This window comes from Microbacterium resistens NBRC 103078, from assembly GCF_001552355.1.
GTDB classification, from domain to species: Bacteria; Actinomycetota; Actinomycetes; order Actinomycetales; family Microbacteriaceae; genus Microbacterium; species Microbacterium resistens.
The window spans coordinates 1-54,996 of the sequence record NZ_BCRA01000033.1 but is presented as its reverse complement, the minus strand read 5'-3'; the positions used below and the strand labels follow the sequence as shown (position 1 = coordinate 54,996).

Annotated in this window: 53 protein-coding genes and 1 tRNA gene; 24 read left to right on the top strand and 30 right to left on the bottom strand. The window is 71.8% G+C overall.

From position 1 onward, the window contains the following. From MR1_RS07255 to glpK, 3 genes are all read left to right on the top strand, one after another. On the top strand, positions 1–295 hold a 295-nt coding region (locus MR1_RS07255; protein ID WP_303621320.1), incomplete at its 5' end, for a glycerol-3-phosphate dehydrogenase C-terminal domain-containing protein. An 85-nt stretch (positions 296–380) separates the two neighbouring features. After that, entirely contained in the window at positions 381–1,136 is a 756-nt protein-coding gene (locus MR1_RS07250; protein WP_067244499.1) for an MIP/aquaporin family protein, read from the top strand. Positions 1,137–1,161: 25 nt separating this feature from the next. Beyond that, positions 1,162–2,676 carry a glycerol kinase GlpK gene (gene glpK, locus MR1_RS07245; protein WP_067244497.1) on the top strand — a complete coding sequence of 505 codons (1,515 nt, stop codon included), beginning with the start codon at positions 1,162–1,164 and terminating at the stop codon, positions 2,674–2,676. Between the two features lie 132 nt (positions 2,677–2,808). On the opposite strand, the gene ffh is transcribed toward glpK, so the two are convergent. Next, a complete protein-coding gene (gene ffh, locus MR1_RS07240; protein WP_067244495.1) occupies positions 2,809–4,362 on the bottom strand; it encodes a signal recognition particle protein in 1,554 nt (517 codons plus the stop codon). Between the two features lie 49 nt (positions 4,363–4,411). Beyond that, positions 4,412–5,002, bottom strand: coding sequence for a TetR/AcrR family transcriptional regulator (locus MR1_RS07235; RefSeq protein WP_067244493.1), 591 nt, complete (start codon positions 5,000–5,002; stop codon positions 4,412–4,414). Between the two features lie 97 nt (positions 5,003–5,099). Between MR1_RS07235 and lipB the strand changes: the two genes are divergently transcribed. Both lipB and lipA read left to right on the top strand, forming a co-directional pair. Further along, a complete protein-coding gene (gene lipB, locus MR1_RS07230; RefSeq protein ID WP_067244491.1) occupies positions 5,100–5,741 on the top strand; it encodes a lipoyl(octanoyl) transferase LipB in 642 nt (213 codons plus the stop codon). Then, complete coding sequence (gene lipA, locus MR1_RS07225; RefSeq protein ID WP_067244489.1) at positions 5,738–6,727, top strand: lipoyl synthase; 990 nt, start codon at positions 5,738–5,740, stop codon at positions 6,725–6,727. The genes lipB and lipA overlap by 4 nt, the downstream gene beginning before the upstream one ends. A 49-nt stretch (positions 6,728–6,776) precedes the next feature. On the opposite strand, the gene MR1_RS07220 is transcribed toward lipA, so the two are convergent. From MR1_RS07220 to smc, 3 genes are all read right to left on the bottom strand, one after another. Then, positions 6,777–7,277, bottom strand: a complete 501-nt coding sequence (locus MR1_RS07220) for a DUF2004 domain-containing protein (RefSeq protein WP_067244487.1) — start codon at positions 7,275–7,277, stop codon at positions 6,777–6,779. 64 nt (positions 7,278–7,341) lie between these two features. After that, positions 7,342–8,217, bottom strand: coding sequence for a signal recognition particle-docking protein FtsY (gene ftsY / locus MR1_RS07215; protein WP_067244485.1), 876 nt, complete (start codon positions 8,215–8,217; stop codon positions 7,342–7,344). A 29-nt stretch (positions 8,218–8,246) separates the two neighbouring features. Further along, the gene (gene smc, locus MR1_RS07210) at positions 8,247–11,789 is read right to left on the bottom strand and encodes a chromosome segregation protein SMC (RefSeq protein ID WP_067244482.1); all 3,543 of its coding nucleotides are present in this window, start codon (positions 11,787–11,789) and stop codon (positions 8,247–8,249) included. A gap of 502 nt (positions 11,790–12,291) precedes the next feature. Here smc and MR1_RS07205 point away from each other — a divergent pair. The 5 genes from MR1_RS07205 to MR1_RS07185 all read left to right on the top strand — a co-directional run bounded on the left by MR1_RS07205 (position 12,292) and on the right by MR1_RS07185 (position 16,996). After that, positions 12,292–12,579, top strand: coding sequence for a hypothetical protein (locus tag MR1_RS07205; RefSeq protein WP_067244480.1), 288 nt, complete (start codon positions 12,292–12,294; stop codon positions 12,577–12,579). A gap of 44 nt (positions 12,580–12,623) precedes the next feature. Next, complete coding sequence (locus MR1_RS07200; protein ID WP_067244478.1) at positions 12,624–13,760, top strand: GNAT family N-acetyltransferase; 1,137 nt, start codon at positions 12,624–12,626, stop codon at positions 13,758–13,760. Further along, positions 13,757–14,857, top strand: coding sequence for a GNAT family N-acetyltransferase (locus MR1_RS07195; RefSeq protein WP_067244476.1), 1,101 nt, complete (start codon positions 13,757–13,759; stop codon positions 14,855–14,857). Before MR1_RS07200 ends, MR1_RS07195 begins: the two co-directional genes overlap by 4 nt. Before the next feature lie 115 nt (positions 14,858–14,972). Beyond that, positions 14,973–15,680 carry an ABC transporter ATP-binding protein gene (locus MR1_RS07190; protein WP_067244473.1) on the top strand — a complete coding sequence of 236 codons (708 nt, stop codon included), beginning with the start codon at positions 14,973–14,975 and terminating at the stop codon, positions 15,678–15,680. Continuing rightward, positions 15,677–16,996, top strand: a complete 1,320-nt coding sequence (locus MR1_RS07185) for an FtsX-like permease family protein (RefSeq protein ID WP_067244471.1) — start codon at positions 15,677–15,679, stop codon at positions 16,994–16,996. Before MR1_RS07190 ends, MR1_RS07185 begins: the two co-directional genes overlap by 4 nt. Positions 16,997–17,083: 87 nt before the next feature. Here the strand turns inward: MR1_RS07185 and MR1_RS07180 are convergent, their stop codons facing one another. From MR1_RS07180 to MR1_RS07150, 7 genes are all read right to left on the bottom strand, one after another. Then, complete coding sequence (locus tag MR1_RS07180; protein ID WP_067244469.1) at positions 17,084–17,911, bottom strand: TrmH family RNA methyltransferase; 828 nt, start codon at positions 17,909–17,911, stop codon at positions 17,084–17,086. Between the two features lie 75 nt (positions 17,912–17,986). Next, positions 17,987–18,895: a bifunctional DNA-formamidopyrimidine glycosylase/DNA-(apurinic or apyrimidinic site) lyase gene (gene mutM / locus MR1_RS07175; protein WP_067244466.1), complete on the bottom strand. Its 909-nt coding sequence runs from the start codon at positions 18,893–18,895 to the stop codon at positions 17,987–17,989. Further along, positions 18,888–19,580, bottom strand: coding sequence for a ribonuclease III (rnc, locus tag MR1_RS07170; RefSeq protein WP_067244463.1), 693 nt, complete (start codon positions 19,578–19,580; stop codon positions 18,888–18,890). The genes mutM and rnc overlap by 8 nt, the downstream gene beginning before the upstream one ends. A gap of 16 nt (positions 19,581–19,596) precedes the next feature. Next, entirely contained in the window at positions 19,597–19,806 is a 210-nt protein-coding gene (rpmF, locus tag MR1_RS07165; protein WP_050721097.1) for a 50S ribosomal protein L32, read from the bottom strand. A 2-nt stretch (positions 19,807–19,808) separates the two neighbouring features. Continuing rightward, the gene (locus MR1_RS07160) at positions 19,809–20,357 is read right to left on the bottom strand and encodes a YceD family protein (RefSeq protein ID WP_067244461.1); all 549 of its coding nucleotides are present in this window, start codon (positions 20,355–20,357) and stop codon (positions 19,809–19,811) included. Between the two features lie 73 nt (positions 20,358–20,430). Next, a complete protein-coding gene (coaD, locus tag MR1_RS07155; protein ID WP_067244459.1) occupies positions 20,431–20,928 on the bottom strand; it encodes a pantetheine-phosphate adenylyltransferase in 498 nt (165 codons plus the stop codon). An 84-nt stretch (positions 20,929–21,012) separates the two neighbouring features. Further along, positions 21,013–23,190 carry an ATP-dependent DNA helicase RecG gene (locus MR1_RS07150; protein ID WP_067244457.1) on the bottom strand — a complete coding sequence of 726 codons (2,178 nt, stop codon included), beginning with the start codon at positions 23,188–23,190 and terminating at the stop codon, positions 21,013–21,015. Positions 23,191–23,270: 80 nt separating this feature from the next. On the opposite strand from MR1_RS07150, the gene rsmD reads away from it, so the two are divergent. Then, positions 23,271–23,906: a 16S rRNA (guanine(966)-N(2))-methyltransferase RsmD gene (gene rsmD / locus MR1_RS07145; RefSeq protein WP_067244454.1), complete on the top strand. Its 636-nt coding sequence runs from the start codon at positions 23,271–23,273 to the stop codon at positions 23,904–23,906. Here the strand turns inward: rsmD and thiL are convergent. Next, on the bottom strand, positions 23,876–24,889 hold the full coding sequence (gene thiL, locus MR1_RS07140; protein WP_067244451.1) for a thiamine-phosphate kinase: 1,014 nt from the start codon (positions 24,887–24,889) through the stop codon (positions 23,876–23,878). The two genes, rsmD and thiL, sit on opposite strands and share 31 nt — an antisense overlap. A gap of 23 nt (positions 24,890–24,912) precedes the next feature. Between thiL and MR1_RS07135 the strand changes: the two genes are divergently transcribed. Beyond that, positions 24,913–25,437 (top strand): hypothetical protein, encoded by a 525-nt coding sequence (locus MR1_RS07135; RefSeq protein WP_067244449.1) that lies wholly within the window; start codon positions 24,913–24,915, stop codon positions 25,435–25,437. 42 nt (positions 25,438–25,479) lie between these two features. Here the strand turns inward: MR1_RS07135 and MR1_RS07130 are convergent, their stop codons facing one another. From MR1_RS07130 to MR1_RS07100, 7 genes are all read right to left on the bottom strand, one after another. Further along, entirely contained in the window at positions 25,480–26,562 is a 1,083-nt protein-coding gene (locus tag MR1_RS07130) for a D-alanine--D-alanine ligase family protein (RefSeq protein ID WP_067244447.1), read from the bottom strand. Further along, a complete protein-coding gene (locus MR1_RS07125) occupies positions 26,462–27,607 on the bottom strand; it encodes an NAD(P)H-dependent glycerol-3-phosphate dehydrogenase (protein ID WP_067244444.1) in 1,146 nt (381 codons plus the stop codon). Before MR1_RS07125 ends, MR1_RS07130 begins: the two co-directional genes overlap by 101 nt. Further along, positions 27,597–28,352, bottom strand: coding sequence for a lysophospholipid acyltransferase family protein (locus MR1_RS07120; RefSeq protein ID WP_067244442.1), 756 nt, complete (start codon positions 28,350–28,352; stop codon positions 27,597–27,599). The genes MR1_RS07125 and MR1_RS07120 overlap by 11 nt, the downstream gene beginning before the upstream one ends. Positions 28,353–28,371: 19 nt before the next feature. Beyond that, on the bottom strand, positions 28,372–29,739 hold the full coding sequence (gene murA / locus MR1_RS07115) for a UDP-N-acetylglucosamine 1-carboxyvinyltransferase (protein WP_067244440.1): 1,368 nt from the start codon (positions 29,737–29,739) through the stop codon (positions 28,372–28,374). A 78-nt stretch (positions 29,740–29,817) separates the two neighbouring features. Further along, on the bottom strand, positions 29,818–30,414 hold the full coding sequence (leuD, locus tag MR1_RS07110; protein ID WP_067244437.1) for a 3-isopropylmalate dehydratase small subunit: 597 nt from the start codon (positions 30,412–30,414) through the stop codon (positions 29,818–29,820). A 3-nt stretch (positions 30,415–30,417) separates the two neighbouring features. Next, positions 30,418–31,863 carry a 3-isopropylmalate dehydratase large subunit gene (gene leuC / locus MR1_RS07105; RefSeq protein WP_067244435.1) on the bottom strand — a complete coding sequence of 482 codons (1,446 nt, stop codon included), beginning with the start codon at positions 31,861–31,863 and terminating at the stop codon, positions 30,418–30,420. Between the two features lie 157 nt (positions 31,864–32,020). Then, positions 32,021–33,025 carry a TerC family protein gene (locus tag MR1_RS07100; RefSeq protein ID WP_067244432.1) on the bottom strand — a complete coding sequence of 335 codons (1,005 nt, stop codon included), beginning with the start codon at positions 33,023–33,025 and terminating at the stop codon, positions 32,021–32,023. A gap of 197 nt (positions 33,026–33,222) precedes the next feature. On the opposite strand from MR1_RS07100, the gene MR1_RS07095 reads away from it, so the two are divergent. The 3 genes from MR1_RS07095 to MR1_RS07085 all read left to right on the top strand — a co-directional run bounded on the left by MR1_RS07095 (position 33,223) and on the right by MR1_RS07085 (position 35,619). Further along, entirely contained in the window at positions 33,223–33,843 is a 621-nt protein-coding gene (locus MR1_RS07095; protein WP_067244504.1) for a TIGR00645 family protein, read from the top strand. A gap of 103 nt (positions 33,844–33,946) precedes the next feature. Next, positions 33,947–34,504, top strand: coding sequence for an RNA polymerase sigma factor (locus MR1_RS07090; RefSeq protein WP_067244430.1), 558 nt, complete (start codon positions 33,947–33,949; stop codon positions 34,502–34,504). Next, a complete protein-coding gene (locus tag MR1_RS07085) occupies positions 34,501–35,619 on the top strand; it encodes a DUF4349 domain-containing protein (protein ID WP_067244427.1) in 1,119 nt (372 codons plus the stop codon). Before MR1_RS07090 ends, MR1_RS07085 begins: the two co-directional genes overlap by 4 nt. A gap of 48 nt (positions 35,620–35,667) precedes the next feature. Here the strand turns inward: MR1_RS07085 and MR1_RS07080 are convergent, their stop codons facing one another. Beyond that, complete coding sequence (locus tag MR1_RS07080) at positions 35,668–36,108, bottom strand: hypothetical protein (protein ID WP_067244425.1); 441 nt, start codon at positions 36,106–36,108, stop codon at positions 35,668–35,670. A 208-nt stretch (positions 36,109–36,316) separates the two neighbouring features. Between MR1_RS07080 and MR1_RS07075 the strand changes: the two genes are divergently transcribed. The 5 genes from MR1_RS07075 to MR1_RS07055 all read left to right on the top strand — a co-directional run bounded on the left by MR1_RS07075 (position 36,317) and on the right by MR1_RS07055 (position 39,713). Further along, positions 36,317–36,862: a helix-turn-helix domain-containing protein gene (locus MR1_RS07075; RefSeq protein ID WP_067244501.1), complete on the top strand. Its 546-nt coding sequence runs from the start codon at positions 36,317–36,319 to the stop codon at positions 36,860–36,862. Between the two features lies 1 nt (position 36,863). Continuing rightward, positions 36,864–38,156, top strand: coding sequence for an MFS transporter (locus tag MR1_RS07070; RefSeq protein ID WP_067244423.1), 1,293 nt, complete (start codon positions 36,864–36,866; stop codon positions 38,154–38,156). A gap of 9 nt (positions 38,157–38,165) precedes the next feature. Next, on the top strand, positions 38,166–38,588 hold the full coding sequence (locus tag MR1_RS07065) for a nuclear transport factor 2 family protein (RefSeq protein ID WP_067244421.1): 423 nt from the start codon (positions 38,166–38,168) through the stop codon (positions 38,586–38,588). A 72-nt stretch (positions 38,589–38,660) separates the two neighbouring features. Further along, positions 38,661–39,395, top strand: a complete 735-nt coding sequence (locus tag MR1_RS07060; protein WP_067244419.1) for a response regulator transcription factor — start codon at positions 38,661–38,663, stop codon at positions 39,393–39,395. A 6-nt stretch (positions 39,396–39,401) separates the two neighbouring features. Next, the gene (locus tag MR1_RS07055) at positions 39,402–39,713 is read left to right on the top strand and encodes a DUF7882 family protein (RefSeq protein ID WP_067244417.1); all 312 of its coding nucleotides are present in this window, start codon (positions 39,402–39,404) and stop codon (positions 39,711–39,713) included. Positions 39,714–39,812: 99 nt separating this feature from the next. Here the strand turns inward: MR1_RS07055 and MR1_RS07050 are convergent. Beyond that, positions 39,813–39,885 (bottom strand) — tRNA-Glu (locus tag MR1_RS07050). A gap of 146 nt (positions 39,886–40,031) precedes the next feature. On the opposite strand from MR1_RS07050, the gene MR1_RS07045 reads away from it, so the two are divergent. Together MR1_RS07045 and MR1_RS07040 are read left to right on the top strand one after the other, a co-directional pair. After that, complete coding sequence (locus MR1_RS07045; RefSeq protein WP_067244415.1) at positions 40,032–40,670, top strand: MBL fold metallo-hydrolase; 639 nt, start codon at positions 40,032–40,034, stop codon at positions 40,668–40,670. Further along, entirely contained in the window at positions 40,663–41,247 is a 585-nt protein-coding gene (locus MR1_RS07040) for a GNAT family N-acetyltransferase (RefSeq protein WP_067244413.1), read from the top strand. Before MR1_RS07045 ends, MR1_RS07040 begins: the two co-directional genes overlap by 8 nt. 77 nt (positions 41,248–41,324) lie before the next feature. Here MR1_RS07040 and pepN read toward each other — a convergent pair whose 3' ends face one another. Continuing rightward, positions 41,325–43,805, bottom strand: a complete 2,481-nt coding sequence (gene pepN / locus MR1_RS07035; protein ID WP_067244411.1) for an aminopeptidase N — start codon at positions 43,803–43,805, stop codon at positions 41,325–41,327. Positions 43,806–43,857: 52 nt separating this feature from the next. Then, positions 43,858–45,138, bottom strand: a complete 1,281-nt coding sequence (locus MR1_RS07030; protein WP_084344428.1) for a trans-sulfuration enzyme family protein — start codon at positions 45,136–45,138, stop codon at positions 43,858–43,860. Between the two features lie 112 nt (positions 45,139–45,250). Between MR1_RS07030 and MR1_RS07025 the strand changes: the two genes are divergently transcribed. After that, positions 45,251–45,742, top strand: coding sequence for an Lrp/AsnC family transcriptional regulator (locus MR1_RS07025; protein ID WP_219087004.1), 492 nt, complete (start codon positions 45,251–45,253; stop codon positions 45,740–45,742). A gap of 11 nt (positions 45,743–45,753) precedes the next feature. On the opposite strand, the gene MR1_RS07020 is transcribed toward MR1_RS07025, so the two are convergent. Next, the gene (locus tag MR1_RS07020; RefSeq protein WP_255218110.1) at positions 45,754–46,797 is read right to left on the bottom strand and encodes an MFS transporter; all 1,044 of its coding nucleotides are present in this window, start codon (positions 46,795–46,797) and stop codon (positions 45,754–45,756) included. A gap of 327 nt (positions 46,798–47,124) precedes the next feature. Here MR1_RS07020 and MR1_RS07015 point away from each other — a divergent pair, with 327 nt between their 5' ends. Next, positions 47,125–48,285, top strand: a complete 1,161-nt coding sequence (locus MR1_RS07015) for an acyltransferase family protein (RefSeq protein ID WP_067244407.1) — start codon at positions 47,125–47,127, stop codon at positions 48,283–48,285. A 6-nt stretch (positions 48,286–48,291) separates the two neighbouring features. Here the strand turns inward: MR1_RS07015 and MR1_RS07010 are convergent, their stop codons facing one another. From MR1_RS07010 to MR1_RS20025, 5 genes are all read right to left on the bottom strand, one after another. Then, positions 48,292–49,779: a glycosyltransferase gene (locus tag MR1_RS07010; protein WP_067244405.1), complete on the bottom strand. Its 1,488-nt coding sequence runs from the start codon at positions 49,777–49,779 to the stop codon at positions 48,292–48,294. Between the two features lie 63 nt (positions 49,780–49,842). Next, positions 49,843–50,544: an ABC transporter ATP-binding protein gene (locus MR1_RS07005; protein WP_067244403.1), complete on the bottom strand. Its 702-nt coding sequence runs from the start codon at positions 50,542–50,544 to the stop codon at positions 49,843–49,845. Further along, positions 50,541–51,446 (bottom strand): ABC transporter ATP-binding protein, encoded by a 906-nt coding sequence (locus MR1_RS07000; protein WP_067244400.1) that lies wholly within the window; start codon positions 51,444–51,446, stop codon positions 50,541–50,543. The genes MR1_RS07005 and MR1_RS07000 overlap by 4 nt, the downstream gene beginning before the upstream one ends. Before the next feature lie 4 nt (positions 51,447–51,450). Next, positions 51,451–54,123 carry an ABC transporter permease gene (locus MR1_RS06995; RefSeq protein WP_067244398.1) on the bottom strand — a complete coding sequence of 891 codons (2,673 nt, stop codon included), beginning with the start codon at positions 54,121–54,123 and terminating at the stop codon, positions 51,451–51,453. Beyond that, positions 54,120–54,996 (bottom strand): hypothetical protein (locus MR1_RS20025; RefSeq protein ID WP_169797661.1); only part of this gene is annotated, 877 nt, incomplete at its 5' end. The genes MR1_RS06995 and MR1_RS20025, both read right to left, overlap by 4 nt.

Here is a 54,996-nt window from a genome sequence, read left to right as displayed (position 1 = left end):
GGAGCACATCGAGCAGGGCCCGGACACCCCCCTGGCCGGCGGCGCCGTCTCCACCCGGGAACTGGAGTGGATGGTCGAGAACGAGCTCGTCGTACGCCTCGCCGACATCGTCCTGCGCCGCACTAGCCTCGCGTTCACCGGCGATGTCGACGAAGCGGTGCTGGAGCAGCTCGCGGCGGCCCTGGCGCCGCTGCTGGGCTGGGACCGCGCCCGGACCGACGCCGAGGTCGACCGCACCCGCGCGCTGCTGAACGAGCGCCACGGACTCGCTCTTCCCTCCCCCGCCCGGGGCTGAGGGCCGCAGGACGCCGCCCTCGATTCGGCTCCACCCACCCAGCACCGGCAGAGGGGTCGGTGCCCCGTGAAAGGTCAAAGAAGACATGACTGAGGTCAACCTCGGGCTCTACTTCCTGTCAGAGCTCGTCGGCACCGCCATGCTGATCCTGCTGGGCTGCGGCGTCGTCGCGAACGTCGCCCTGGTCAAGAACAAGGGATTCGGCGGCGGATTCCTGATGGTCAACTGGGGCTGGGGTCTGGCGGTCTTCGCCGGTGTCCTGGTCTCCGCATACTCCGGCGCGATCCTGAACCCCGCCGTCGGCATCGGCCTGCTGATCGCGAACAAGATCAGCTTCGCGCAGTTCGCCGTCGCCACCGGAGCCGAGCTTCTCGGCGCCATCATCGGTGCGATCCTGTGCTGGCTGGCCTACAAGCAGCACTTCGACGAGGAGCCGGAGCCCGCGAACAAGCTGGGCGTCTTCTCCACGGGGCCGGCGATCCGCTCGTACGGCTGGAACCTGGTCACCGAGATCATCGGCACGTTCGTGCTGGTGTTCGCGATCTTCGCGTTCGCCGACTACGGCGACATCGAGGTCGGCGTCCCCGGGGGCCTCGGCCCGCTGACGGCCCTGCCCGTCGCGCTGGTCGTCGTCGCCATCGGCGCCTCGCTCGGCGGCCCGACCGGCTACGCGATCAACCCCGCGCGTGACCTGGGCCCGCGCATCGCCCACGCGATCCTGCCGATCAAGGGCAAGGGCTCCAGCGACTGGGCGTACTCGTGGGTCCCCGTGGTGGGCCCGCTGATCGGTGGTGCGATCGCCGCGCTGCTCGCTCCGGTCCTGCTGGGCCTGGCCGCCTGATCCCCGAACCCGAAGGAGAAGAACCATGGCCGACTACATCATCGCCATCGACCAGGGCACGACCTCGAGCCGTGCCATCATCTTCGACCGCAAGGGCAGCATCATCGCCACGGGTCAGAAGGAGCACGAGCAGATCCTGCCGAAGGCCGGCTGGGTCGAGCACGACGCCGCGGAGATCTGGGCCAATGTCCAGGAGGTCATCGGCCTCGCGCTGACGCGCGCGCACCTCACGCGTCACGACATCGCGGCGGTGGGCATCACCAACCAGCGCGAGACCGCCGTCGTGTGGGACAAGACGACGGGCAAGCCGGTCTACAACGCCATCGTCTGGCAGGACACCCGCACGCAGGAGATCGTCGACCGCCTCGCCGCCGACGGCGGGGTCGACCGGTTCAAGCCGATCGTGGGCCTGCCGCTGGCCACCTACTTCTCCGGCACCAAGATCGCCTGGATCCTGGAGAACGTCGACGGTGCGCGCGAGAAGGCGGAGGCCGGGGACCTGCTGTTCGGGACCACGGACTCCTGGGTCCTGTGGAACCTCACCGGCGGCGTCAACGGCGGCGTGCACGCCACCGACGTCACCAACGCCTCGCGGACGCTGTTCATGGACCTCGAGACGCTGGAGTGGCGCGACGACATCCTCGAGGCGTTCGGCGTGCCCCGCTCGATGATGCCCGAGATCCGTTCGTCGTCCGAGGTCTACGGCGCGGCGGAGAGCTCGTCGCTGCTGCGCGAGACGCCGATCGCCGGAATCCTCGGCGACCAGCAGGCGGCGACGTTCGGTCAGGCCGCGTTCAACAAGGGCGAGAGCAAGAACACCTACGGCACGGGCTGCTTCCTCATCTTCAACACGGGCGAGGAGATCGTCCACTCGAAGAACGGGCTGCTGACCACCGTCGGCTACAAGCTCGGCGACGCGCCGACGCACTATGCGCTGGAGGGCTCCATCGCCGTCACGGGGTCTCTGATCCAGTGGCTGCGCGACCAGCTCGGCATCATCGACTCCGCCCCGCAGGTGGAGGAGCTCGCCGACAAGGTCGAGGACAACGGCGGCGTGTACATCGTGCCGGCGTTCTCCGGCCTGTTCGCGCCGTACTGGCGTCCGGACGCCCGAGGCGCGATCGTGGGCCTGACCCGCTTCGCGAACAAGAACCACATCGCGCGCGCCGCGCTGGAGGCGGTCGCCTTCCAGACCCGCGACGTGCTCGACGCGGTGAACGCGGACGCCGGGGTGGACCTCACGGAGCTGAAGGTCGACGGCGGAATGGTCGCCAACGACGCGCTCATGCAGTTCCAGGCGGACGTGCTGGGCGTCCCGGTCGTCCGGCCGGTCGTCGCCGAGACCACCGCGCTCGGCGCCGCGTACGCCGCGGGTCTCGCCGTGGGCTTCTGGAGCGGCCTGGACGACCTCTCTGCCAACTGGCAGGAGGACAAGCGCTGGGAGCCGTCGATGGACGAGGGCGAGCGCGACCGTCAGCTGCGCCTGTGGCGCAAGGCCGTCACCAAGTCCATGGACTGGGTCGACGACGACGTGAAGTGATCGTCCGCTGACGACGACGAAGGGCGGGGCCGGTCGATCCGGTCCCGCCCTTTCCGTGTCGGTTCGGGGCGCTGCGCGGGGATTCGGGGCGCATGACAGTGCCGGATCGCCCCGGATCGGACCCCGAACGGGTCAGTTCTTGCCGAAGAGCTTCTGGATCTCGGCGAGGTCCGCCTCGGAGGGCGCCTTCTGTCCGCCGAGGCCGAAGCCGGTCCCCGTCGGCTGGGAGTTCGCCGCGGCGAGGCCCGCGTTCTCCGCCGCGCGCTTGGCCGGGTTGCCCGAACGGGACCCGCCGCTCTTGGCCTTCTTGCCTCGCTTCGACGAGCCGCCGGGGCGTCCCATGCCGGGCACCGGCCCCATGCCGGGGATGTTGGGGGTGCCGCCGCGGGCGACGGTCTTCATCATCTTCGCCGCCTGCTCGAAGCGCTGCACGAGCTGATTCACGTCCGTCACCGTCATCCCGGAGCCGCGTGCGATGCGCAGACGGCGGGAGCCGTTGAGGACCTTGGGGTTGCGGCGCTCCCCCGGCGTCATCGAGCGGATGATGGCCTCGGTCCGGTCGATCTCCCGGTCGTCGAAGTCCTCCAGCTGCTGCTTCATCTGGCCCATGCCCGGGAGCATCCCGAGCATCTTCTTCATGGAGCCCATCTTCTTGAGCTGCTGCATCTGCTCGAGGAAGTCCTCGAGGGTGAAGGTCTCGGTCGCGAGCTTCTCAGCGACCTTCATCGCCTCGGCCTCGTCGAACGCCTGCTGCGCCTGCTCGATCAGGGTGAGGATGTCACCGAGGTCGAGGATCCGGCTCGCCATCCGGTCGGGGTGGAACGGCTCGAGGTCGTCGAGCCCCTCGCCGGTCGAGGCGAAGATGATCGGCCGACCGGTCACCGAGGCGACGGACAGCGCGGCACCGCCTCGGGCGTCGCCGTCGAGCTTGGAGAGGACGACGCCCGTGAAGTCCACGCCGTCCTGGAACGCCTTGGCCGTGTTGACCGCGTCCTGACCGATCATCGCGTCGATGACGAAGAGGACCTCGTCCGGGTCCACGGCCTTGCGGATGTCGGCGGCCTGCTTCATGAGCTCGGCGTCCACGCCGAGGCGGCCGGCCGTGTCGATGATGACGACGTCGTGCTGCTGGCGGCGCGCGTGCTCCACGCCGTCGCGCGCGACGCGGACGGGATCGCCGACGCCGTTGCCCGGCTCCGGCGCGAAGATCGTCGCTCCCGCCTGCGCCGCCACCACCTGGAGCTGGTTCACGGCGTTCGGCCGCTGGAGGTCGGCGGCCACGAGGAGCGGCGTGTGCCCCTCCCCCTCCAGCTGCTTGGCGAGCTTGCCGGCGAAGGTCGTCTTCCCGGAGCCCTGGAGCCCCGCGAGCATGATGACCGTCGGCGGCGTCTTCGCGAACGCGAGGCGGCGCTGCTCGCCGCCCAGGATCGCGATGAGCTCCTCGTTGACGATCTGGACGACCTGCTGCGCCGGGTTCAGCGCCTTGTTGACCTCGTCGCCGAGCGCCCGCTCGCGCACCTTCGCGGTGAAGTCCTTGACGACCGCGAGCGCGACGTCGGCGTCGAGGAGCGCCCGCCGGATCTCGCGGACGGTGCCGTCGACGTCGGACGCGCTCAGCTTTCCCTTCGTGCGCAGATTGCGGAAGGTCTCGGTGAGCCGATCGGAGAGGGTGCCGAAGGTAGCCATGGTGCCTTCGATTCTACGGGAGGCGCGCACGCGCCCCGCCCGTCGGCGCCTAGGGACCCCAGGGCAGGGCGTGGATGCTCCGCAGGGCCTCGTCGAAGCGGGCCTCCAGGGAGGCCTGCCCGGCACCGTCCTCGGCCCAGACACGAATGGCGGACAGCACGGCGGTCGCGCATGCCGAGCCGAGGATGTCGGCCGGGATCACCGGCACGCCCGCCGCGCGGGCGGCCGATGCGACCCCCGCCGCGAGCGTCGCGTGGCGCAGGCCGCTGTCGCGACGCAGCTCGGTCTCGACGCCCATGGCGGACGCGTTGCGCAGCGCCAGGGTGAGGGGGTCCGGTGCGAGGTCCCGGATCACAGCGCTCAGCGCGGCGCGCACCCCGGGGCCGTCGGCCTTGGTCCCGAGGGCGCCCAGCGCCACCAGGGCCGCGTCGATCCGCTCGTCGAGCCCCGACCACAGCACGTCGCTCTTGGAGGAGAAGTAGTTGAAGAAGCTGGATCGGCTCACCCCGGCGCGACGGGTGATGTCGGCGATCGACGTGGCCTCGTAACCCTGCTCCAGGAACAGCTCGCACGCCGCTTCCGCGAGCGTCTCCCGGGAGGACGCCCGCGGACGCCCGGAGGATCGCGCGTCCGTGTGCATCCCCTCACCGTATCGCCACGCCGCGCCACGAGGCCCCGACCGATCAAGGACGCTATTGTTGTACTCGATCCAATAACCGCTCCGGTTCGGAGGACCCATGCTCGACATCCAGACCGTCGGCCTCGCGCCGGACTTCGTGCCCTACCTCGACGGGTGGGATCTGCAGCGCCGCGTCCATGCGGAGGTCGTCGCGGGAACCCGTCCGGACACGCTCCTCCTGCTGGAGCACGAAGCCGTCTACACGGCGGGCAAGCGCACGGAGCCGCACGAGCGCCCCCAGGACGGCACTCCCGTGATCGACGTGGACCGCGGGGGCAAGATCACCTGGCACGGGCCGGGGCAGCTCGTCGGGTACCCCATCGTCCGGCTCGTCGAGCCGGTGGACGTGGTCGCGCACGTCCGGCGGATCGAGAGGACGCTCATCGACGTCCTCCGCGACTTCGGCGTGGACGGGTACCAGGTCGAGGGTCGCAGCGGCGTCTGGGTGCGCCGCCCGCTGTCGGAGGACAAGGTCGCCGCGATCGGCGTGCGGGTCCAGCAGGGTGTCACGATGCACGGGTTCGCGATCAACGCCGACAACACCCTCGCGGGGTTCCGCGGCATCATCCCGTGCGGCATCAGCGATGCCGGCGTGACGACGGTGAGCGAGGCGAGCGGCCGCCCGGCCTCCCCCGCCGACCTGGCGGGAGCCGTCGCCGACGCCTTCTCCGCCGTGTACGCGACGGAGGTCGCCGCATGAGCGCCGCTCCCGAGGGCCGCAAGCTCCTCCGGCTCGAGGTCCGAAACGCCGAGACGCCGATCGAGCGCAAGCCGGAGTGGATCCGCACCAAGGCGAAGATGGGCCCGGAGTACCAGGCGCTGCACTCGCTGGTCAAGGGCGAGGACCTGCACACGGTGTGCCAGGAGGCGGGCTGCCCGAACATCTACGAGTGCTGGGAGGACCGCGAGGCGACCTTCCTGATCGGCGGATCGCAGTGCACCCGCCGGTGCGACTTCTGCCAGATCGACACCGGCAAGCCCGCCGACTACGACACCGACGAGCCGCGCCGCGTCGCGGAGAGCGTGCGGCGCATGGGCCTGCGCTACGCCACCGTGACCAGCGTCGCCCGCGACGATCTCCCCGACACCGGGGCGTGGCTGAACGCCGAGACGGTGCGGCAGATCCATGCGCTGAACCCGAACACCGGCGTCGAGCTGCTCGCGAACGAGCACAACGCCGATCCCGCCTTCCTCGGGCAGATCTTCGACGCCCGGCCGGAGGTGTTCGCGCACAACGTCGAGACGGTGCCCCGGATCTTCAAGCGGATCCGGCCCGCCTTCCAGTACGAGCGTTCGCTGAACGTGATCACGCAGGGCCACGAGGCCGGGCTGATCACCAAGTCGAACCTCATCCTCGGCATGGGCGAGGAGCCCGAGGAGGTCGTGCAGGCGTTGCAGGACCTGCACGACGCCGGCTGCGACATCATCACGATCACGCAGTACCTCCGCCCGTCGCCGAGGCATCTGCCGGTCGCCCGCTGGGTCAAGCCCGCGGAGTTCGTCGAGTTCAAGGAGGAGGCCGAGCGCATCGGATTCCTCGGCGTCCTCGCCGGACCCCTGGTGCGCTCGTCCTACCGGGCCGGTCGCCTCTGGGCGCAGTCGATGATCTCCAAGGGTCGTCCGATCCCCGAGCACCTCGCGCACATCGCGGAGGGTGCGGAGCTCGGGTTCGCACAGGCGGTCTGACGCCGGCTCGGTCGGGCGGCCACCGGGGGGAGGCTGCCCGGCCCTCGAGTCAGTCCGCGCTCATCACCGAGAGCACCGAGCCGTCGGACCCGAAGTTCACCAGCAGCACGTCATCCGTGGAATCGGCGTCCAGCGCGTACTCCAGCACCGCGAACGGGTCCGTGCCGCCGTGCTCGTCGGCGAGGATCGTCATGCTCATGAGACGCAGCGAGCGGATGATGTCGACCGCGGCGTCGCCGGACACGTCGACGAGGATGTCGTTCAGCTCGTCGCCGTAGGCCTCCTGCTGCTGCAGCACGAACTCCGTCACCTCGCTGGTGCGATCGTCGACCTCGGACAGCATGGCGTTGCGGGCGTTGCCGTCGACCGACTCGATGCCGGACACCAGCGCTGCGGCGATGTCGAGCGCCTCGGCCGACACGTCGTCCTGGTCCGGCGCCGTGAGATCCACGGTCACGACCTGATCCCCGAACTCCACGATCTCCGACCAGAAGATCGATCCGTCCGGGCCCGAGGACAGCAGTCCGAAGAAGTCGTGTTCGATCGCCATACGGCTATGAAACCAGTCGCCCGGGCGGTGCGGTACCCCCCGCGCCGGTGCGTCTGCGGACCGATCAGCCGTCGACCAGCGCCTGGACGAACACGTGGGGGGTGAAGCCGGTCAGATCGTCGATCCCCTCGCCCTGCCCGAGCAGCTTCACCGGGATGCCGGTGCGCTCCTGGACGGCGAGCACGAAACCGCCCTTCGCCGATCCGTCGAGCTTCGTCAGCACGAGTCCGGTGACCCCGGCGTGCTCGAGGAAGGCCTCCGCCTGCATCACGCCGTTCTGCCCCGTCGTGGCGTCGAGAACGAGCAGGACCTCGCTGATCGGCGCCTGCTTCTCGATCACCCTGCGGATCTTGGACAGCTCGTCCATCAGCCCGCCCTTGGTGTGCAGCCGCCCCGCCGTGTCGACGAGGACGATCTCGGTGCCGGTGCGCTGGGCGTGCTCGATGGTCTGAAACGCCACGGACGCGGGGTCCTGACCCTCCTGCTGCGGACGGACGATCTCCGCCCCGCCGCGCTGCGCCCACGTGGCGAGCTGGTCGACGGCCGCCGCGCGGAACGTGTCCGCCGCGCCGACGACGACCGATCGGCCGTAGCTGCGGAGGAACTTGGTGAACTTGCCGATCGTCGTGGTCTTGCCGACCCCGTTGACGCCGACCACGAGCACCACGGCGGGACGCTCGGTGAGCTTCAGGGTGGTGTCGAACCGGGCGAAGTGCTCTTCGAGGGTCTCGCGCAGCATGCGCTGCAGATCCCGGGGATCCGTGGTGCGGTACTTCTCCACCTTCTCGCGCAGCTCGTCCACCAGGCGCTCGGTGATGTCGGGGCCGAAGTCGGCCGTCAGCAGCGCCGTCTCCAGGTCCTCCCACGTCGTCTCGTCGATGGTGGGCTTGACGAACATGCCGCGCAGGGCACGGGTGAGGGACCAGGACTTCTCCGCCATGGGATCCAGCCTACGGGGCAGGGCGTGGTTCAGGCGTTCGCGGCCTCGCGCTGTGCCCGGTCGCCGACGCGCTGTCCGACGACCGCGGACACCCCGTCCTGCCTCATGGAGACGCCGTACAGCGCGTCCGCGATCTCCATCGTGCGCTTCTGGTGAGTGATCACGAGCAGCTGCGAGCTCGCCCGGAGCTGCTCGAAGACGGTGAGCAGGCGCCCGAGGTTCGCGTCGTCGAGGGCGGCCTCGACCTCGTCCAGGATGTAGAACGGGCTCGGCCGCGCCTTGAAGATCGCGACCAGCAGCGCGACGGCCGCCAGGGAGCGCTCACCGCCCGACAGGAGCGAGAGGCGCTCGATCTTCTTGCCCACCGGGCGGACCGCGACCTCGATCCCGGTCGACAGGAGGTCGTCCGGGTTCGTCAGCGAGATGCTGCCCGTGCCGCCGGGGAACAGCAGGGGGAACACCTCGCCGAACGCCGTCTTCGTGTCCTCGAAGGCGTCGGCGAAGATCGTCTGCATCCGCTCGTCGAGGTCCGCGATGATCGTCAGCAGATCCTGACGCGTCTTGGTGAGGTCGGCGAGCTGCTCCGTGAGGAAGGCGTGGCGCTGCTCCAGGGCGGCGAACTCCTCCAGGGCCAGCGGGTTGACGCGCCCGAGCTGCGTGAGCTTGCGCTCCGCTTCCTGGAGGCGGCGCTGCTGCACCCGGCGATCGAAGGGAACGGCGGCGTCCTCGGATTCGTCCGGGTCCCCGGGATCCCGCGGAACCGGCTGGTCGGGGCCGTATTCCGAAACGAGAATATCCTCGTCGAGCGCGAGCTCGCTGGACACGCGCTCGAGCAGGCTGGTGAGGTGCAGCTTCTTCTCGTGGATCTGCAGCTCGAGCCCGTGGACGCTCTCGGTGAGTCCGGCGAGCCGCTCCCGGATCGACGTCTCGCGAGCGCGCAGGGCGGTGAGCTCCTCGGTCTGTGCGGCGCGGGCGGACTCCGCCGCCGCCAAGGCCACCCGGGCCTCGGCGACGGAGCGGTCCAGCGAGTCGAGCACCCGGGGCAGCTCAGCGGCGACGCCGGACGCCGCCTCGCGCTGGGCGCGGCGGATCACCGCCCGCCGGGCGGCCTCGGCCGCCGCGTCCCGCTCACGCTCGCGCTGACGCTCCAGCGTCGCGACTCTCGTCTGCGCCGCGCGGACCCGTTCCCGGAGCGTCTCGATCCCGAGGCGCGCCTCCAGCTCCTCCTCGCGCGCCTTCTCGAGCGCCTCGAGCAGGCCGTCGCGCGCGGATGCGTCCAGGATCGGGCGCGGCGCCGCCTGCGCCTGCTCGAAATCGGCCTTGGCCGACTCGGCCTTCGCCTCGGCCTCGGCGACGGTGGCCTGCACCTGGGCGAGGCCGGCCTCGAGGCGCTCGCATTCGGCGATCGCGGACTCGTGCCTCACGGTGACGCGGTTCACCTGCTCCGTGTGGGCGGCGAGCGCGGCGTCGTGCTCGCGCAGCGTCCGCAGCGCCTCCTTCGCCGTGCGGCGCGCCGTCTCCAGGGTCTCGGACGCGTCCGCCCGCGCGCTCCGGAGCGTGTCGACGATGACGCGCACCTCCTCGAGCCTCTCGACCGCGGCGTCGCGTTCCGCGATCAGCTCCAGACGCGAGCGCTCCCCGGCCGCGCCGGCGCGGAGGGTGTGCGCGGTGAGCACCTCTCCGGTCTGCGTGACGATCGTGACCGGCGGTCCCGGAAGGGCCGCCGCGGCCGCCCGCACCGTCCGCGCGGCGTCGAGATCGGGGACGATCAGGACGTGGGAGAGGACGCCGAGGATGCCGGGCGGGCCCGTGACGACCTCGCTCGCCGCGGTGGCGCCGTCGATCGCGGGCGGCTCCGCGGGCGAGACGGACGCGCCGGGCTCCGCGATCACCAGATCGACGCCACCGGCGTCGATCGCCTCCGCCGCCAGCAGGAAGGCGGCCTCGTCGTCGTCGACGAGCACGCCCTCGGCGAGGGGGCCGAGCACCGCGGCGACGGCGGCCTCGTACCCGGGGCGCACCTGGACGGCATCGCCGACGAGTCCGCGGACGCCCGGTCCGCCCGCGCGGACGATCTCCGCCGCTCCCCCGGACACGGCGACCGCGCTGCCGAGAGCGGCCGCCTTCGCCGTGAGAGCGTCGGCCTCGCGCTCGGCTTCGTGCAGGCGCTCCCGCAGCCCCTCCAGCTCCGCCTCCGCGGCCGTCACGGCCGCCTGGGCGGATTCGTAGGCAGCGGTGTGCTCGGCGGCCGTTCCCTCGGGCGCCTCGCCGTCCTCGATGGCCTCGCGCGCCTCGGCCGCCTCACGGCGCCGGGCGTGTGCCGCTTCGAGCGCGTTCTCCTGCCTCAGCACGGCGCCGCGCACCGCGGCCAGGGCCGAGGCCGCGGCCTCCGCCTGGCCGCGCAGCGTGGTGATCCGCATGTCGTGCGCGGAGACGAGGGCGCTCTGCTCGGCGATGTCGGCGTCCAGCGCGTCGAGCTCCGCGCGTGCTCGCGCGACCTCGCGCGCCGCCTCCTCGGCGGCATCCTGCGCGTGACCCAGCCCCGAGCCGATCTCGGTGATCTCGTCCTTCGCCTCGTCGATCGTCGCCTGCGTCACCGTGACGGCGGTGACGGCCGCATCGTCCTCCTCGGTGCCCAGGAGGGCGAGCCGCTGATTGGCCAGCGTGAACAGCCCCCGCATGCGCTCCTGCACCTGCTCCAGACCGAAGGCGACACGGCGGGCCTCGTCCACGGCGGCGGAATTCTGCAGCGCCTCGAGACGGGCGATCTCCGCGCGCACCTCGTCGGACTGCTCGGACAGCACGACGCGCTCGGCATGCCGCTCGTGCTCGTTGCGGGTGTGGTCGGCGAGCGCGGCGCGCAGCGCGACCACATCGTCCGCGAAGATCCGTGCCTTCGCGTCCCGGACGACCGCGGCGATCGTCTGGGCCTCGCGGGCGATCTCGGCCTGGCGCCCGAGCGGCTTGAGCTGACGCCGGATCTCCCCGGCCAGGTCGCTGAGCCGGGTGAGGTTGGCCTCCATCGCGTCGAGCTTGCGGAGGGTCTTCTCCTTGCGGCGGCGGTGCTTGAGGATCCCCGCGGCCTCCTCGATGAAGCCGCGGCGATCCTCCGGAGACGCCTGGAGCACGGTGTCGAGGCGCCCCTGCCCGACGATCACGTGCATCTCCCGGCCGAGCCCGGAGTCGCTCAAGAGCTCCTGGACGTCGAGCAGCCGGCATCCCTCACCGTTGATCGCGTACTCACTGGACCCGTTGCGGAACAGCGTCCGACTGATCGTCACCTCGGCGTACTCGATCGGCAGCGCACCGTCGCTGTTGTCGATCGTGAGCTGCACCTCGGCACGGCCGAGCGGGCCGCGCGAGGAGGTCCCGGCGAAGATGACGTCCTCCATCTTGCCGCCGCGGAGCGTCTTCGCCCCCTGCTCGCCCATGACCCATGCCAGCGCGTCCACGACGTTGGACTTCCCCGACCCGTTGGGCCCGACGATGCAGGTCACCCCCGGCTCGAACGCGAACGTCGTGGGCTGCGCGAAGGACTTGAACCCCTTGAGGGTCAGGCTCTTCAGGTGCATGCGCGCGGCTGCCGTCCGGGTCGGATCACGCCCATACGCTATCCGACGCCGCCCGGCCGCGACCGCGGAAACGCCCGGATGTCAGCGAATCCTGTGTGTTCGCTTGACGCGCGTCGGCGCGGTCGGATAGCGTGACGAACCGAACAGCCGAGAAAGGAGGTTGCCGACATGATGATGAAGCTTCGCGCTCAGACGACACTCACCCCATTCCGCGGGGTCACCGCCATCGCGGCGATCTCCGCCGGCATCACCCGCGCCGCGGTCGCATAGCGCGCCGCCCGCCCGGGTACGGCCCTCCCCACGGGACGGCGCCGTCCGTGGTGCACTGCGCACCACCGCGCCCTGATCGTCACGATCCTCCGCGCCTCCCGGACCCCTCTTCGGGTCCCCTCTCCGATCCGTCACGGATCGCTCTCCACCGCGCCCCGGTCCCGGTCCTCGTGATCAGCCGGCTTCGCCGTTCCGGCGGCGCGCCCTTTCACCGCCAACGAAAGCGACAATCGTGAACACCTCACTGACCGCCTCGCAGGATCAACCCTCGAAGCACCTGTCCCGACCCGCCGTGTCGGGTACCGACCATCTGGCCGTGGAGTTCCCCCGCGAGGACGAGCTCCGACGCCTGTCCCTCGCGGATCGCCTGGCCTTGCGCGTCGCCCTGTGGCTCGTGCTGCACGCCCGTCGGGACGCCGACCCCGCCGAGCAGCACCGGCGCCACGAGGCACGCCTGCGCGTGCTCGCGGAGTACGAGCACCGGCGTCTCAACGCCGCGCGCTCGCCCCAGCTGTTCTGAGCCGTCGCGGACCCGAGGTCCGCAGAAGGGATCGCACGACGATCATGATCGACCACACCCTCGCCGACGCGCCGCCGATCAATCCGGCGGATGTCGTCGCCCTGCCGGAGGGGGCGCGGATGTACCCGCTCCCCCTCCCGGCACCGGGTCAGGGCCCCACCGCCCTCGTGCACGCCTACGCCGCGGTGCGCAACCGGAGCTCCTGGGAGACCTCGGGGCGCGGTGACGACCAGTTCACCGCCGAGGAGCTCCTTCCGCTGCTCGACTCCAGCGCGGACATGGTCCGTCGGCAGTGGTGCATCGAGCAGGACGGCGCCCTGATCGGGTGCGCGGTCCTGAACATCCGCCAGGACGGCGGCGCCGACGTCGCGCAGTGGTATCTCGCGCTGCTGCGGGACGTGTGGGGACGCGGCATCGGATCGGCCGCGTACGCCGAGATCGAGCGCGTCGCGCGCGCAGACGGCGTACGGGAGCTCCAGCTGTGGGCCGAGCACGCGGACGTCCACGCGGACGGCGCACGCCTCGAGTCCCCCAGCGGGTTCGGCAGCGTCCCGCAGGACCACGCGACGCGCTTCCTCGCGCGTCACGGGCACACCATCGAGATGATCGACCGGGTCAGCATGCTGACATGGGACGACGCCACGATCCCGCACCTGCGCGGGCTCCTTGCCGACGCTGCGGCGCATGCGGAAGGGTACCGAGTGGTCCACTGGACGCTCCCCACCCCGCCCGAGCGCCGGGACGGCTACGCGTGGATGAAGTCCCGCATGTCGACGGACGCCCCGAGCGGCGACCTCGCCTCGCCCGAGGAGGCCTGGGACGCCGAGCGCGTCGTCCGTCATGACGAGCGGTACGCGGCGCGCGGCCAGTCCGTGCTCGTGACCGCGGCCGAGCATGTCGGCACCGGGGAGCTCTGCGCGTTCAACGAGCTGGCCATCGGCATCGACCGCACGGCCACGACCCATCAGGAAGAGACCCTCGTGCTGTCCTCCCATCGCGGGCATCGCCTCGGCATGCTCGTCAAGTGCGCCGGCCTGCTGGCCTGGCGCGACATCCACCCGCGGTCCCCCTCGGTCGTCACGTACAACGCCGAGGAGAACCGCCCCATGCTCTCGATCAACGAGGCGATCGGCTTCACGGCCATCGCCGCCGAAAGCGCCTGGAAGAAGGTACTGACATGACCATCGACGCGACGACCCCGACGCTCGAGATCGCTCCGCTCGTCGTCCCCTCCTCGATCGACGCGGCCGATGCCGCGGAGTTCCTCGCCTACGCCGAGCTCAACCGGCGGATCTGCGCGCAGGACGCCGGCCGCGCCGAGCTCGCGCCCAGCGCCGCCGAGATGCTCCCGGAGTGGCATGACACCACCGATGTCCTGCCGCTGGGCTTCGTGGCCCGGCGCGACGACGAGATCGTCGGTTTCCTCACGGTCTATCTCGCTCAGGAGGACGGCGCGACCGCGGCGGAGTTCGATCTGCTCGTCGCGCCCGAGCACTGGGACTCCGGCGCCCCGGAGGCGCTGCTGCGGAAGGCCGGTGAGGAGGCCGTGCGCCACGGGCGCACGGCGCTGCAGACCTGGACGCTGCACCGGCCTGACGCCGGCGCGGTCGAGGTGCTGACGCCCCTCACCGGCTGGGGTCGGGTCACCCGCACACCCCTGGCGTCGCTCCTGGAACAGGACGGCTACGCCCTGGAACAGGTCGAGCGCAACAGCGAGTTCGACCTGCGCGCCGACCCGTCGGCGCTCCGGGAGCGGCTCGATAAGGCCCTCGCGTTCGCGGGCAAGGACTACCGGGTGCGGCACTGGACGAGCCCGACACCGCCGGAACTGCGCGAGCGCTACGCGGCGATCCTCTCCCGGCTGTCCACGGACGCCCCGAGCGGCGGGCTGCACGTCGATGAGGAGTCGTGGGATGCGGGCCGGGTCGAACGGCGCGAGGCGCAGTTCGCCGAGGCCGGACAGCTCGTCTCCGTCGTCGCGGTCGAGCACGTGCCGTCGGGCGACCTCGTCGCGTACAACGAGCTGGTGATCGCCGGGGATCGCACGGGCATGACCCACCAGTACGGCACGCTCGTGCACGCCGATCACCGGGGTCACCGGCTGGGGACCATCGTCAAGTGCGAGAACCTGCTGCGCTGGCGGGAGCTCGCTCCGCACTCCCCGACGGTCTCCACCTTCAACGCGGAGGAGAACCGGCCCATGCTCTCGATCAACGAGGCGATCGGCTTCACCGCCGTGTCCTTCGCCGCCGCCTGGCAGAAGCGCCTCGATTCCTGAGATCCGGGCGGGCCGCGGAGCCCCGCCCGGATCTCATCCTCCGGGATGACACGGCGCCCGCCATCTCCCTCTGCGGGCCGACGATCGGCGTCCGCCGGACGACGAGGCTGGAGGCATGAGCACCGCAGTGACCCCTTTCGTCATCCAGGCCCAGGGCCTCGTCAAATCCTTCGGCACGACCAGAGCCCTCGCCGGCGTGGACCTCGGCATCGCCCCCGGCGAGTCGGTCGCGATCATGGGCGCGTCCGGATCGGGAAAGACGACCCTGCTGCACGTCCTCGCGGGCATCACCACCCCCGACGCCGGCCGCGTCGCCTTCCAGCCCCGCGGCGGCGCCGCGGTGGAGGTGAGCGCCCTGGACGAGACGAGCCGGTCGCGGCTGCGCCGGGAACGGTTCGGCTTCGTCTTCCAGCAGGGCCTGCTGATCCCCGAGCTGACCGCGATCGAGAACGTCGCGCTGGCCGCCATGATCAACGGGACCTCGCGCACCGAGGCCACGCAGTACGCCGCCGGGTGGCTCGCCTCCCTGGGACTGGCCGGGATGGAGGACCGCCGCATCGGAGAGCTGTCCGGCGGACAGGCGCAACGCGTGGCCATCGCCCGCGCCCAGGTCACCGGCGCCGAGATCGTGTTCGCCGATGAGCCGACCGGGGCGCTGGACTCCGTCACGTCCGGCGAGGTCATGGACGCCCTGCTGTGGTCGACGACCGGACAGGGGCGCACGCTGGTCGTCGTCACGCACGATCCCCAGGTCGCGGCCCGCTGTGCCCGCACCGTGTCCGTCCGCGACGGCGCGATCGTCTCGCAGGGGGTCGCGGCGTGAACCTCTCCGTGCTCCGCCTGCTGCTGCGGCCGGCTCCCGGCAGCCTCGGCCCCCTCCTCATCCCCGCCGCCGCCTTCGCGATCGTGTCGGCGCTCATCCTCACCGTCGTGGGCGGGGCGCAGGCGTTCTGGCGATGGGACGACGAGTACGCCATGATCTACCAGCTCCTCGCGACCATCGCGCTGGTCCTCCTCGTGGTGCCGCTCGGCACGCTCGGCGGTGCGGCGGCGCGCCTGTCGGCCCGTCGCCGCGACGAGCGGCTGTCCACGCTGCGACTGCTCGGCGTGACGCCGGCCGGCGTCGGCGTCGTCGCCGTCGTCGAGTCCACGATGATCGCCGCCGCGGGCGTCGCGGTGGGCGTCGTCATCTCCTACGCGCTCGTTCCCGCGATCGCCCTGATCCCGTTCCGCGGCGCGCCCCTCGGCACGGACGCGATCCTGCTGTCCCCGCTCGTCGTGGCCGCGATCGGCCTCGGCACGATCCTGCTCGCGACGGTGAGCGCGGTCATCGGGCTGCGTCAGGTGGTGATCTCGCCCCTCGGCGTCCGGACCCGCGCCACCCCGCCCCGCCTGCACTGGATCCGGGCCGTGATCGGCGTGATCGTGATCGCCGGCGGAGTGATCCTCGCCAAGCTCGTCCCGTCTCTCGGAGGCGTGCTCATCATCACCGCGGTGCTCGGCGGGCTCTTCGCGGTCGCACTGGTCGTCCTGAACCTTCTCGGCCCCTGGCTCCTGCAGGTGTCGGCGCGGCGACAGGCCCGGACGGCCCGAACGCCGCACCGGCTGCTGGCGGCGCGGATCGTCCTCGACTCCCCCAAGGCCGCGTGGCGACAGGTCAGCGGGATCGCGATGTCCAGCTTCATGGCCGTGTTCGCCGGAACCGGTGTCGCGCTCATGAACACGATGAGCGCGGACGACGCCTCCGCGCAGGACCTCGCCCTCGTCACCGACATGCGCACGGGGCTCATCATCACCCTCGTCGGCTCCTTCCTCATGGTCGCCGCGTCGGTCGGGGTGACCCAGGCGTCGGACATCCTCGACCAGAGGGAGCTCCACCGCAGCCTGCACTACCTGGGCGTGCCGCTCGACACCGTGGACGCCGCCCGGCGTCGCGCGATCATGTCGCCGCTGCTGTTCACGGCGCTGGGATCGGCGCTGTGCGCGGCCGCGCTGATCTTCCCCCTGCTCGGGATCGCCCTGATCACCGCGCCGGTGTCGCTGCTGACGATCGCGCTCGTCCTCGCCGCCGGCATCGGGCTCGTCTGGGTCAGCACACGCGCCACCCGCCCCCTGCTGTCGCGCTCGTTCGCCGCCTGAGCCGACGAAGCGGAGGGACCGTGCCCGCCTCGGGCGCGGTCCCTCCCTCCCACAGCCGTCGGGGGTGAGGCCCGAACGGCTCCGGCCTCACCCGCGGCTGCGCTCGTACAGCGCGATCCCGGCCGCGACGGACACGTTCAGCGACTCGACCCCCGCCGTCATCGGCACCGCGTACCGCCACCGGGCGAGACCGTCGAGCCGGCGGGAGGCGCCGCGGCGCTCCGCACCCATCAGGATCGCGATCCGACCGGGGATCGCCGCCACGCCGCTGAGCGGCGCGCCCGCGTCGGCGGCGAGGCTCACGAGCGGGATCCGTTCGGCGGCGAGGAATCCCTCCAGACCCGCCGCCGTCGTCCGCAGGACCGGCAGCGAGAACACGAGCCCCCGGCTCGCGCGGATCAGCCGGCGATCGTGCACCGAGGAGAGTCCGCTGTCGACGAGGACGACGCCTGCGACATCGAAGGCGCACGCCGTCCGCACGATCGCGCCGATGTTCCCGGGGATGCGCACGCCGTCCAGGACGAGGACGTCTCCAGGACGCCGGGACAGGCCGGCCCAGGTGGGAGATGCCGGCGCCACGGCCAGGGCGAAGACCGGGACCAGCTTGTCGCTGCCGAAGAGCGCGCGCAGCACGCGGTCGGCGACGACGACGAATGCGGCCGACGGCGCCTGAGCGTGGACCCGGCGCCCGGCCTCCTCGTGGCCCTCCGCCGCGTACACCGTCGCGATGCGCACCCCCGCACGAATCGCCTGCGCGACGTTCTCCTCGTCGTCCACGACGATCGTGCGCGGACGCGGGGAACGAGAACGGAGGACGTCGGCGACGCGCCGGATCGCAGGGTGCCGAGGGTCGCGGACCACGGTCTCGTCCGTGCGGTCCTCGGCGTGCGAAAGAGGGAGAAGCGCGCTGGTCATGCCTCCAGCGTCAGCCCTGACGTTACGTCAGGGTCAAGCAGGGTATCGAGAGGCCACGGGCCGTCATCACCCGGATCACCGGCGCCGCTGGCAGCGGGGGCAGTAGTGCGAGGAGCGGTTCATGAACGCCTCCCGACGGATCGGGCCTCCGCACCGCGGGCACGGCTCTCCCCCGCGCCCGTAGGCGTTCAGCGAGTGCGCGAAGTAGCCGGCCTGGCCGTTCACGTTGACGTACTGGGCGTCGAAGCTCGTGCCGCCCTCCGCCAGCGCCTTGTGGAGCACGGCGCGCACCTCGGCCATCAGGCGCCGTACGGCCGGGGTCGACAAAGCGGAGGCCGAGGTCTCCGGATGGATCCGGGAGGCCCACAGCGACTCGTCCGCGTAGATGTTCCCGACGCCGCTGATGAGGGTCTGGTCCAGCAGCGCGCGCTTGATCGCGCTTCCCCGACGGCGCAGCGCCGCGCGCAGCAGATCGTCGTCGAACGCCGGATCCAGCGGGTCCCGCGCGATGTGGGCGACCTGTGTCGGGACCATCGCGGCGTCGGTCCCCCAGCCGGCGGCCCGGCCGTCCGGCGTGGGCACCAGCGCATCGATCGCGAGGGAGCCGAAGGTCCGCTGATCAGAGAAGACGACGGCGAGCTCCCCGTGCCGCGGATGCTCGACGATCATGCGCACCCGCTCGTGGCGCTCCGGCGCCGCATCCGGCCGTCGCAGCAGGAGCTGGCCGCTCATCCCGAGGTGCCCGACCACGGCGTGCGCCGGGTCGCCGGAGTCGGAGGCGGCGAGCGGCATCCAGAGGAACTTGCCCCGGCGGGCGACGCTCTGGACCTCCGCGCCCTCCAGGCGTCCGACGAAGTCCGCCGCGCCGGGGAGGTGGCGGGTCAGCGCACGCTCGTCCAGGACGTCGACGGAGGAGATGCGCGCACCCGTCATCGCAGGCGCGAGGCCGGCGCGGACGACCTCGACCTCGGGCAGCTCAGGCACGGTCGCTGAGGACGTGCCAGGCGCGCAGCGCCGCGGCCATCTCGGCCGTCTTCTTACTGCTGCCCTCGCCGGTGGTGGTGACGTCTCCGACGACGACCGTCGCGGTGAACCGCCGGTCGTGGTCCGGGCCGTCGGATTCGACCGAGTACTGCGGCGGCGTGGCGCCGAGACGCGCCGCGATCTCCTGCAGGCTGGTCTTGGGATCCATGGCAGCCCCGTACCGCTCCGGGTCCGCGAGCAACGGTTCCGTCAGCCGGAGCACGAGAGCCGTCGCGGCCTCCGCCCCCGCGGACAGGAAGGTCGCGCCGATCACGGCTTCCATCGAGTCCGCGAGGATCGAGTCCTTGTCACGGCCACCGGTCTGCTCCTCGCCGCGGCCGAGCAGGAGATGGTCGCCGAGACCGATCTTCCGCGCGACCTCCGCCAGCGCCACTGTGGAGACCACGCTGGCGCGCCGCTTCGCGAGGGCGCCCTCGTCCAGATCCGGCAGCGTGGTGAACAGCATCACCGTCACGGCCTGTCCCAGGACGGAGTCGCCGAGGAACTCGAGCCGCTCGTTGTGCGGGATCCCGCCGTGCTCGTACGCGTACGACCGGTGGGTGAGCGCCAACTCAAGAAGCTCGGGGTCGATCTCGACCCCGAGCGTCTCGGTGAGAGGTCTCGTCCCCCCAGGGACCTCCGTCACGATCGTTCGAACGCGATCAGACGTCGGCGACCTTGCGGCCCTTGTACTCCAGGAAGAGCTCGGTGCCCTGCGAGTCGGTGACGACCTTGGCCTGGTGCGGGCGGCTGTAGACGACCTTGCCGTTCTCGACGGTCTTGACGAGCGCGGGAGCCTCGGCCTTCCACTGCGCGCGACGCGAGCGGGTGTTGGAACGGGAGACCTTGCGCTTCGGGGGGTTACCGGCCATGACTAGTTACCTTCTGTGTTCTCGGGCGCACGGTCTGCCGCGCTCCCTTGGTCCGTGATCTGCTGGAGCGCGCTCCATCGAGGATCGATGGGAGCCACAGTCTCCGTGCCGGCATTCCTGACCAGCCGCTCACCGGTCTCGGGGTCGAGTCCAGGGCAATCCGGCTGGCACACCGGCTGAAACGGGAGCGATAGAACCACCGCATCCCTGACCAGAGTTTCAAGATCCACGTGGTCGTCTTGAACCTCGAAGTCGTTCGCTTCCTCTCCAGGATAGGCGAAAAGCTCCTGAAACTCGACTTCGACAGGCTCCTCGATCGGATTCAGGCATCGGCTGCACTCGCCGCGGTACCTCGAGTCGACCGTTCCGGAGGCCAGGATGCCCTCGTGCACGGACTCCAAGCGGACGTCGACGCTCACGTCGGTACCGGCCTCGACGGCGACGAGCCCCTCACCCCACTGCTCGGGCAGGGCGACGGTGATCTCGTGCTCGCGCATCTCGCCCGGGCGTCGGACGATGTCGCGGACGGGCAGCACGAACGGTCCGTTCAATCTCGTCTTCACCCCGCAAGTCTACCGGCCGCGCGGCGTCCCGGACCGGGAGCCGACGGCGTGCGGGCCGGGGTCAGAGACCGCGTGCGCCGGTGTCCAGGAACCGCGCGACCGGCGCCGGGACGAACGGCGACACGTCGCCGCCGAGCGCCGCCACCTGACGGACCAGCGAGCTGGAGACCAGCGCGTGCGCCGGGTCCGGCAGCAGGAACACGGTCTCGATGTCGGCGAGGTGGCGGTTCACGATGGCCATGGGCGACTCGTACGCCACGTCGACCTGCGAGCGGATGCCCTTGACGAGCACTCCCGCGCCGACATCGCGCGCGTAGTCCACCAGGAGCCCCATGCTCCAGGAGCCGACGATGACCTGGCCGGCGACCCCCGCCTCCGCGATCGACTCCTCCAGGAGCGAGAGCCGCTGGGCCACCGGCAGCATGGCCTGCTTGTCGGGGTTGTGCACGACGAGCACGTGCAGCTCGTCATACAGCGCGGCGGCTCGACGGATGACGTCGAGGTGCCCCAGAGTGGGCGGATCGAAGGAACCCGGGACGACGGCGATCCGGCTGCTCACTTCGACTCCTTCGTTCGGTCAGTGCACCGCATCCGTCCAGCCTAACGGGGTCGTCACCGGTCGTGACGCGTCCTCGCCCCACGCTCAGTTCTTCGCCAGGGCGGCGCGGTCCTCGTCGCTGAGCCGGCGATCGATCGCCTGTCGCAAGCCGGGATGCTGCTGGAGCCCCGGATCCCCGCTGAGGATCTCCTCCGCGATCTGCCTGGCCCGCACGATCAGCTCCTCGTCCTTGATGACGCGGAGGAGCTTGAGGGACGATCGGGCGCCGGACTGCCGCGCCCCGAGGACGTCGCCCTCGCCGCGGAGCTCCAGGTCGACCTCCGCCAGGGCGAATCCGTCCAGCGTCGCCGCGACCGCCTCGACCCGGTCTCGGGCGGGCGTGCCCTGCTCCGCCTCGGTGACGAGCAGGCACAGCCCCGGAACGCTCCCGCGTCCGACGCGGCCGCGGAGCTGATGCAGCTGCGAGACCCCGAAGCGGTCGGCGTCATGGACGATCATGGTCGAGGCGTTCGGCACGTCGACCCCGACCTCGATCACGGTCGTCGCCACGAGCACGTCGATCTCACCGCGGGCGAACGACCGCATCACGGCGTCCTTCTCCTCGGCCGGCATCCGCCCGTGCAGCCCCGCGAGCCGCAGCCGCCCCACGCGGGGATGCGTCTCCAGGGCGGCGAGGAGCTGCACGACGCCCCAGCGCGGGCCCGTCGGCGCCTCGCCCTCGATCTCGGGCTCGGCCTCCCCTGCTTCGACGGTGTCCTTCTCGGTGTCGATCGCAGCGCACACCGCGAACACCTGTCGCCCCTGAGCGACCTCCTCCGCGGCACGCTCCCAGACGCGGGCGAACCAGCCGGGGTGATCGGCCAGCGGTGCCACGTGCGTCTCGATCCCCGCGCGTCCCTCGGGCATGGTGCGGATGACCGACGTGTCCAGGTCGCCGAAGACCGTCATCGCGACCGTCCGCGGGATCGGGGTGGCGGTGAGGACGAGGGCGTGCGGACTCGCTCCCTTGGCGCGAAGCGCCTCGCGCTGCTCGACCCCGAACCGATGCTGCTCGTCGACCACCACGAGGCCGAGGTCCGCGAACGTCGTCTTCTCCCCGAGGAGCGCATGCGTGCCGACCACGATGAGCGCCTGGCCGGAGGCCACCCGGAGGGCGGCCTTGCGTCGTTCGGGTGCGGACATCTGCCCGGTGAGGAGCGTCGGCATCAGCTGCGGCGCCAGCTCCGGTCCGAGCATCTTGGTGATCGATCGCAGATGCTGGGCGGCGAGGACCTCCGTCGGCGCGATCAGCGCCGACTGACCGCCCGACTCGGCCACCTGGAGCATGGCCCGCAGCGCCACGAGCGTCTTGCCCGACCCGACCTCGCCCTGGATCAGACGGTTCATGGGCGCGCCGCCGACGAGATCCCGCTCGATCACCGCGCCGACCGCCTCCTGGTCGGCGGTGAGAGAGAACGGCAACGCGGCGTCGAAGCGCTCCCGCAGTCCTCCGGGCCGCGCCTCACGCCGCGTGGCCGGCAGGCTCCGGACGACGCCCCGCTGCTCGAGCAGCGCCGTCTGCATCGTGAGCGCCTCGTGCATCCGCAGCGTCCGCAGAGCGGGCTCGATCTCGTCCCGCGTCCGCGGCCGGTGCACCTGCTCCAAGGCCGCCCGGGCGTCGAGCAGGTGCTCCTCCCGCCGCAGGTCCTCCGGCAACGGGTCCGGCACGGGACCGAGCTCGTCCAGGACGACGGCGACCATCTTCTCGATCTGCCACGTCGCCAGAGCCGACGTGGCGGGATACAGGGGGATCGGCCGCGTGACGACCTTGTCCGCCTTGGTGCGCGCCTCGAGCTCGTCGTCGAACAGCTCGTACTGCGGATGGGCGAACTGCGTGACGCCCTTGTAACGGCCCACCTTGCCGGAGAAGACGCCCCGGCGCCCCAGACGCAGCTCCTTCTCCCGCCACTCGAGCTGGCCGCGGTGCTTGCCGAAGAACGTGAGCGACATGCGTCCGATGCCGTCGCCGATCGTGACCTCCATCATCGCGCCTCGGCGGTTGCGCATGTCCCGCACGGACACGCTCATCACCTCGGCCACGATGGTGACGGTCTCCCCCACGGGCAGGTCGAGGATCGGCGTCAGCTCGCCCCGGCTCGCATAGCGCCGCGGATAGTGCGACAGCAGATCGGCGACGGTCTGCATCCCGAACGCCTTCTCCAGCGCCTTGGCGTTGGTCGCGCCGACCGCGGCGTCCAGCCGGGTCTCCAGGGTCACGGGCATGTTCCGAGTCTAGGGTCGCGCACCGACACGGATCCGCGGGCCGGGAGGGAGCGCGTCCGGCCGCGGGCTAGGCTCGCCGGGTGACGAGAATCATCGCGGGAGCCGCAGGCGGCCTGCGTCTGGACGTGCCGGCGAGCGGGACCCGCCCCACCAGCGACCGCGTCCGCGAGTCGCTCTTCGCGGCTCTGGAGTCGGCGGATGCGATCGAGGGGGCCCGAGTGCTCGACCTCTACGCCGGCTCCGGCGCGCTGGGCCTGGAGGCGTTGAGCCGTGGCGCGGCGAGCGCGGATCTCGTCGAGCGCTCCCGCCCGGCTGCGGGCGTCGTGCGCCGGAACGCCCAGCGCGTCGCGAAGGCGCTGGGGAGCGCGCGCAGCGCCCCCGCGCGGGTCCACGAGAGCACGGTCCGCGCCTTCCTCTCTCGCGCCGCGGGACCGTACGACCTCGTGTTCACCGATCCGCCATACGACCTCGACGACACGGTCATGACAGCGGATCTCGTGGCCCTCGCGCCCCTGCTCTCGCCGGAGGCCCTCGTCGTCGTGGAACGCGCCAAGCGCGCCGCCCCTCCGGAGCTCGACGCCGCCGGGCTGGTCCTCGTCCGCGAGCGCGCCTACGGGGACACCCGCGTGTGGTGGGCGGAGCCCGCCTCGGACGACGACGCGGGCGACGCGGACGACGAAACGGGTCAGCCCGACGCGGCGTCCCAGTCGCGGTAGGGGTCCCACCCCGCGACGTCGACCGGTTCGTCGTCGCACGTCACCCGGGCCTCCGCCCGCGCCGGGACCACCCGGCCGATCTCCCGGAATCCGGGAGGCAGGGCACCCGGGGGGAACGTGGCGAGCAGGGCGTGGTCCTCGCCGCCGGCCAGCGCACGGTCCGGAGCCGGTCCGAGCGCGTCGCGTCGGAGCTCCAGGGTGACGCCCGAGGCCTCCGCCATCCGACGAGCGTCCAGGGCCAGCCCGTCCGAGACGTCCATCATCGCCGTCGCTCCGGCCATCGCGGCGACCGGCCCCAGTCCCACCGGCGGCGCCGGTCGCAGCTGGGCGTCCACGAGCTCCCGCTCCCCCGGGCCGAGCGAGGCCCCGTCCACCGGGACCGGTTCGCCGCCGCGCCGGAACCGCTGGAACAGGATGGCGAGCCCGGCTCCGGCCGCCCCCGCCTCGCCGGCGAGCGCGACCGTGTCGCCGACGCGGGCGCCCGCCCGCGTCACCGGTGCCCGCCCGTCGAGATCGCCCAGCGCCGTGACCGCGATCGTCAGCACGTCGGACGTCGTGAGATCGCCCCCGACGACGGCGCACCCCGGGGCCAGCGCAGCGCAGGCGTCGCGCAGGCCGTCGGCCAGGCGCTCCACGAACGACACCGTCATCTCCCGGGGGATCGCGAGGGCCACGAGCAGCGCCGTGGGACGGGCACCCATCGCGGCGACATCGGCGAGGTTCACCGCTGCGGCCTTCCACCCCAGGTCGTAGCCGCTCGACCACGCCAGGCGGAAGTCGGGGCCGTGCACCAGGGTGTCGGTCGTCGCGACCACGGATCCGGACGGAGCGGCGAGCACGGCCGCGTCGTCACCGGGACCGATCAGGGCCAGCTCCGCCGCGGGAGTGCGCGCCAGGATCGCGCGCAGCAGCGCGCCCTCGGAGACGTCGGAGATACGGGGGTCGTCGGGATCCGCGGCGGCGGAGCCTGGGAGGCGGGGCATGGCTCCCACGGTAGCCTGGACTCATGCCCCGCCGACTGCTCGCCGCCCTCCTCACGGTCGTCGGCGGAGCAGCCGTCCTCACCGGGTGCTCCTCCACCGTGCACCTGGAGCCGGCCGAAGCGGCGAACGACCCCGCGTGCGCCGAGGTCTCCGTCCGCCTGCAGAACGTCCCCTCGATCGGCGAGCAGGAACGCCGGTGGACCGACGCACAGGCCACCGCGGCCTGGGGCGTTCCCGGACAGCCGTCGGCCGTGCTCCTCGTCTGCGGCCTGCCGAAGGCGCAGCCCACGAGCGAGCTGCAGTGCGTCACCGCGGAGGGCATCGACTGGCTCGTCGACGTCTCCGAGCGGCCCTGGCTGCGCCTGACCACGTACGGGCGGGAGCCCGCCGTCCAGCTCTACGTCAACACGAAGCCGGACGAGCCGAACAAGGGCCTCAGCGCCAACGACGTCGTGGGCAACAAGAGTCTCGCGGCGGCCATCGGGACCATCCCCGCGGAGAACCGCTGCACGGAGCCGGACGCGCTCCAGGACGACGCCCAGGGCTGAACCTGGGCGGCGGGAGCGCCCCCTCTCCCGCCGACGGTCCGATCAGCGACGCAGGCCCGCGTCGATCAGCTCCGAGATCAGCTCCCGGTACGACAGCCCGCTGGCGATCCAGCACTTGGGGAACATCGAGATCGGGGTGAATCCCGGCATCGTGTTCAGCTCGTTGACGACGATCCCGTTCTCCGCCGTGAGGAACATGTCGACACGGGCGAGGCCGCGCCCGTCGACCGCCTCGAACGCACGCACCCCCGCGGCCTGGATCGCGGCGACCTGGTCGCCGTCCAGCTCGGCAGGGCACACCACGTCGACCCCGTCGCCGCCGAGGTACTTCCCCTCGAAGTCGTAGAAGCCCCGGGAGGTCAGCACGATCTCCCCGGGGACCGAGGCCCGCGGGCCCTCGGCGCCTTCCAGGATCGCGACCTCGATCTCCCGTCCGACGACACCGGTCTCGATGAGGACCTTGTCGTCCTCCGCGAACGCCATCGCCAGGGCGTCGTCGAGATCGGCGGCGTTCTCGACCTTGGAGACGCCGACGCTCGAACCCGCGCGGGCGGGCTTCACGAACACGGGGAGTCCGAGCTCCGCCGCCGAGGCACGGACGTCCTCGGGCGCGGCGTCCCACTCCCGGCGGCGCACCGTGACCCACGGCGCCACGGCGATGCCCGCGGCCTGCAGCGCGACCTTCATGAAGTGCTTGTCCATGCACAGCGCCGAATCGAGCACGCCGCCGCCGGCGTACGGGACCTCGAGCGTGTCGAAGAAGCCCTGCAGGGTCCCGTCCTCGCCGTGCGGGCCGTGCAGCAGAGGCAGCACCACGTCGATCTCGCCGAGGTCGTGCGCCTCGCCGCCGGGACGGATCACCCGCAGCGTGCGGATCCCGCCGGGCTCCGGCCACTGCACGCGGGTGCCGTTGTCGACGACCTCCGGCAGGTGTGCGGCGTCCAGAGGGAACTTGTCCGGGTCGTCGTCCTCCAGGACGAACGCGCCCTCCCGAGTGATCCCGACCGGGATCACGTCGAAGCGATCACGATCGATCGCTCGAAGCACCCCTCCCGCCGTTGCGGAACTGATCGAATGCTCGCTGGAGCGCCCGCCGAAGAGCACCACCACCGCCTGCTTGTCCATTCTGGGTCCTCTCCCCCTGAGGGGTGTCGTCGTCGGTGGTCAGATGCGGGGCGATGTCGCGCGGGTCCATGGTGCCGTCCAGCACCATCTTGACCTGCTCGACGATCGGCATCTCCACGCCGGCGGCGCGGGCCAGCTGCAGCACGGGCGCGACGGAGGCGAGTCCTTCGGCCGTCTGCTGCATCTGCTTGACCACGTCCTGGTAGCCGTATCCCTGGCCGAGCAGGCGCCCGGCGGTGTTGTTGCGGCTGAGCGGCGACTGGCAGGTGGCGATGAGGTCGCCGAGCCCCGCCAGGCCCTGCAGCGTCTCGGGCTGAGCGCCGTTCGCGACGGCGAAGTCGGTCATCTCCACGAGCCCGCGGGTGATGATCGACGCCTTCGTGTTCTCGCCGTACCCCACGCCGTCCACGATCCCGATCGCGACGGCGATGAGGTTCTTGAGGACGCCGCCGAACTCCGTGCCGACGACGTCGGTGTTCACGAAGCTGCGGAAGTACCGGTTGCGCGCTGCCCGCGCGACGATGTCCGCCGTCTCCTGGCTGTTCGAGGCGATCACGGCGGCCGTGGGCTGCTCACGGGCGATCTCCAGCGCGAGGTTCGGCCCGCTCGCCACGGCGATGCGGTCGGGATCGCAGCGCAGCTCCTGCTCGATCACCTGGCTCATCCGCAGGCCGCTGCGCCGCTCGACGCCCTTCATCAGGCTCACCACCGGCGCGTCGGAGCCCGCGAGCAGCGGACGCAGCGCCTTGAGGTTCTCCCGCAGCGACTGGCTCGGCACCGACAGGTACACCTGCTCCGCGCCGTCGAGCGCCGCCGAGAGCTCGTGGGTCGCCGTCATCGATCGCGGCAGGTTGATGCCGGACAGGTACTGCGAGTTGCGCTTGGCCTCGGCGATCTCGTGCGCGAGCTCCGGCCGACGGGCCCACATGGTGACCTGCGCCCCGCCGTCGGCGAGGATCTTGCCGAAGGTGGTCCCCCAGCTCCCCGCGCCGATGACGGTCACACGCGGCCCGGCCACGGGCGCGGGCGTCTGCTTACGAGTCAAGGCGACCTGTCTCCCTCTGACCGTGCTCGGACGGGTTCCAGCGCTGCGCAGGAGCCTTCTCGCCGCGGACCTCTTCGAGGAGCGCCGTGATGGCCGCCATCAGACGGTCGGTGGCCTCGGTGAGCGTGCCGCGTTCCCCCGCGCGCTCGCGCAGGTCGGACAGGTCCACCGGATCTCCGACGACCACCTGCACGCGCTTGCGCGGCGGCCACAGGCTCAGCCCCTTGGCGTAGCGGCCCATGATCTCCTGGGTACCCCACTGCACCATCGGGATCAGCGGGATGTCGCCCGCGAGCGCCAGGCGCACCGCACCGGACTTGCCGCGCATCGGCCAGAGGTCCGGATCGCGGGTGAGCGTGCCCTCGGGGTAGACGATCACGCCGCGCCCGTGCTCCACGAGCTCGGCGGACTGCTTCAGGGTCAGCTTGGCGGCGGACGCGGACGAGCTCCGCGCCACGGGGATCATTCCCGTCTTCCGCAGGGCCCAGCCGAGGACCGGGACGCGGAACAGGCTCTCCTTCGCCATGAACCGCGGCGCGCGACCGAGCCGCCACACCGCGACGGCGACGATCAGCGGATCGAACTCCGAGTAGTGGTTCGGAGCGAGGACGAACGCGCCGTCCTTGGGCAGCTTGTCGCGCCCGCGGAACTCCAGCTTCGCAGCGAACGACACGAAGGGGACGACGAACACCGCCAGCAGCCAGAACAGGCTGGGGCGGGTCTTCTCCCGAGAGGCTCTGCCCATGTCCTTCGAGGCCCTCCGCTCAGCCGACGACGTCGAAGTCGGCCCCCAGGGCGTCCAGCTTGCTGATGAACTTCTCGTAGCCGCGGCTGAGGATGTCCACCCCCGACACGGTGGACTCGCCCGACGCCGTCAGCGCGGCGATCACGTGGCTGTACCCGCCGCGGAGGTCCGGGACGACGATGTCGGCGCCGTGCAGCGGCGTCGGCCCGGTGATGACCGCCGCCTGCTCCAGGGCACGGCGCGCCACCCGGCGAGGCCCGTCCTGCAGCCCGTGGGGGTGCACGACGATGTCGGCGCCCATCTTGACCAGCGCGTCGGTGAAGCCCATGCGGTTCTCGTACACCGTCTCGTGCACGATGGAGCGGCCGTGCGCCTGGGTCAGCGCGACGACGAGCGGCTGCTGCCAGTCCGTCATGAACCCGGGGTGCACGTCGGTCTCCACGACGACGGGGCGCAGCTCGCCCTCGCGGCGGAAGAGGATGCCGTCCTCCTGGACGTCGAACCAGCCGCCGGCCTTGCGGAACACGTTGAGGAACGTGAGCATCTCCTGCTGACGGGCGCCGCCGACGAAGATCTCGCCGTCGGTCGCGAGGGCCGCGGACGCCCAGGACGCGGCCTCGTTGCGGTCGAAGATGGAGCGGTGGTCGTAGCCGCGGAGCGTGGGCACGCCCTCGATGAGGATGACGCGGTTGGGCTCGTAGGAGATGATCGCGCCCATCTTCTGCAGCACGGCGATCAGGTCCATGATCTCCGGCTCGATGGCGGCGTTGCGCAGCTCGGTCGTGCCCTCGGCGCGCACCGCCGTCAGCAGCACCTGCTCCGTGGCGCCGACGCTCGGGTACGGCAGGTGGATGTTCGCGCCGCGCAGCCCGTGCGGCGCGGACAGGCGGATGCCGCTCGGCAGCTTCTCCACGACCGCGCCGAACTTGCGCAGCGCGTCGAGGTGGAAGTCGATCGGCCGGTCGCCGATGCGGCAGCCGCCGAGGTCGGGGATGAACGCCTGGCCGAGACGGTGCAGCAGCGGGCCGCAGAACAGGATCGGGATGCGCGACGCGCCGGCGTGGGCGTCGATCTCCTCCATGTGCGCCGACTCGACCCCGCTCGGGTCGAACGTCAGCGAGCCCGGCTCATCCCCGACCGCCACGCGGACGCCGTGCACCTCCAGCAGCGAGCGGACGACCGCCACGTCGCTGAGGTCCGGCACATCGCGCAGCGTGCTGGGGGTCTCGCCGAGGAGCGTCGCGACCATGGCCTTGGTGGCCAGGTTCTTCGCGCCCTTGACGTCCACGCGACCGCGCAGGGGCCGCCCGCCGCGGATCGCCAGCACGTCACCGGTGAGCGAGGGTACCGAACCGACGGAGGTGGTGTCGTGCAGCGGTGTCGTCATTCCCTGGGCCTCTTCTTCTTCACGCGGAGCGCGGCCGGAGCCGCCGGGGCGGAGGTGCCCCCGGCCCACGCTCCCCGCTCAGCGAACGGGCAGGGTCCGTGGCCGCCACGACTCGCGGCGGGCCTCGAACTGCGCGATCTTGTCTTCGTTGCGCAGGGTGAGCCCGATGTCATCGAGCCCTTCGAGGAGCCGCCATCTAGTGTAATCGTCGATGCCGATGGAGGCCTGGAAGTCGCCGATCACGGCGGTGCGCTCGACGAGGTCGACCGTGATCTCGCGACCGGGCTCCTCGTCGATCAGCGCCCAGATCCGCTCGATGTCGGCCTCGTCGACGGTCGCGGCCAGAAGGCCCTGCTTGCCCGAGTTGCCCCGGAAGATGTCGGCGAACCGGGGGCTCAGGACGACCTTGAAGCCGTAGTCGCGCAGCGCCCAGACCGCATGCTCACGACTGGAGCCGGTGCCGAAATCGGGCCCCGCGACGAGGACGGACGCCTTCGCGAACGGCTCCTGGTTGAGGACGAACTCCGGATCCTGCCGCCAGGCGTGGAACAGGGCGTCGTCGAACCCGGTCTTGGTGACGCGCTTGAGGAACACGGCCGGGATGATCTGGTCGGTGTCGACGTTGGAGCGCTTCAGCGGAGCGGCGACGCCGGTGTGCGTGGTGAACTTCTCCATGATTCAGGCCTCCTGCTCGACCAGGTCGCTCGGGCTGGACAGGGTGCCGCGCACCGCGGTGGCGGCGGCGACGAGCGGCGACACGAGGTGCGTGCGCCCGCCCTTGCCCTGCCTGCCCTCGAAGTTGCGGTTGGAAGTGGAGGCGCAGCGCTCGCCCGGGGCGAGCTGATCGGGGTTCATGCCCAGGCACATCGAGCAGCCGGCGAACCGCCATTCGCCGCCGAACTCCTCGACGATCTTGTCGATCCCTTCGGCCTCGGCCTCCAGGCGGACGCGGGCCGAGCCCGGGACGACCATCACCCGGACGCCCTCGGCCTTCTGCTTGCCCTTGATGATGGACGCGAAGGCCCGCAGGTCCTCGATCCGGCTGTTCGTGCAGGAACCCATGAAGACCGCGTCGACCTTCACGTCCTTCAGCGGCGTCCCGGGCGCCAGGTCCATGTACTCCAGGGCCCGCTCGGCGGCGGCGCGCTCGTTCGGGTCCTCGATCGCGGACGGATCCGGGACGGACGAGGACAGGGAGCTGCCCTGGCCCGGGTTGGTCCCCCAGGTCACGAACGGCTCCAGCGCGTCCGCGTCGATGAAGACCTCCGCGTCGAACTCGGCGCCCTCGTCCGTCGGGAGCGTCCGCCAATAGGCGACGGCGTCGTCCCAGTCCTGCCCCTGCGGGGCATGCGGCTTGCCCTTCACGTACGCGAAGGTCGTCTCGTCCGGAGCCACCATGCCGGCGCGGGCACCCGCCTCGATCGACATGTTGCAGATCGTCATGCGGCCTTCCATCGACAGCGCGCGGATGGCGCTGCCCCGGTACTCCAGGACGTAGCCCTGCCCGCCGCCGGTGCCGATCTTGGCGATCACGGCGAGGATGATGTCCTTCGCCGTGACCCCGGGGCGCAGCGTCCCCTCGACGTTGATCGCCATCGTCTTGAACGGCTTCAGCGGCAGGGTCTGGGTCGCCATGACGTGCTCGACCTCGCTGGTGCCGATCCCGAACGCCATGGCGCCGAACGCGCCGTGCGTCGAGGTGTGCGAGTCGCCGCAGACGACGGTGATGCCGGGCATCGTCAGGCCGAGCTGCGGCCCGACGACGTGCACGATGCCCTGCTCGGCATCGCCCAGCGAGTGCAGGCGCACGCCGAACTCCTCGGCGTTGCGGCGCAGGGTCTCGATCTGCGTGCGGCTGGTGAGGTCGGCGATGGGCTTGTCGATCGCCAGGGTCGGGGTGTTGTGGTCCTCGGTCGCGATCGTGAGGTCGAGGCGCCGGAGCGGCCGCCCCTCCGTGCGCAGCCCGTCGAAGGCCTGCGGGCTCGTGACCTCGTGCACCAGGTGCAGGTCGATGTAGATGAGGTCCGGCTCGCCGTTCTCGCCCTTGACCACGAGGTGGTCGTCCCAGACCTTCTCGGCCAGGGTGCGGGGGCGCGTCGGCGCGGTCGTCGCGTCGTTGGTCATGTGTCGCTGTCTCCTGTTGTCGGCGTATGGCCAGAGCGGACTCCGCGACGAGGATGGCCTAGCTGATCGAGGTCTCGTCGCGGCTGCTAAGGAGAAGCGCCGGCGCCTGCATGCCGGTCAGTTTACACCGGCACGCAGGCGCCTCGGACCGCGGACGTCACTCCGTGACGGCGAGGTCCCGCTTCTCCTGCTTCTTGTCACGCGAGGACGCGATGAGGCTCGCCACGGTCGCCACGGCCATGGAGGCGAAGATCACGCCGAGGGAGACCCAGTTGTTGATGTCCGGCGCCCACTCGATCGGGTGGCCGCCGTTGATGAACGGCAGCTCGTTGTGGTTCATGGCGTGCAGGATCAGCTTGATGCCGATGAAGCCCAGGATGAACGCGACGCCGTAGTGCAGGTAGCGCAGCTTCTCCAGCAGGTCGCCGAGCAGGAAGTAGAGCTGGCGCAGACCCATCAGCGCGAACAGGTTCGCGGTGAAGACGAGGAACGGGTTCTGCGTGACGCCGTAGATCGCGGGGATCGAGTCGACCGCGAACATCAGATCGGTCACACCGATGGAGACGAACACGATGAGCATCGGGGTGAACATCTTCTTGCCGTCCACGACCGTGCGGAGCTTGGCCCCGTCGTAGTTGTCGCTGATGTCGATCCCGCGGCGGAGCATCCGGATGATGAAGTTCTCCGTCTGCTCGTCGTCCTCGTGCTTCTCCGGCATCGCCTGGCGGATGGCCGTGAAGATGAGGAACGCCCCGAAGAGATAGAAGATCGGGCTCAGGTGCTCGACCGCCGCGCCGACGATGAGGATGAAGATCGCCCGCAGCACCAGGGCGATGATGATCCCCACCATCAGCACCTCCTGCTGATAGCGCCGAGGCACCGAGAACTGCGTCATGATCAGCACGAAGACGAACAGGTTGTCGATGGAGAGGCTGTACTCCATCGCCCACCCGGTGAGGAAGTCGACCGAGTCCTTGGTGTCCCCCATGAGGAACAGGAGCCCGGCGAAGATCAGCGCGAGGGTGACGTAGAAGGTGACCCAGAGGGCCGATTCCTTCGTGGAAGGGATATGGGGCCGCTTCAGGATGAGCAGCAGGTCTCCGACGAGGATCAGCGTCAGCACGATCAGCGACGTGACCTCGAACCAGACAGGGATGTCCACGGGCGCGATGCACCTTTCGAAAGGGTCGGTCAAGAGCCGAAAGTCTCTCCCCCGCACCGGAGTGCGTCGCGCGTCCGGAGCAGCGATGACGATGCTCGTGATGACGACCGCGCGGAAGCGGGATACTCCCTCTCGCCTGAACATCGTACCGGACCGAGCGTCGTGCACCGGCCGCCGCTCGTGGTGAAATGGTCGGCGTGACAGAGACGCCGAACGCCGAAGCGCCGCTCGAGACCACAGACCGCAACCCCTGGGCGCGCGCCATCGCCTCGCTCATCTTCGTCAGCAGATGGCTCCAGGCGCCGCTGTACCTCGGGCTGATCGTCGCGCAGGCGGTCTACGTCGTGGTGTTCATGATCGAGCTGTGGCACCTCGTCGAGAAGGTGTTCGCCGGCAAGGAGCTCGTCGAGTCCGAGATCATGCTGGCCGTCCTCGGCCTCATTGACGTGGTCATGATCGCGAACCTACTCATCATGGTGATCATCGGCGGCTACGAGACCTTCGTCTCGCGGATCCACGTGGACGGCCACCCGGATCAGCCCGAGTGGCTCTCCCACGTCAACGCGAACGTGCTGAAGGTCAAGCTCGCGATGGCCATCATCGGCATCTCGTCGATCCACCTGCTGAAGACCTTCATCGAGGTGGGCGGGATGACCGAGAACGGCACCGTCCACAGCGGGGACAAGTACACCCCCGTCGGCGTGCTGTGGCAGGTCGTCATCCACATGGTGTTCATCGTCTCCGCGCTCGCGCTCGCCTGGATCGACCGGATGTCGTCCCACACCGCTGCCAAGCCGGCCGCCCCCGCGGCGCACTGAGCCGGACACGATCCGGCACCGATCCGCACCGGTCCCGATCCGGATCTGAGACGATTCCCGCACACGCGACACTTCCCGGTGAGAGACACCGAACGGAGCGGGAATGACAGAGGCGACGGACGACCAGGCACTGGTCGCGCGAGCGGCCGAAGGTAGCGAGCACGCGTTCCGCGCGCTGTATCGCGCCTACGTGCGGCCGGTGTACTGGATCGCCCACGGCATCCTCGGATCCCCGGCGGATGCCGAGGACGTGGTCCAGGAGACGTTCGTCGTCGCGTGGCGCAAGCTCCCGGGACTCGTCCTCGCCGGCGACTCCGTGCTGCCCTGGCTCGCCACGATCTGCCGGTTCCAGGCGGCCAACCGTCTGCGCCGGCGGATCCGAGACGAGTCCCGGACGCAGGACGGCCTGGACGAGACCCTGCCCGCGACCGTGGACGTGGAGCAGCAGGTCATCAGCGCCGAGCTGGCGGATCGGATCACCCGCGAGCTCGCGGGGATGAGCGAGCTCGACCGCGAGATCTTCCGCCTCTGCGCCGCCGAGGGCTATGCCTACCAGGCCGCCGCCGACGAGCTCGGGGTCGGCCACGCCGTCGTCCGCAACCGTCTCTCCCGCGTGCGCACCCGCCTGCGCGGAGCCGTGACCGGAACGGAACCCGCATGAACGCCCAGACCCCCGACATCACCCTTCCCGACCTCCCGGACGACAGCGTCGCGCGCATCGAGGAGGCGGTGTTCGAGCGGATCGCCGACGAGCGGACCGCGGACCGGAAGAAGGCCGAACGCTCCCAATCCCGCCGTCGCCGAGGCTGGCTCACCGCCGGGGGGATCGCTGCGGCCTTCGTGGTCGGCGTGATGGTCACCCCCGCCGTCGTGAACGGTCTCGGCGGCGCGTCGGGCTCGTTCGCGACCTCGGTGGCCGAGGACTCCGGCGGCGCGCCCGCGCCGGAGAGCGCCGGCGGCGGGGTCACCTACGACACCGAAGCACAGAGCGACGCCGGCTCGGCCGTCAAGGGCGCGGATCCCGGTGCGCCCGCCGAGCGCGAGATCATCCAGACGGGATCCGCCACGGTCCGGGTGGACGACATCCGCGCGGCCGCCGAGACCCTCTCGACCCTCGCCGAGAAGCACGGCGGGTTCGTCGAGAGCCAGGACATCGGCGCGGGCGGCGACCCGGCCGCCGACGGCGACCGGGCGGCGCCGAGCGAACCGGCCCTTCCCCGCGGCGACGACTACGGCTGGCTCACCGTGCGCGTGCCCGCGGCGGACCTCGCCGCCCTGATGGACGAGCTGGGATCCCTCGGCGAGGTGACCGCCACGTCCGTCGGCAAGAGCGATGTGACCGCCGTCGCCGTGGACCTTCGCGCCCGGATCGATTCCTCGCGGGCGTCCGTGCAGCGCCTCACCGAGCTCATGGCGCAGGCGGGTTCCGTCGCCGACCTGCTGGCCGCCGAGACCGCTCTCACCGACCGCCAGGCGCAACTGGAGGGATACGAGCAGCAGCTCAAGGATCTCGAGACGCAGGTCGACATGTCCACGCTGTCCGTCTCGCTCACCCGGACGGCGGATCCCGTGAAGGCGGACCCGGCCGGATTCGGCGACGGACTCGCCGCGGGCTGGACCGGGCTCATCGCCACCCTCAACGGTCTCGTGGTCGCCCTCGGGTTCCTGCTGCCGTGGCTGGTGATCGCCGGAGCCGCCGCCCTCGTCGTCTGGGGAGTGATCCGCCTCCGCCGGCGTCGTCACCCGGCCCGCGCGGAGACGGTCGACCGCGCCTGATCCGACGCGACGCCCGCCGATCCCCGATCGGCGGGCGTCGTCGTGCGGTCAGCTCACGGCGCGGCGGACCAGGTCCGTGACCCGCTCCTCGACCTCCGGCGTCCACGAGCGCACCGCGAACCCGACCGGCCACATGTCGCCGTCGTCGAGCGCGGCGCGATCCTCGAACCCGATCGTCGCGTAGCGGGTGTTGAACTTCTTCGCGGGCGAGAGGAAGACGACGATCTTGCCCTCGCCGTTGGCGAACCCAGGCATCCCGTAGTAGGTCTTCGGCACGAGATCGGGCGCCACGGAGGAGACCACCCGGTACAGACCGTCGCCGAGCACCCTGTCCTCGGGCTCCAGGGCGTCGATGGCCTCCTTCACCGCCTTCTCGCCCGCGGCACGGTTCTTCCCCGCCTTCTCCTGCTCGCGCAGCTCCTTCGCGCGCTGCTTGACCGCCTCGCGCTCCTCCTTGCTCAGCCCCGCAGAAGCCTCGTCCTTGGCCATGTCTCCTCCGTCATCATCGTGTCCGTGGCCCGGGCGCTCCCGCCCGGTACGGATCCGAGGCTACGCGGATCCCCACGGCGTCACTTCTCGGTTCCTGATCGATCTCCCCGGATCCTGAACGCGTGGGTGAGAATGCGCCTGTTCCCTGATTTTCCGGGGTATACAAGAACTCTTGTCGAATTCGGATCCCCGCCCTACCGTGGTCGGCGTGGAACAGATCTCCGTCATCACCGCCGTGCACCACCCGCTCCGGCGACGCATCGTCGACCACCTCGTGCTCCACGACACGGCGCAGGTCACCGTGCTGGCACGGCGCCTCGACGCACAGGTCGGCAGCATCAGCCACCACCTGAGGATGCTGGAACGCGCCGGGGTCGTGGAGCGCGCAGAGGCGCCCGACGGCGACCGGCGTGCCAGCTGGTGGCGCCTGGCCCGACGCGGCTTCACCTGGTCCGCCGACGATTTCGCCGACTCCCCCGCCGACGCGCTCCTGGCCCGAGAGGCCGAACGGCAGAACATCCGCGCGCAGATCGAGCGACTGCAGCGCGCTCGGCGACGACCGTCGGCCGAGACCCCCGGCTACGACGCCTTCAGCACGGACACCCTCGCATGGGCGACCCCGGGCGAACTGGCGGCCCTCGGAGACCGCATCAACGCGGTGGTCCGCGACTGGGCACACGACATCGACCGAGGAGACGGCAGGGAGCGCATCCCGGTCTTCTTCTTCGCACACGGATTCCCCACGGAGGGCTGAGATGACGACCGCACCCCAGCCGCGCCTTCTGCGCGAGCCGCCGCCCTTCCGAAGGGACCGCATGGTCCAGTCGTGGCTGGTCGTCAAAGCGCTCTCCGACGCCGGTGACGCCGTGTGGACCATCGCGGTGGCCTGGACGGCCGTGCAGATCGCCTCACCGGCCGTCGCCGGGCTCGTCATCGCCGCCGGGACGGTGCCGCGCGCGGTGATCCTTATCCTGGGCGGGGCCGTCGCGGACCGGGCGGACGCCCGGCGGATGATGCTGCTGTTCAACGGGATCCGCGTGGCCGTGCTGGTCGGAGCGGCGCTCTGGGCGTTGTCCTCCGCGCCGACGGTCGGGCTGCTCCTCGTCGCGACGGTGGCGTTCGGGATCTGCGACGCCTTCTACGAGCCCGCCGCGGGGACCATGCCGCGCCGGCTCGTCCGGACCGCCGACCTGCCCGCCTATTCGGCGCTCAGCCAGACGCTGGGCCGCCTGGGAACGATGGCCGGCGCCGCCGTCGGGGGCCTCCTCGTCGCCCTGTTCGGGATCGGCGGGAGCGCAGCGATCGACGCGGTGACGTTCACCGTCGTGATCGCCTTCCTCGCCCTCTGGCTGCGTGCGCGCTTCGCGCTGCCGCGGTCCTCGGACGGAGAGTCGGTGCTGCGCGGGGTCGCCCGCGGCTTCGGCCATCTCCGGCGCGAGCCCGCCACGCGCACGCTCGTCCTGTCGTTGTCCGGGCTCAACCTCGCCGTCGGCCCCGCCCTCGCCATCGGCCTCGCCCTCCAGGCGCATGCCCACGGCTGGGGCGCCGGAGCCGTGGGGCTCTTCGAGGCGCTCGTCGGCGGCGGTGCGCTGGCCGGTGCGCTCGCCGTGGTGCGATTCCGTCCCCGCCGCGAGGCGGTCGCCGCGTTCCGCGCCCTCATCGCGCAGGGGGCGGCGATCGCGGTCCTCGGGATCGGCTCCCCGGTCGCGATCGGCGCGGCGTGTCTCGTGATCGGACTCACCGCGGGGTACGCGTCCGTCCTGCTGGGCGCGACGTTCGCGGCGACCGTCGCGCCGGACTATCTCGGTCGCATGTCGTCGGTGACCCGACTCGGCGACGACGTCCTCATGCCCGTCGCGATGGCCGGCTTCGGCGCTCTCGCGTCCGCCCTCCCCCTCTGGATGCCGTTCGCCCTCTACGGTGCGTCACTCGCGCTGATCATGGTCCTCCCGCTGCGCACCCCCGCGCTGCGGGCCATCGCGCTGCGGGAGGAGAGCCGCGCCGAGGCCGCGGCGGACGCTGTTGAGGACCGACCAAGCGCTCGATAGAGTGCGCGGATGAGGATCACCGACGTCGAGGACCGGCTCTCGCTGCGCGATCTCGTCGAGAGCTACGCGCGCTGCGCGGACGAGCGGGCGGGCGCGGAGCTCGCCGCCCTGTTCCTCCCGGACGGCGTCCTGCGCGCTCCGGATGGGACGCACACCGGACGGGCCGAGATCGCCACCGCCATCGCGCGCTTGGACCGCTTCGTCGAGACGTTCCACTTCCTCGGGAACCACCGCTCCGTCCTCCTCGGCGACGAGGCGACCGGGGAGACCTCCTGCACCGCGCACCATCTCCTGTCGAACGAGGACGGGCATGTCGACCTCACGCTGCTCATCCGCTATCACGATCGCTTCCGCCGGACAGCACAGGGATGGCGATTCGCCGAGCGCGAGATCCGCGTCGCGTGGAGCGAGCGGCACCCCGTACGCCGCTAGCGGCCCGGGCCGAGAGCGTCTTCACCCCTAGGGGTGAAGACAGGCAGCCCGCTCCCCCGTACCGTGGGGACCATGTCACCAGGGGGTTCCTCGCGCCGCTCGGACGAACCGTCGGCCGATCCGGATGCGACCGCGCTCCGCGTCGCCCTGGTGAACGACTACGAGGTGGTCGCGCACGGTCTCGCCGGGATGATGCGCGCCTATCAGGACGTGATCCAGGTCGTCGAGCTGGATCTGAACACACCCGTGGCGGACGAGGTCGACATCGCCCTGTACGACACGTTCGCATCCACGCAGGGTGACCGCGAGGACGTCCACGAGCTGTCCGCGAACCCGCGAGTCGGCCGCGTGGTGGTGTACTCGTGGGTCCTCGACGAATCCGTGATCCGCGCCGCCATCACCAACGGCGCGGGAGGCTACGTCTCCAAGGGCGTCACCGCGGCACAACTCGTCACCGCGTTGCGGGAGATCCATGCAGGGCGATCACAGGTCTGGGTCGACGGACGGAGCGCACCCGCTCCCACGGGCGGGGACTGGCCCGGCCGGGAGGAGGGCCTCACCGCTCGCGAGTCCGAGATCCTCGCGCTCATCACGCAGGGCTTCTCCAACGCCGACATCGCCGAGCGCACCCGCCTCTCGATCAACTCCGTGAAGACCTTCATCCGGTCCGCGTACCGTCGGATCGGCGCGCGCTCGCGTACCGAGGCAGTGCTGTGGGGCGTCGAACACGGCTTCCGACCGGACCGTCGCCGCGTGCGCGAGCCCGAGCTCCCCGCTCCCGCGGAAGAGTCCCGCGGACAGGTGTAGGACGGCGTGGGACGCATTCACTATGGCGGGACCTCCTCCCCGATCCACGTCGAGGACCGGACTCTCGCCCACCTCACTCTCGTGATGACGACGAAGCTGCGCCGTGGTGAGAGCTTCACCGTCTCCTGGCCGCACTGCGACGACGAGCCGACCGGACGCAGTTCGATCTGGATCCACCCCGCCATCGCACTGCGGTTCGACTTCGACGGGTCCGAACCGCCGACGCTGAATCGGCAGTACCTCATGGAGCTCGCGAGGTCGGCGAGCTCGACGGAGGGCATCCGCCTCACCGCCGAGGACATGGGGCGCCGAGGATGATCCGCCGGTTCCGTCCGAGCTTCCCCGCCCCCGCACCGGTCAGCTCGGGGCGGGGAACGACGAAGGCCCCCGGCAATGCCGGGGGCCTTCGCTCTTCGGTGACCCCAGCGGGATTCGAACCCGCGTTACCGCCGTGAGAGGGCGGCGTACTAGGCCGCTATACGATGGGGCCGTTTCCGCGAGGCTTTCCGTCTCGCGACAACCGTTCAAGTATGACATGACGCTGTGCGCTCGCAAAATCGACGGCGGGCGATCGCGGATCCCGGGAGTGTCGAACGGTCGTTTGCCTCCGGCGCCGGAGGGGAGTTGACTCGTCCCATGCGCGTCACCAAGCACGAACACGCCACCGTCCGGATCGACGACCACGGCGAGACCCTGATCCTCGACCCCGGGATGTTCACCCTCCCCCTGGCCGATCTCGATCACCTCGTCGCGGTCGTCATCACCCACGAGCACCCGGACCACGTCGATCCGGCGCAGCTCGAGCGGATCCTCCGCGACGCCCCGGGAACGCCGGTCTACGCCCCCGCCGCCGTCGCTCGGTCGATCGACCCGATTCCGGTCAACGTGGTCGAGCCCGGGGACACGGTCGCCGTCGGGTCGTTCACGCTCCGCTTCTTCGGCGGGACGCACGAGGTCATCCACTCCTCGATCCCGCTCGTCGAGAACGTCGGGGTGCTGGTGAACGACGAGTTCTACTACCCCGGCGACTCCTACGCCGTCCCGGAGGGGGTCGAGGTCGGGATCCTGGCCGCTCCGCTCGGCGCCCCCTGGCTGCGCGTGAGCGACGCGATCGACTTCGTGCTCGCCGTGAAGCCGCGGCGCGCCTTCGGCACCCACGACATGACGCTGTCCGTCATCGGCAAGAACATGCACCGTCAACGTCTGCAGTGGGCGACGGAGCAGGGCGGCGGCGAGTTCCTCGCCCTGGAGCCCGGCGACGCGCTCGATGGCTGAGCCGCCGCGCTCCCCCTCCGTCGCTCCTCCCCCGTTCCTGCCCGCGCCGACCGCACGGCTCCGCTTCCGCCCGATGGGCCCCTCGGACCTCGACGACATGGCCCGGCTGCTCGGCGACCCGGAGGTCATGGCGTACTATCCCGCGCCGCGGACCCGTGCCGAGAGCGCGGCGTGGATCGCGAACCAGCAGCGCCGCTACGACGAGGACGGGCACGGGCTCTGGGTCGTGGAGACCCTCGACGGCGACTTCGTCGGCGACTGCGGCATCACCTGGCAGACCTACAACGGCATCCGGGTGCGCGAAGTGGGCTACCACGTGCGCCCGGAGCTCCAGGGCGTGGGGTACGCCACCGAGGCCGCGCAGGCGTGCGTGGACCTCGTCCGCCTCCACTTCGCGCCCACGCTGCTGACGGCCATCATCCATCCCGAGAACGCCGCGTCCCGTCGGGTCGCGGAGAAGCTCGGGATGACGCACATCGCCGACGACCACGCACACCCGTGGATCGTCCGGACCGTCATGGGAATGACCCTCGAGCGGAACGCCGAAACCCCCTCTGCCGACCGAGACCCCCTCTGAAACACGTATTTCAGAGGGGGTCTCGGCGCGGCGAGGGGGGGTTTCGACGCCGGGGGCTCCGGTGGGGCTCGGGGGCGTTACTGGGCGGCGCGAACGCGGAGGTCGCGGGCCAGGTGGTCGCGCTGCTCGATCACGATCCGCCGCAGCGCCGCTGGAGCATCGGCGTTGGCCGCGAGCCAGGCGTCGACGGCCTCCGTCGACGCCGCCGCGGGAAACAGCCCGATCACCAGCCGCTGGGCGATCTCGATGCTCCGCTGCTCCCACGCGTCGCGGATCCGCGCGAAGTAGTCGGCGTCGTGCGCCTCGATCAGATCCCGGCGCGCGCCCGCCCGCACGCCGCGGATCGTGGCGTCGAGGTGGTCGTTGCTGAGGCTCTGATCCGTCCACGCCGCCTTCCACGCCTCGGCACGCACGCCCGCCGTCGGGAAGGAACGGCGCGCGGCGAGCGCTGCGGTACGCCCGCTCGCCGTATCGTCGCGGCGCAGCTCGGCGGCGACCGCCGACTCGTCCGCGTGGCCGGTCGCCGCGAGCGCGACCACGAGCTCCCAGCGGAGATCCGGATCGAGGGGAAGCCCCGCCGGCGCCTTCCCGTCGAGGAGCGCGCGCACCTCTGCGTGACGGGCATCGTCGACGGCCGCGGCCGAGGCGAACGCCCAGGCCCAGGCCAGCTGCGCATCGCTGCCGGGGTCGGCGTCCCCGAGCGCCGCCCAGCACGTCTCCAGCCACTCACGACGGGCATCCGCCCGACCGGCCTCCGGTGTGTAATGACCGACCGCGAAGGCGGCGTTGAGCAGCACGCCGTTACGCAGCGCGCTGTCGCTCTCCCGGGGAGCATGGTCTCGCACGATACCCAGGTAACGCGCGACGGGCAGCTCGCCGTCACGGGTCGCGTTCCACAGCGCCGACCAGACCAGCGCCCGCGCCAGCGGGTCCTCCAGGGTCGACAGACCCTCCTCCACGGTGGCGAGGGAGCGCTCGTCGAGGCGGACCTTCGCGTAGGTCAGGTCCCCGTCGTTCAGGAGGGTCAGGTCGGCGGCCGGCAGATCCACCGGCGTCCGCTCCTGCGCGATGTCCGCGGGCACGCGCTCCCGCAGGGTCAGCGCGCCGTCGACCCGGTCGTAGAGACCGATCTGCAGCCGGTGCGGGCGGGGCGCCGACTGCACGACCTCCGCCGATCCCGACGACGAGCGCTCCAGCCACAGAGTCGTGACGCCGGTGGTCTCCAGCCACGCCTGCGACCACGTCCTGACATCCCGGCCGGAGGCGTCGGCGAGCTCGACGAGCAGGTCCTCCAGCGTCGTGCTGCCGAACGCGTGCCGGGCGAAGTACCGGCGGGCGCCCTCGAAGAAGGCCTCTTCGCCCACGAACGCGACGAGCTGCTTGAGCACCGCCGCGCCCTTGGCGTAGGTGATCCCGTCGAAGTTCAGCTTCGCCGCCTCCAGGTCGGGGATGTCCGCGACGACCGGATGCGTCGTCGGCAGCTGGTCCTGCGTGTAGGCCCAGGCCTTCCGACGGTTCGCGAAAACGACCCAGGCGTCGGTGAACGCGGTCGCGGCCACCGACGCGTGGGAGCCCATGTAGTCCGCGAACGACTCCTTCAGCCAGAGATCGTCCCACCAGCGCATGGTGACGAGGTCGCCGAACCACATGTGCGCCATCTCGTGCAGGATCGTGTTCGCGCGCGCCTGATGCTGGGCGCGCGTCGCGGCGCCGCGGAACACGTACGCCTCTGTGAACGTCACGAGCCCCGGGTTCTCCATGGCCCCGAGGTTGTACTCCGGGACGAAGATCTGGTCGTACTTCCCCCACGGGTAGTCGTAGCCGAACGCCTCGGTGAAGAAGTCCAGGCCCTGGCGGGTGATCGTCACGATCTCGTCCGCGTCGAGGTGCTCCGCGAGCGAGGCACGGCACAGCACGCCCAGGGCGACGGACTGCCCGCCGTGATCCCAGGCGGCGTCGATCCGGTGGTAAGGACCGGCCGCGACCGCCGTGATGTAGCTGGAGATGGGCAGCGTCGGTGCGAACTCCACCGTCTGGACCCCGTGGTCGGCCGACGTGCCGACCGCGCTCTGGTTCGACAGCACCTGCCACCCCTCCGGGGCGCGGACCACGAAGGTGTAGGAGGCCTTCATGTCCGGCTGCTCGAAGCAGGCCATCACCCGCCGGGAGTCGGCCGGTTCGTACTGCGTGTAGAGGTAGGTGTGACCGTCGACCGGGTCCGAGAAGCGGTGGAGCCCCTCCCCGGACCTGCTGTAGGCGCCCGTCGCCTCGACGGTCACGACGTTGTGCGGCGCCAGACCCGACACCGTGATCCGCGCGCCGTCGTAGCGCACCTCCTGGTCGACGCCGTTCAGCGTCACCCGGCTCACTCCCTCGCCGATGAAGTCGATCCACGTCTCCGGCGCCGTCGCATCGAACTCGAGCGTCGTGATCGTCGGGAATCCGGAACGGGACGGATCCGGGGCTCCGCTCAGGTCCAGCTCGACGCGGACGCGCTGGAGGCCGATGGCCGCGGATCGCGCGGCGGTCTCTTCCCGGGTGAGGTTCGCAGAGGTCATCCCTCCATCGTTCCACGAGGCGCGCGACCGTCCGGCCGCGCGGCCGCCGCCCTCACTGCGACGCCGGTACCGGGACCGCCTGCCGACCTTCTCGTGCGCCGTCGCGTTCCGCGCCGGCCTCGCGGCCGCCGACGGGGGCACCCGCGCCGGTGCAGGCCGCCGTGGCCTGGCGCAGGGCCGTGTCCAGATCCGCGAGGAGGTCGTCGACGTCCTCGAGCCCGATCGACAGGCGCAGCACATCGGCACCCGGGCGAGCCTCGGGGGCGACCGGGCGGTGCGTGAGGGCGGCCGGATGCTGGATCAGCGAGTCCACGCCGCCCAGGGACACCGCGTGCGTGAAGAGACGGACCGCTCCGGTCACCGCGGAGGCGGCGGCGTAGCCGCCGTGGAGCCGGATCGCGATCATCGCCCCCGGCCCGCGCATCTGGGTCCCCACGAGACCACGGCGCTCGTCCCGCCCCGGGTAGCGGACCTCGGCGACCTCGGGGCGCTCGGCCAGCCAGTCGGCGACGCGCTGGGCGGAGGCCTGCTGCGTCCGCATGCGGATCGGCAGCGTGGCGAGCCCGCGATGGAGCAGATACGCGCCGAGCGGATGCAGCAGGGCGCCGGTGATCGCACGGACGCGGCGCAGGGCCTCGGCGGTCTCCTCGGAGCACGCGATCACGCCCGCGATGACGTCCCCGTGACCGCCGATGTACTTCGTGGCGCTGTGCAGCGACATCGCCGCCCCGAGCGCGACGGGGTTCTGCAGCATCGGGGTCGCGAAGGTGTTGTCCACGAGCACCGGGATCCCGTCCGCCTGGGCGACGACGCCCGCGATGTCCACGAGGTCCAGCGTCGGGTTGCCCGGGCTCTCCAGCACGATCAGCCCGGTGTCCGGACGCCGCGCGTGCGAGACCTCGTCCTCGGCGCAGAACGTGACCTCCGCGCCGAGCAGCCCGGAGTCCAGCAGGTGGTCCGTCCCTCCGTACAGCGGGCGGACGGCCACCACGTGGCTCTTGTCGCGAGCGGTGGTGTGCGCGAGGATCGCCGCGGTCATCGCGGCCATCCCCGAGCTGAACGCGACGGCGGCCTGCGCCCCCTCCAGCTCCGCCAGCGCCTCCTCGAACCGTGCGACCGTGGGATTCCACAGTCGCGCGTAGACGTTGCCGCCCTCCGGCAGCGGGTGCCCGCCGTTGGCCATCGACTCGTACGAGTCGCCGCCGTGCAGGATGTCGGGCAGCGGGTTCGTGGACGACAGGTCGATGGGGACCGCGTGCACGCCGAGGGCGGTCAGGTCATCACGGCCGGCGTGCACGGCGCGGGTGTCGAAGTGCGAATCCGTCTTCCTCATCCCTCCACCCTGATTGCTGACGCACGTCAGGGCCAGATGCCTTGTCCACACCGCAAGAATCCGGGATGATCTTGGAGAACGACCAATACCGGTGATGGGAGGAGCTCGCGCCTTGCACGACGGACAACACCCCTCTTCCTCGGCTCGTGCCCCGCTGGACGACGTCGACCTGCGCCTGCTCGGCGCCTACGTCGAGCACCCCGACTCCACGGTGAAGGCGCTCGCCGCCGGTCTCGGCATGGCCGAGTCGACCTGCGCCTATCGGCTCCGCCTGCTCCGGGAACGCGGCGTGATCACGGGGACCGCCGTGCTCGTGGACATGACGAGACTCGGCCGCCCCGTCCAGGCGGTGATCCGGGTGCGGCTCGCCAACCACAGCAAGTCCGGGGTGGAGGACCTGTTCCGCGCGCTCCAACGCACGAGCGGCGTCCTCCAGGTGTTCCACATCGCCGGCGCGGACGACTTCCTCGTGCACGTGGCCGTCTCCGACGCCGCCGCGCTGCGGGACATCGTGCTCGAGCACATCACGGTCCACGACGTCGTGCGGGCCACCGAGACCCAGTTGGTCTTCGAGCGGCGCGAGGGCGTCGGCGTGCTGGGCTGACGCCCCGCCCGTCACCGGGTCCCGGTCTCCTCCGCTACGGTGCCGCGCGACGCGACCGCTCCGTTCGCCTCGGCGGGCAGCCGCCGTTCCAGCGCCAGCGCGAGGACGGCGATCGCCGCGCATCCGAGGATCATCACGGCCACGAAGCCGAGATCCCACCCGCGCCCGAGCAGCACGCCCGCCGCGACCGGCCCGGCGATCGCGCCGCCCTGGAACGCCGCTGAGTTGATCGCGTTGTAGCGCCCGCGGTTGCGGTCGGAGGCCAGGTCGTTGTAGACCGCGGGCACCGTGGGCTGGAGCATCGTCTCGCCGAACGCGAACACTCCCATGTACGCCAGCACGCCGATGGCGGCGACGAGCGATCCGGGAAGCAGTCCCGAGGCGCCCAGCAGCACCCAGGACACGGCCCAGGTGAGCGCCATGACCTGCATCACCCGGGTTCGCCGATGCCCGCGGATCAGCCGGAGGACCGCGAACTGCAGCAGGACGATCACCGCCGTGTTGACGGCGAACGACAGCCCGACCACCTGCGTCGACACCCCGGCGACCTGACGCGCGAACGCCGGGAACCCGGCCTCCATCTGCCCGTACCCGATGAAGACCGACAGGAACGTGAGGAGGGTCACCCAGAGCACCGCCGGACGGCGAAGGATCCGCCGGTACCCCTCCACCGGCGCCGCCCCCTCTCCCTCGGGGCCGTGCGCGGTCCGCACATGGCGGAGCGGGCCGAGCAGCAGCGCCATCGGGATGAGGCTCGTGGCGGCGTCGACGAGGAAGATCGCGGTGAAGGTCTCCGGGCGCTGCACGTCGACGAAGAACCCGCCGACGATCCCGCCGACGCCGATGCCCAGGTTCACCAGGGCGAAGTTCACGCCGAAGTACTGCTGGCGCACCTCGCCGTCGACGATCGACGCGATCAGCGCGTTGAATCCCGGCCAGGAGACCCCGAAGTTCACGCCGATGAGCACGAGCGCGAGCGCGGCGGTGACGGGATGCGTCGCGACGGCGAGCAGCGCGCACCCGGCGATCATCGCCACGAGCCCGACGAGGAGCACGCGCCGCGCGCCGTACCGGTCGATGAGCGTGCCCCCCGGGACCGGTCACGACGAGCCCGGTGACCGCGATGACGCTCATGAGCGCCCCCGACAGCCCGAGGTCGAACCCCCGCACCTCGTGCAGGTAGATGATCGTGAAGGGGAGGGTCAGGCCGCGCCCCAGGGTCTGGATCGCGACGGTGGACAGCAGCCACCGACCGGGGGTGGGCAGTGCCGCCCAGAATGCTCTCATTCCCGTCACCAGGACAGTCTGCCGGAGGCCTCGGACATCCGGCGCCGAGCATCCGGTCAGGTCGCGTCCAGGCGCGCGACGTAGCGTGGAGCGGGATGTCTCAGAGCGGTAGCAGCAGGACGACGCAGGGCAGGATCACCGGACTCGACGGCCTTCGAGGGGTCGCCGCGCTGGTGGTCCTGCTGTACCACGCCTCGCTCGTCGCCCGTCCTTGGCTGGACCCCGCGGCCTGGACGGCGCTGACCGAGACCCCGCTCAAGCTGCTGCTGGCGGGGACCGAGTCCGTGCTCATCTTCTTCGTCCTGTCCGGGATCGTCGTGGCCCTTCCCGCCCTCCGCGGCGGCTTCGACTGGGCTCGCTACTACCCGGCGCGGCTGCTGCGCCTCTACGTCCCCGTCGCCGCCGCGCTCCTGTTCGCCGCGGCGCTCATCGTGCTCCTTCCCCGGGATCGCTCACAGATGCCCGAGGGCTCGTGGATGCGCGATGCGCAGGCCTCGTCCGTCTCCCCCGGCGCCCTGCTGTCCGAGGCGTCGCTGATGCGTCCCTCCTACGACATCGACAACGTGCTGTGGTCCCTGCGCTGGGAGGTCTTCTTCTCGCTGCTGCTGCCCGTGTTCGTGTGGGTGGCGCTGCGCTCGCGCCGGCATTCCGCGGCCGTGGCCGCGGGCGCTGCGCTGGTGATCGTGATCGGACGGCTGACGGGCAACGAGGTGCTCGTTTACCTGCCCGTCTTCCTCCTGGGCACGGTGATCGCCGTGCACCTGGACGATCTGCGGGCCCTCGCCGCGCGGCCCCGCGTGCGCCCCTTCCTCCCGGTCCTGTTCGCGGCGGCGTGTGCCTTGCTCATCGCGAGCTGGCTCGCGCGCCCGATCACGACCCGCGGCGGCTCCGCGGACCACGTCCTGTGGGGTCTGTCCGCGGTCGGAGCCGCCCTGATCGTCGTCCTCGCCATCGTCTGGCCGCGCGCCGCGCGGGTGCTCGACACGGCTCCGGCGCAGTGGCTCGGCCGGGTCTCGTTCAGCCTCTACCTGATCCACGCGCCGATCCTCGGAACGCTCGGCTACGCGCTCGGCCCCGACCGCTGGTGGCTCGCCTGCCTCCTCGGCATCCCGCTCAGCCTCCTCCTGGCTCCGGTGTTCCACCGGCTCGTCGAACGCCCGTCGCACCGCCTGTCGCGCACGGTGGGCGCCTGGTGCGGCGCCCGGGCCTCCGCGATCGGCGATCGTCTCGGCCGCGCACAGCCCGAGACCGGCTGAGCGCGGTCAGCCGGCGCGGAGAGTGCGCAGCCGGCGCCGCACGACGCCGAGGACGCGACGCGCGCGCACGAGGGCGCCCTTCTCCTTGGCGTCCGCGAGATGCTTGGCGTCCCGTGCCGCGCCCAGCTCCCGCGCCCAGGCGCGCGTGACCGCCTCGTCCGAGAACGCCAGGGCGCGGTGACGGGCCCTGCGCCGCATGGCGGCGACCTTGGCCTCCGGAAGCCGCTGCAGGCGCACGATCCTGTCCGCCATCGCATCGACGTCGCCGTCCTCGACGAGGAACCCGTTCACGCCGTCCTTGATGAGGTCTGCCGGGCCGTAGCGGATGTCGTACGCGATCGGAAGGCACCCGGCCGCCATCGCCTCGGCGAGCACGAGCGGGAGCCCCTCCGAGGTGGAGGTCAGCAGGCTGAAGTCCGCCTCGGCGAATCGGGCCCGCGCGTCCGGGAGGAAGCCATGGAGGCGGATCCGCTCCTCGGCGCCGTCGGCGCGGACGCGGGCGCGGACCGCCTCCTCTCGCGGCCCCTCACCGTACACGTCGAGGCGGATGCCGTCCTGCTCACGACCGGCGCGCGCCGCGGCCTCGACGGCCAGCTCGATGCGCTTGCGCCCCGTCAGGGAGGCGACGACGACGCCCTGACCCCGCGCGTGTCGCGTGTGCGCGGTCGCGTCCAGCGGCACGCCGTTCGGGATCACCCTGACCCGAGCGCCGCCCGCGAGCCCGTCGGCGACGAGGTCCGCCCGCTGGCGCGCGGTCAGCACGACGACGAGATCGAAGTCCGCCGCCCGACGCAGCGCGTACTCGCGGGAGGCGCGGAGGGTACCGGCGGCGTCGCCACGCCGGTGACCTCCGTGGACGATGTGCACCGTGACGACGTGGTCGCGCCGATAGGTCGCCACGAACCGCGCCGCGGTCTTCGAGTCCACGAGCAGGTAGCTGGGCATCCGCGTGATCATCCGGTCCAGCCACCAGCGGTACAGCTTCCAGGTCGATCCCCACCGCCGGAGCGGCTCGCCGTCCTCGCCGTGCACGATGACGACCCGTCGGCCGTCCACGGAGCGGTCGGTCGCGAGAAGGGTCCCGTCCCTCCGGAACCGATCGGCGGCGACGAACCGGCCGTCCGCGTCCTTGCGCTCTCGGAGCAGGACGACGTCGCCGTCGCGGACGACCCGGTCGCCGTCGGCCGGCTCCAGCGGGGCCGCGGGGCTGATCGGGTCGCGCTGGGCCGACGGCGGCTTCACACGCAGCTCGTCCCACAGGTTGCGCAGACGCATCCCGTCGATGAGCTCGCCGGCGGCGCGCAGCCGTTCCTCCACCGCGGCGTAGTCCGGCCGGTCGTCGAGGGTGAGCACGTCCACCGAGACGCCGCCCAGCGCCACGAAGGCGCGGGTGCGGTGCAGCATCGCGCTGGTCATCCCGCCGTAGTTGTCGGGGATGCCCCAGGTGAGCGCGTAGTGCCTCCCTCGGGGGAATCGGCACACCGCGGATCGCATGAGCTCGAGCCTAGGCGCCGACCCGATGCACCCGCTGGGAGCCGCTCGAGCCCCGGGGCTCGATCAGGAGCGCCGGCGCCGCAGCCGGGGCCCGCGCGGCCGGAGGACCCCGTCGTGCAGCTCCAGGACGCGATCCGCCCTGGCGAGCATCGCCGGGTCGTGCGTCGCGACGACCGCCGCGGTCCCGCGGTCGTGCACGAGCGCAGCGATGAGGTCCATGATCTGGGCTCCCGTCTCGCTGTCCAGCTGCGCGGTCGGCTCGTCCGCGAGCAGGATCCCCGGATCCATCACCAGGGCGCGCGCGATGCCGACTCGCTGCTGCTGCCCCCCGGAGAGCTCGCCCGGGCGTTGACGGGCGTGCTCGGCGAGGCCGACGGCGGCGAGCGCCTCCGCGACGCGACGCTCCCGTTCGGCGGCGTCGACACGGCGGATCCGCAGCGGGACCTCGACGTTCTCCGCGGCGGACAGGATCGGCAGGAGCCCCGCCGTCTGGAAGATCGACGCGATCCGGGAGCCGAGCAGTGCCGGCAGGTCGGCGGCGGCATCGGCGAGATCGACGCCGTCCACGAGAACCCGGCCCGTCGTCGGCGTGTCGAGGCCGCCGAGCATGGTCAGCAGCGTCGTCTTGCCGGATCCGGAGCGGCCGGTCACGACGACGAGCTCGCCCTCGCCGACCTCGAGATCCGCGTCGCGGACCGCGACGACGTCGCCCGCGGGCGCGGGATACACCCGGGACAGTCTCTCGGCTCGCAGCACCGCGGTCATCGCGTCTCCTCCGCCTCGGTCCGGCCGCCGGGACGCTCCCCCGGCTCCACCCGGACGTGATCGGGCTCCAGTCCCAGCCGCACCCGCTCGCGCAGGGACAGCGCCGCGACGAACTCCGCCGGCAGCTGCATGCGTCCCGCCCGGTCGAGCACGGCGTACTCCTCGGCCACGCGCACCGCCCGCCCCTCGTGATCCGTCCGCGTGCTGCGCAGCGTCTCCGTCGAGGTGCGCCCGTCGCGGATCCGGACCGTTCGGTCGACGTGCTCGGAGACGCTCGCGTCGTGTGTGACGATCAGGGTGGTCACGCCCCGCTCGCGGTTGACCGTCTCCATCGCCGCCAGCACCTCGGCGCTCGTGTGCTCGTCGAGCTCTCCCGTGGGCTCGTCGGCGAGGAGCACCCGCGGGCGGTTCGCCAGGGCCACCGCGATCGCCGCGCGCTGCCGCTGGCCTCCGGACAGCTGCGCCGGCCGCGCATCGGCGACGTCGGCCACCTCCAGCAGCTCCAGGAGCTCGTCCGCGGCGGCCGTCCGCTCGTCCCGCGGGACGACCCGCGCCACGGCGTGCGCCATGGCGATGTTCTCGCGTGCGGTCAGGTACGGCAGCAGGTTCCGTTCGGACTGCTGCCAGACGAAGCCCACGCTGCGGCGGCGGTACTCCCGCCGCTCCGGTCCCCGCATCGTCACGAGGTCGTGCCCCGCGACCCGCGCGGAACCCGCCGTCGGCGTGTCGAGTCCCGCGAGGATCCCCAGCAGCGTCGACTTCCCGGAACCGGAGGCCCCGACGAGCGCCACCATCTCGCCGGCGTTCATCCGCAGGTCCAGTCCCTGCAGCGCCTGCACCTCCACTCCCTGAGCGGTGAAGATCCGCACCAGGCCCTCGCAGAAGACGTCCGCGTCGCTCATGCCCTCATCCTTCCTCGTCCCCGGAACGGATCGCCTCGGCGGAGCCGACGCGACCGGCGATCCTCGTCGCCACGGCGATCGCGACGGCCGCGACGAGGACGAAGCCGCCGATCACCGCCGCCGGCAGCGCGCCCCCGACATCCAGCGGCGGCTGCGTCACCCCGCCGACGAAACCGCGCAGGTCGATCGCGCCGATGACGAGCCACGACATCCCGGCGCCGGCGACGAGCCCGAACGGCAGGGCCACGGCCAGCGCCGGCACCACCTCCCACGCCACCACGGCGAGATCGTCCCGGCGCCGATGGCCGAGCGTCCGCAGCAGCGCGAGCAGGCGCCCCCTCCCCGCCGCCCCCAGCACGAGCGTCACGGCGACCGTGATGCCGAGCAGCAGAGCCACCAGGACACAGGCCGCGGCGAGCGCCGCCACCACGAGGCGATAGGCCGGATCCTCCGACAGCTCCTCGACGATCTGCCCCGGGGCCGTGGTCTCGATGTCGGGCCCGAGGACGTCGCGGACGGCCGCATCGACGGCGGCGGCGTCCGTCCCCGGCGCCAGCGACGCGAACAGCCGCGAGATCGCCGGGCGCCGCACGTCGAGATCCGCGGCGTTCGCGCGGTCCACGATGATCCAGCGCGTGGCGGAGCCGAACGGCACGAGATCGGGAGCCGCCCCGACCACCCGCGTCGGCGTTCCGCCCACCTCGAGCACGTCGCCGACCTCCTGTCCGACGAGGTCCAGGAGAGCACGGGACGCCACGACCGGAACGGCGCCGTCCGCGGGCTCCGACAGCGCGGGCGGCAGCGGGAGGGCGGCGGCGCGCCCGTCCTGCACCGCCGCGAGCTCCTGCCGGTCGACGACGTAGAGCCGGATCCGCACCATCCGCGCTCCCGCGTCGAGCTCGCCGGCGAGGTCCGCGTAGAGCGGGGCCACCCGCTCCACCCCGGGGATGCCGGCGATGCGCTCGACCTCGCCGGGCGGGACGTAGCCGGCGGAGATGCGCAGGTCCGCCCCGGTCGCCGTCTGGGCGGTGCGAGCGATGCCCGCGCTCACGGTCCCGGCGAACACGACGGAGAAGACGGCCACTCCGATCCCCACGACCACCGCCAGCACCGGCGCCGTGCGCACGGAGGGCTCCCGGCGGGCGCGCGCGGGTCCGAGCAGGGCGATCAGCCCCGGCATGCGTGCGCCCCGGCGCTCGATCACGCCCAGCAGCGGAGGCAGGACCCGGAGGGCGAGGACGCTGCCGCTCGCGCCGAGCAGCACCGGCAGGACGATCAGCAGCGGATCCACGGCCCCGGCGACGGTCCGACGGGTCAGCAGGAGCGCGACGAGCGCCGCGGTCGCGAGCAGGACGACGCCCTCGACGGCCAGGCGCGCCCACGGTCGTCCCCCGACCGGCGCCCCGAGGTCCCGCCGTGCGTGCGTCCGCGCCTCCGCGAGCGCGCTCGCCGGCAGGACGACCGCGGGAACCAGGGCGAGGATCAGCGGGACGAACAGCGAGAGGGCCCCGTCCCACCCCGGCAGGACGAGGGCCGCCCCCGCCCCGAGGACAGCGCCGACGAGACCGAGGGCCAGTCCCTCTCCCCCGAGCAGCGCGACGAGCTGTGCGGTGGAGGCGCCCCGGGCCTGCATCAGTCGCACGGTGCGCACCCGGCGCAGGGCCAGCATGCGTCCGCACAGCGCGAGCGCCACGACGGCCACGGCGACGGGGCCGATCGCCGCCACCGTGACCACCGCCGTCATGGCCTCGCCGCGGGCGACCGCGCGGTCGATGGCCTCGGGCGCGCCCGAGGAGTAGAGCAGCCCGGTGTCGTGGAAATCGCCGGTCTCCGGACGCAGCCGCACGGCGTTCGAGGCGAGCAGGCGGAGCTGCTGCGCCACCGTCGGCGCGTCCTCGGCATCGAGCCGGTCCACGTCGAACAGCATCCAGGCGGGAGTCGCGGCGTTCTTCGCCTGGGGGACGAACGCCGTGACCTCGTCGCGGTCCGTGAAGGCGAGGGCGTTGAGGATGACGTCCCCGTCGGGAGTGATCTCCACCCTCGGCTCGAGCGCCCCGGCCAGGAACGCCCAGTCGCCGTGGTCGTCCGCCCGCGGCGCGAACAGCCCCGTGAGCAGGAGCCGCGCGCCCGTGACCGTCCGCGCCGTGCCGACGGGCCACTCGAGCTGCCGCGCCACCTCCTCGGACACCGCGACCTCCACCGCGTCGGCGGCGCCGCTCTCCGGCGCCCGGCCCTGGGTGATCCGGGTGCGATCGGCGAACAGCGGGTCCGCCACCAGCGCGACCGTGTTCTTCGGGATCGGTCCCTCCGCGAACGACGGGAGCGGGTCCAGCTGGGACACGATGCGGGGAGCGCCGAGAAGGCCGCGCAGCGGTTGCGGCAGCGCCTCCCGCCCGGCCTCCGCGTCGCGGATGGCGCCGCCCCAGACGCCGGCGCCAGGCGTCGGTCGGGCGTCGAGATGAGGCAGCCCCGCGATGCCCGCCGAGGCCGATCGCAGCGTCGGCGGCAGGTCCCGGATCTCCCGCTGGATCGTGGCCGTGCGCGCGTCGTGCAGGACCACGGGCGCGGCGGCGCCGAGGAACGAGAGCACGGCGACCACCACGATGATGAACGCGCTGAGCGCGGGTGCCGTCGAGACCGTCCGACGCACGACCCGCAGCGTCCCCGGACCGCTCACGAGAGCACCCCCAGGAACGGCAGCACGACCGCGCCCACCGCCACGCCCGCGAGCACGCCCCCGAGCACCGAGAAGAGGACGACCGACGCCGTCTCCACCGCGCGCGCCGCCCGTGCCGCCGCATCGGTCATCCCCAGGGCGCGCAGGATCCGACGGTCACCGTCCCGCCGGCGTCCGGACTGGGCGATGGCCGCTCCGGCGCCGAGCACCGCGATCACCGCAGCCACCGCGGCGCCCGCCGTGAGCAGGAGGACCGTTCCGTGCACGAGCGGTGCGACGCTGGCCGTCGAGGGCGTGAGGATGCGCGCCGACGTCGCGAGCACGGATCGGAGCTCATCCGCGACCGTCTCGGGGTCACCGGTGCGGAGCCACAGCTCGTCCGGACGGAACTCCGTCCCTGCGTCGCCGGCGATCGCCGCCCGGTCGGCGGCGACGCCCGGTGCGGTGCCGATCCCGGGGATCTCCGTGGCGACGGCGACGACGCGGATCTCGAACCGCTGCGACGCGCGGCGCAGCAGACCGGAGAAGGTGTCCCCCGGAACGGCGCCGAGTCGCGCCGCCAGCGCCGACGTGATGACGGCGGGCACGGCATCCCCGTCCGCGGGACCGCGGGCGGCGGCGGGCAGAGGGAGGAAGCCCGGATCCGCCGCCACGAAGTCGGCGTCGCCCCCGCCCAGGGCCATGGTCTGGTGACGCACCTCCGTCACCGCGGTCACGCCCGGCAGCGTCGCGACCGCTCCGGCGTCCGGGCGATCCTGGTCCGCGCCCACAAATCCGGTCCCGCCGAGCACCACCCGCACGTCCGCACCGAGTGCGGCGGACAGCGTCCGTCGCTCCGCCTCGGCCGAATGGGCGGGCGCCGAGGCGGCGAGC

Coding starts and splice junctions, on each gene's coding strand:
- MR1_RS07250 (WP_067244499.1), top strand. CDS start 381: ATGACTGAGGTCAACCTCGGGCTCTACTTCCTGTCAGAGCTCGTCGGC.
- glpK (WP_067244497.1), top strand. CDS start 1,162: ATGGCCGACTACATCATCGCCATCGACCAGGGCACGACCTCGAGCCGT.
- ffh (WP_067244495.1), bottom strand. CDS start 4,362: ATGGCTACCTTCGGCACCCTCTCCGATCGGCTCACCGAGACCTTCCGC.
- MR1_RS07235 (WP_067244493.1), bottom strand. CDS start 5,002: ATGCACACGGACGCGCGATCCTCCGGGCGTCCGCGGGCGTCCTCCCGG.
- lipB (WP_067244491.1), top strand. CDS start 5,100: ATGCTCGACATCCAGACCGTCGGCCTCGCGCCGGACTTCGTGCCCTAC.
- lipA (WP_067244489.1), top strand. CDS start 5,738: ATGAGCGCCGCTCCCGAGGGCCGCAAGCTCCTCCGGCTCGAGGTCCGA.
- MR1_RS07220 (WP_067244487.1), bottom strand. CDS start 7,277: ATGGCGATCGAACACGACTTCTTCGGACTGCTGTCCTCGGGCCCGGAC.
- ftsY (WP_067244485.1), bottom strand. CDS start 8,217: ATGGCGGAGAAGTCCTGGTCCCTCACCCGTGCCCTGCGCGGCATGTTC.
- smc (WP_067244482.1), bottom strand. CDS start 11,789: ATGCACCTGAAGAGCCTGACCCTCAAGGGGTTCAAGTCCTTCGCGCAG.
- MR1_RS07200 (WP_067244478.1), top strand. CDS start 12,624: ATGATCGACCACACCCTCGCCGACGCGCCGCCGATCAATCCGGCGGAT.
- MR1_RS07195 (WP_067244476.1), top strand. CDS start 13,757: ATGACCATCGACGCGACGACCCCGACGCTCGAGATCGCTCCGCTCGTC.
- MR1_RS07190 (WP_067244473.1), top strand. CDS start 14,973: ATGAGCACCGCAGTGACCCCTTTCGTCATCCAGGCCCAGGGCCTCGTC.
- MR1_RS07180 (WP_067244469.1), bottom strand. CDS start 17,911: ATGACCAGCGCGCTTCTCCCTCTTTCGCACGCCGAGGACCGCACGGAC.
- rpmF (WP_050721097.1), bottom strand. CDS start 19,806: ATGGCCGGTAACCCCCCGAAGCGCAAGGTCTCCCGTTCCAACACCCGC.
- MR1_RS07150 (WP_067244457.1), bottom strand. CDS start 23,190: ATGCCCGTGACCCTGGAGACCCGGCTGGACGCCGCGGTCGGCGCGACC.
- thiL (WP_067244451.1), bottom strand. CDS start 24,889: ATGCCCCGCCTCCCAGGCTCCGCCGCCGCGGATCCCGACGACCCCCGT.
- MR1_RS07135 (WP_067244449.1), top strand. CDS start 24,913: ATGCCCCGCCGACTGCTCGCCGCCCTCCTCACGGTCGTCGGCGGAGCA.
- MR1_RS07130 (WP_067244447.1), bottom strand. CDS start 26,562: ATGGACAAGCAGGCGGTGGTGGTGCTCTTCGGCGGGCGCTCCAGCGAG.
- MR1_RS07120 (WP_067244442.1), bottom strand. CDS start 28,352: ATGGGCAGAGCCTCTCGGGAGAAGACCCGCCCCAGCCTGTTCTGGCTG.
- murA (WP_067244440.1), bottom strand. CDS start 29,739: ATGACGACACCGCTGCACGACACCACCTCCGTCGGTTCGGTACCCTCG.
- leuD (WP_067244437.1), bottom strand. CDS start 30,414: ATGGAGAAGTTCACCACGCACACCGGCGTCGCCGCTCCGCTGAAGCGC.
- leuC (WP_067244435.1), bottom strand. CDS start 31,863: ATGACCAACGACGCGACGACCGCGCCGACGCGCCCCCGCACCCTGGCC.
- MR1_RS07090 (WP_067244430.1), top strand. CDS start 33,947: ATGACAGAGGCGACGGACGACCAGGCACTGGTCGCGCGAGCGGCCGAA.
- MR1_RS07085 (WP_067244427.1), top strand. CDS start 34,501: ATGAACGCCCAGACCCCCGACATCACCCTTCCCGACCTCCCGGACGAC.
- MR1_RS07080 (WP_067244425.1), bottom strand. CDS start 36,108: ATGGCCAAGGACGAGGCTTCTGCGGGGCTGAGCAAGGAGGAGCGCGAG.
- MR1_RS07070 (WP_067244423.1), top strand. CDS start 36,864: ATGACGACCGCACCCCAGCCGCGCCTTCTGCGCGAGCCGCCGCCCTTC.
- MR1_RS07065 (WP_067244421.1), top strand. CDS start 38,166: ATGAGGATCACCGACGTCGAGGACCGGCTCTCGCTGCGCGATCTCGTC.
- MR1_RS07060 (WP_067244419.1), top strand. CDS start 38,661: ATGTCACCAGGGGGTTCCTCGCGCCGCTCGGACGAACCGTCGGCCGAT.
- MR1_RS07045 (WP_067244415.1), top strand. CDS start 40,032: ATGCGCGTCACCAAGCACGAACACGCCACCGTCCGGATCGACGACCAC.
- MR1_RS07040 (WP_067244413.1), top strand. CDS start 40,663: ATGGCTGAGCCGCCGCGCTCCCCCTCCGTCGCTCCTCCCCCGTTCCTG.
- pepN (WP_067244411.1), bottom strand. CDS start 43,805: ATGACCTCTGCGAACCTCACCCGGGAAGAGACCGCCGCGCGATCCGCG.
- MR1_RS07030 (WP_084344428.1), bottom strand. CDS start 45,138: ATGAGGAAGACGGATTCGCACTTCGACACCCGCGCCGTGCACGCCGGC.
- MR1_RS07015 (WP_067244407.1), top strand. CDS start 47,125: ATGTCTCAGAGCGGTAGCAGCAGGACGACGCAGGGCAGGATCACCGGA.
- MR1_RS07010 (WP_067244405.1), bottom strand. CDS start 49,779: ATGCGATCCGCGGTGTGCCGATTCCCCCGAGGGAGGCACTACGCGCTC.
- MR1_RS07005 (WP_067244403.1), bottom strand. CDS start 50,544: ATGACCGCGGTGCTGCGAGCCGAGAGACTGTCCCGGGTGTATCCCGCG.
- MR1_RS07000 (WP_067244400.1), bottom strand. CDS start 51,446: ATGAGCGACGCGGACGTCTTCTGCGAGGGCCTGGTGCGGATCTTCACC.